Here is a 57,671-nt window from a genome sequence, read left to right on the forward strand (position 1 = left end):
TTCAGTTTTCAATGTTCATTACTGCGTTAATGCGTTACAAGAAATAATTATAACATTAAGTTTTTGTTAAGTCAATAATAAATTTCTTTTTTTATTTATTAAGTTTGTTGCGTTTTTTAACTCAACATTTAATATTGTATATCCTTTCAACTAATTTAACAAGTGTCAAATTTACACTTTGTAAAAACTTCGTTGAATCGGTTGTTTTGCTACGTGTCTTGTTTCGACGACTTTTTTATAATATCAAGTTTATTCACAACCGTCAATAATTTTCAGCAATCTTTTTAGTTAAATTTTACCTTTGTGATGTCTATTTATTGTTTTTATGTATTAAACGTTTGTTTAGTGTAAATATATCGGCATATTTCTTAACTTAATGAGGTTGTCTTACTTTCTATTATATATAGTAGGAACTAGGATGCTTATCAATCAGAAATGCCGCCACTATCGCATACACTCAACTTTTCTACTCTAGTATCATTCAACTTATTCAATATAAAGAAGTAAGAACAAAAAAAAGGAAAACTCATTTGTTTTAAAAATGAGTTTTCCCTTTTCTTATATCATTAGTATTACAAGATATTAGATAATGATTTCTTTCTTCTATTGACTGTTTCTTTTATCTTGGCAGTCTTTGCATAACCCATATATTTCCATACGGTGATGCGTTACATTAAAGTCTGTTACGTGCTGCGCTAATTGTTCTACTTCATCAAGTTGTGGATAATGGAAATCCACTATTTTTCCACAATTATCACAGATAACGTGATAATGATTATGTGTACTGAAGTCAAAACGGCTCGAAGAATCTCCGTATGGTAATTCTTTTACTATACCAATATCTTTAAAGACACGTAAATTATTATATATTGTAGCAACACTTATATTTGGAAAATCAGGTGAAAGTGCTTGATAAATCTCATCGGCTGTAGGATGTGTCTCTGAAGCAATTAAAAATTTCAATATTGCTTGTCGTTGAGGCGTTATTCTAATACCGTTATTTCTTAAAGACGCAATTGAATGTTCTAGTTGATGTTCAACTGTTTCCATCTCTGCACTCATTTCACTCACCATCTTTCTATTTAAGAATAATTATTACTTAATATAAATATAACTGTTTGATGTGTGAAATGTCAATCTTCATTACTTAAAAGTCTTTAATAGCCTTGTTTAGGATCTACTTCATTCTCAATTAAATCTTCCTTATTGAGAAAATGGTTAAGATTTTTAATAAATATATCCGTAACCTCGCTCATATTTTCTTTGCCATTACCTGTGATATGAGCAGTAATAGTAATATTTTCTAATGAATATAGTTCATTACTTGGATTTAAAGGCTCTTTTTCGAACACGTCTATATATGCGTGTCTAATTTGCTTTTCTTTTAAAGCTTCAATTAACACACTCTCCTCAACAATTGTCCCTCTACCTACATTTATAAACAATGCTGTTTCATTCATTAACTCAAAATGCGCTTTCGTTATGAGATGTATAGTCTGCTCAGTTTCAGGTAGTGTGTTAACAATTATGTCCGCTTCGGTTAAAGCATTAGAAAGTTCATTTAATGCGAAGGTCTTACTAAATCCCTCTACTGAATGACCATTTGTATTGATACCAATAATTTTCATGTTCATTGCATTTGCAATATTAGCCGTATATTGAGCGATACTTCCTGTACCTAGAAATAGAATCGTTTCCCCACTCACTCTTGAGCCCGTAAGTTTTGAATCATAATATCTATTTTGTTGATTAATATAGGAAGTTCTCATTTTTTTATAGTCATCTAGTATATAAGCTATAATAAATTCTGACATTTGCTTTGCATGTATACCTTTACCATTTGTAAGTAATATATTTTGTTTATCAATATAATCTAAAGGTAAACTATTCACACCTGTTGAATACCATGCCATCCATTTAAGTTTAGGACAATTTTCTAAAAACGATTGATTAAGTTTACCATCATAACCGAATATTATATCTAAATCTTTTTTATCTTGTTCTTCTATTTCAGAGACACCCTTTGTAAATACAAAATCGATAGTAGGATAAGCTTCTATTAATTTAGATTCTAAATCTCCCATTCTTTTTAAACTGACAGCTTTCATCTATGTTCACCCCAAGATTCCTTTTAGTTCATCCATTTGTGTTTTAACTTTAACTTTTTCAATTACATCTATTATAATACCATCTTCATCAATAACAAATGTAGTTCTTACGATACCCATCGATTCTTTACCAAATGATTTCTTCAATTGATAGACACCCACTTTTTCTGACAGCTCATAATTCTCGTCCACTAATAAGTCAAAATTTAGATCTAGTTTTTGGCTGAAATTTTCGTGTTTCTTTTTAGTATCTCCACTAATACCATACACTTTGGTATTTAAATCATTAAAAATTGCTAAATTATCTCTAAAATCACATGCTTCAGTAGTACATGTAGGTGTATTATCTCTTGGATAAAAGTAAAGTACAGCTTTACTTCCTTTTATAGATTCATTAGAAATAACCTTCCCTTTTTGATTTTCTAGTTTAAATGATGGAAATTGATCGCCTTTTCTTAACATTTAACTCCCCCTATTCCTTTTTATTCTTAATTTTATGATACGATAATAGACGAAATTATTAAATTAAAAGAGGTTGATATGTATGAAATTTACTGAAAGTGAAAAACTTCAAAAATTATCTAATGAGTATATTCTAGGGGGAGTCAATTCACCTTCTCGCTCATATAAGGCAGTTGGCGGTGGCGCACCAGTTATGATGCGCTCTGGTCAGGGCGCATATTTGTTTGATGTAGATGGAAACAAGTACATTGATTATTTACAAGCTTATGGTCCTATTATTACTGGTCATGCACATCCACATATTACTAAAGCAATTCAAGAACAGGCTGCCCAAGGTGTATTATATGGTACGCCTACAGAACTAGAAATTGAATTTGCTAAAAAATTACGTGAAGCTATGCCTTCATTAGAAAAGATTAGGTTTGTTAATTCGGGTACAGAATCAGTTATGACTACAATCCGTGTCGCCCGTGCTTATACTAAAAGAACTAAAATCATCAAATTTGCTGGTCAGTATCACGGTCACTCTGATTTAGTTTTAGTTGCTGCTGGTAGTGGGCCTTCTCAATTAGGTTCACCTGATTCTGCTGGTGTTCCTGAAAGTGTCGCTCAAGAAGTCATCACAGTTCCTTTCAACGATATTGGTGCTTATAAGGAAGCTATTGACTATTGGGGAGAAGATATTGCTGCCGTATTAGTAGAACCTATTGTCGGTAATTTTGGCATGGTTAAACCTAAACCTGGTTTCTTAGAACAAGTAAACGAACTTACCCATAATAATGGAAGCTTAGTTATATATGATGAAGTCATTACAGCATTCCGTTTCCATTACGGTGGTGCACAAGATCTTTATAATGTATATCCTGATTTAACAGCCTTCGGTAAAATTGTTGGTGGTGGTTTACCTATAGGGGGATATGGAGGAAAGCAAGATATTATGGAACAAGTAGCACCTTTAGGTCCTGCATACCAAGCTGGTACTATGGCAGGCAACCCACTATCCATGAAAGCTGGCATTGCACTTCTAGAAGTATTAGAGCAAGATGGCGTTTATGAAAAATTAGATGCATTAGGTAAACGTTTAGAGGATGGTTTGCTTTCATTAATTAAAAAACATAATATTACTGCTACGGTAAATAGAGTATATGGTGCCCTAACATTATATTTTACAGATGAAACAGTAGAAAATTATGCTCAGGCTGAAAATACTGATGGAGACGCATTTGCTAAATTCTTTAAATTAATGCTAAACCAAGGTATTAATCTTGCGCCTTCTAAATTTGAAGCTTGGTTTTTAACTACTGAACATACAGACGAAGACATTGATGCAACATTAAAAGCGGTAGATTATGCATTTAGTCAAATGGTATAAACTTGAATTTTACACCCAATCGTTGTATAACAAGTATAAACATTATTTTATTAAATATATTAAGGAGCGGTACATTTGAAATTAGGAGCCCGTATTCTCAAAACAGGTATCGCAATTATACTTGCTTTGTTTATCGCTTCTCTATTACCTGATGAAGCTGGTTTAAAAGCCATTGCTGCAGTCAGTGCTGTCATTGCAATGCAACCAAGTGTTTTTCGTTCAATAAAAACAATTGGGGAACGAGCAATAGGTAACCTTGTTGGTGCTGTTTTAGCAGTAGTGATGGTTACAATATTTGGAAATAATATTGTAATCATGGGTGTTACAGTAATTTTATTAATTGCAATCCTGTTTCGTTTCAAATTGGAACATGTTGCTACGCTAGCAAGTATAACTGCTTTAATTATTATGGGACAACATACTGGTAACTTTTATGTTTCTGCCTTTTATAGATTTATACTTGTTATGGTTGGTGTGCTTAGTTCTTCAGCAGTAAACCTTTTATTTCTACCACCTAAATTTGAATCTAAAATATACTATAATTCATTAAATATCTGTTCTGATATTTTTGTATGGTTTAAATTAGTTTTAAATGACACCTCTGAGTATCATCATATTAAAGAAGATAGAGGGTTAATTGTTACCCGTATTGATAAACTCGAAGAAACTTTGGGTTATTATTCAGAAGAAAAACCATGGACTAAAAAGCAACTGTATGCACAAAATAGGAAAAAAATTCTTTTTAAAGAATTAGTCCGTAGTACTCGGCGAGCGTATGAAGTTTTGAGAAAAATGAATCGTTATCAAAATGACCTTCATAATTTAAATAACGAATTACTTTTGCAGATTAAATTAGAGATTGACACATTGATTGCATATCACGAACAAATCTTCATCAGTCTTTCAAAAAAGGCACGGTATGATGTAGATCAACTTGATAGTCAGATTTCAAACCCACAGAAAAAAGATTTGATGGATGCATTTCAAAAAGAAATCATTCAAAATCCTTATCAATCAATGTACTCATATACTAATATTATGCAAATTATTTCAGCAATCGAAGAATATCGTTATATTTTAGAACATTTAGATAGACTGCGTATTAGTTTCTTCACGTACCATCGAAATGATAATGAAATTGATATACTAGAAGAAGACTTCGATTTATAAATAAAATACCCTTTGAGCTTAATTTTCATCTGCTCAAAGGGTATTTTTAAATTTCTTATAATAGTTGTAATCAAAATAGTAACTTAATCGTTTAAGATCAAAGCGCACTCGGTATACGTTAAAATACCCAATGCGCTTTTAAATATTTACTGACTATAAATTTTGAATACTATATAGATGTTCGTATGCACCTTTTTTAGCTAATAATGCTGAATGTGAACCACTTTCAACAATTTCACCATTTTCTACAACAACAATTTTATCAGCATGTGTGATAGTAGATAATCTATGTGCAACAATAAGTGTTGTACGATTTGCACTTAATACACTCAAGGCATCTTGAATAATAGATTCACTTTCTAAATCAAGCGCGCTCGTCGCCTCATCTAATATAATAATTGGTGGATTATTTAGGAAGATGCGGGCAATAGAAACACGTTGTTTTTGTCCACCAGAGAGTTTAACCCCTCTTTCGCCCACTTCTGTATCGTAACCTTTAGATAGTTCCATTATAAAATCATGCGCATTGGCCATTTTAGCAGCGTTAATAACTTCTTCATCTGAAGCATCCGGTTTACCTAATAATATATTTTCTTTAATCGTATCCGAGAATAATATATTATCTTGTTGAACTAAGCCAATTTGTCTTCTCAAGCTACCTGTTAAATATGACTTGATATTTGTACCATCAATTTTTATTTCGCCTTCGGTAACATCATAGAACCTAGGTATTAAATTGATTAAAGTAGATTTTCCTCCACCACTCATACCAACAAATGCCACAGTCTCACCTTGATTAATTTCTAAATTAATATCTTTAAGGATATTTGCTTCATTTTGATCATATCTAAAATTAACATTATTTAATTCGATGTGTCCTTGTTTTATTTCTATTGGCAATGCACCTTTTTTATTTTTGATGTCGTAATCCTCATCTAAAAGTTGGAATACACGGTCCATTGACGCAAAACTTTGTGTCAATGTCGTAAATGAAGAAACTAATCTACGTAGAGGTCCAAATAGTTGTTCAAGATAGCCCACGAAAGCAGCTAAAGTACCTACTGTTATCGATCCATTGATTGCTAAGAATGCACCTGTACCAATAACGATTAAAGGTCCAATATCTGTAACCGTATTAATTGCTGAGAATGAATAAGCATTCCAACGCGTATGATTAAACGCTCTTTGTAAGAAATTTTGGTTATGTTTATTAAAGTTTCCTGCTTCATTATCTTCAATTGCAAAACTTTTTATAACTGACATCCCTTGTACACGTTCATGTAAGAACCCTTGTACTTCTGCCAATGCTTGTGATCTCTTTCTTGTTAAACTTCTCAAACGACCAAAGAAGAAATATACAGTTAAAATATATACAGGGAATATAATAATTGCAGCTAAAGTTAACTTAACATCTAAGAAGAACATAATAGTCAATGCAATAATAATAGTTATACAGTCGAGCCATATATTCATTAAACCAGTTAATATAAAGTCTTTAGTTTGCTCAACATCATTAATAACCCTTGAAATAACCTGTCCTGCTTGGTTATTCGCATAAAATCTTGAACTCAAAGCTTGCAAATGATGATAAAGCTTTTTACGTATGTCATATAAAATTTTGTTACTTGTCCACTGTGCTAGATATTGTCTTAAAAACTCAATTGGTGGTCTTACTATCACAAAGATGAACGCTGCTATACCCATTGCAACTAATAATTTTGTGATCTTTTCTTCTACTGTTATAGCACCATTATTGATAATATCATCGATGACATATTTAATTAATAATGGAATCAGCATCGGAATACCAAATTTTAGAATACCTACAAGTATAGTGGCAATGATTCGCCATTTATATGGTCGAACAAATTGTAAATATCTGCGAATCATAAAACGATTCCTCCCCACACTATATTTGCAAATGAAACAGCCTATGTTGATGGTCCAACTAGGCTGCTAATTTATGCGCTATCTAAAGTTGTTTGACAATTTCATTTGCGAATACGAATATTTTATAGCAAACTTATTTTTTCTTGTTTGTATTGTTCACATTCATATCACTATAAATGATAATTAAATTAAAAACATTAAATCTGCTTAATAATTTCTAACTTTTTTGTATCGTTCTCGCCAAACTTTAATGAAGTCTGGAGCAAACGGACCTTTCTTCTGTTCAATCCATTGCTGTAAAATATCTACATTTCTTCTTAAAATAACGTCGATATCAGGTGAATAATTCATTTGTCTCATATGCTGCTCGTATTCATCTTCGTCTAGTAAATGATATTTACCGTTTGGATATACTTTAATATCTAAATCATAATCGATATATTTTAAAGCTTCTTCATCACAAACAAATGGTGAAGATAAATTACAATAATAATAAACGCCATCTTCTCTAAACATACATATCACGTTAAACCAATATTCAGAATGAAAATATACAATTGCAGGCTCTCTCGTAATCCATGTACGACTATCACTTTCTGTGACGAGCGTATGATCATTCCCACCAATAACAACATCTTCCGTACCTTTTAATATAGTAGTTTCAGACCAAACACGATGAATATTACCATCATGTTTATAACTTTGAATCTTAATTGTCTGACCTTCTTTAGGTATGGATTCTTTTACCATGCTCCACACCACCTTTTCTTAATTTCACATATAGAATTATAACATAACTCAAGATACAACACCGAATCTAACAATGTTTAGTTATGAAATTATATATTTTTGTCATACTTACAGGAAAATTAAAGTCTTCTTTTTCTGTTAACTGCATCCACACCATATTCTCTGGTAAGGTGATGTCATCTTTATGCACATTTTCTTGAGACATAAATACCTCAATATCCCACGTGATATGTGTAAATTGATGTTTTAATTTAAATGCAGGCGCTTGATCAAATGTCGCTTGTGTCCCCAATACTGAGTTAATATGCTTATCTTCCTCTGCTTCATACATTGGAAATTCCCACATATTATTTAATAACTTTTGTGTACGTTTTTCAATTAAATAAGCATTATCTTCATTTTTAAGTAGATAAACATGCTGTTTTATATGTTTCTTTTTAATTTTTGTTGTTTTTACAGGTAATGATTGAACTGTACCTTTTTCAAATGCTTCACAATGTTCTTGAACCGGACAGAATAAACACAACGGGGACTTCGGTGTACAAATCAATGCACCTAGTTCCATCATTGCTTGGTTAAATGTACCTGCATCTTGCTCAACGTATGGTTGTAATTCATTCTCAAATGCTTTACGTGTTGATTGCAATTTCGTATCTCTCTCATCATTGTTTAGTCGAGACCATACTCTAAAGACGTTCCCATCCACAGTTGCTAAGGGTTTGTCGAAAGCAATGCTCATAACTGCTGCTTGTGTATAAGGACCTACGCCTTTTAGTTTTCCAAATGTCACCGGTTCGTCTGGCACGACACCGTGGTGACTTTCATGTACTTCTTTTATTGCAGTGTGAAAATTACGTGCCCTACTATAATAGCCTAAACCTTCCCAATATTTGAGCACTTCATCTTCATGTGCTTGACTTAACTCAGAAATAGTTGGAAAGCGATGGATGAATCTATGATAATAATCTATAACTGTTTTAACTTGAGTTTGTTGTAACATCACTTCACTCAACCATATATAATATGGATTAGAGGTTTCTCTCCAAGGCATTTCACGTTGATGTTCATCAAACCATGTAACGAGATTATTCTTGAATTTTGACTCATTAAACATTTTACACATCTCTTTCTATTAGTAATTCTTAAAAATTTCAAAATAAATTTCAGTATGTTATTTTTATTATTTATGATATTAGATTATAATGAATATATATTATTGACATGAAACGAGTTGAATACTTATGGATACAGGCACACATATTGTCATGGGTATCGGATTAACAGCATTAGCTACTCAAGACCCGGCAATGGCAGGATCATTTGTAGCCACAGCTACCACATTAGTAGTTGGCTCTTTAATACCTGATGGCGACACTGTTTTTAAATTAAAAGATAACGCTACCTATATATCAAATCATAGAGGTATCACACATTCAATACCCTTTACGATATTATGGCCTTTATTAATTACTTTATTAATTTTTACATTTTTCAAAAACGTTGATATAACACACGTTTGGCTATGGGCACAGCTTGCAGTATTTCTACATGTATTTGTAGATATTTTCAATTCTTATGGCACACAAGCGCTAAGGCCTATTACTAACAAATGGATACAACTCAGCGTAATTAATACGTTTGATCCAATTATATTTGCCTTGTGGTGTATTGGAATACTGCTTTGGTTAGTTGGGATTCATCCATATCTTGTGTTTTTCCCAATTATCGCTATTCTTGTAATATATTATATCATTCGCTTTAGAATGCAAGCTGTGATTAAAGAACAAGCTCTAAAACAAATTCAACAAGAACATAATCCAGTAAAAGTATTTGTTGCTCCAACAATTCGCTTCATGCAATGGCGTGTTGCAATACAAACTGAAGAACATGATTATGTGGGACGTAGTTTTGGTAGAAACATTGTATTTAGTGACAAATCAAAACGTCATCCATTTCCAAGTGATGATTTAATGCAATATGTCGAGGGTGATAAAAATATTAAAACATTCCTTAACTTCTCAACTATTTATCGTTGGGAAGCTAGAAAGTTAGATGATGAAACAACCGAAATCAGATTAATTGATTTACGTTATTTAAAAAATGGACATTATTCTTTTGTAGCTATTGCCCATTTAGACGATGAAATGAATATCGACCATTCATATATCGGCTGGGTCTTTAGCGAAGATAAATTACAGAAAAAATTATTTGCAAAATAACGCGTTTTTAAAATTTAATACCTCTAAATACAATAAGAACTGGAAAGGTTCGTTATCAATCAACGAACCTTTCCAGTTCTTTTATTACGTTTAGTTTAATTAATAGTGAGTAATCTTTATTTATTTTCGCTTAAGTCATCTGCTTCATTCGTATTTTCATCTTTATCTGTATCTGAATGCGCAACGATTGTTTCATCCGGCACTGCGTATAAATATTTTCTGTGTGCCATTATTCGATATTTAGCAAAAATAACTACACAAAGTATTGCTAAAAACAATATATAATATAAATGATATGGTATATTATTTAAACTTAAAGCACCCAGCACGACAGATTGTGAAATACCTTCAATAAGGTAATATAGTGGATTTAACATTAATATATGCGATACCAGTGACGTATTACTTGTTGGTATAAAGAGTATTGGAACAATAAAAAACATTACTAATGAAATCACGTAAAACATGCCGTTAATTTTGCGACGAACAATAGCTGAAAGACCTAATATTGTTGATACGAGTATCATGAATAGCATCGACATTACTACATAATAAAACGTAGAAGTTATAGAACTTTCAATATTAACAGGTGTTGCATATATCATAATAATTAAAGTTATAAACATTGTTATACTCGTAATGATTGCTATAACAACATTTTGAAATATTGGGTTCAAGTTAAATAACTTACTAGTAAAGTAATCAATTTTATAAGTTTTATAACTTCGATAAACAGCAATCCAAATATAAGCAAAAGTTGTTAATCCTGCCAATCTAAAATAGGCACGAGCTTGAATTAGTTCTTCGGTGCCATTTATTTTAAATATTAGCATTAATAAGAATAGCAATGCCAAGCTTGATAAAAATGGTATAACAAGCCACACCCATTGTGATTTTAATCGATGATATGCTTGTTTGCTAAGATATGGCATGTTTTTAAAAAAACTAATTATACTATCAATCATTCTTTACACCTACAATTCAATATATATCCATTTATTATTTTTTAAATCTGCCATGAAATAGCCCTCTCCAGATTTAGTAATCCAGAAATTATTTTCAATATTAAACTTATCTTTTAATTCTTCCTTCTTCTTAATAGGGAATGTAAAGCCCTTGAGTTTATTTTCGTCATTAAAAATCATAGAGATAGGTTGTTGTACTATAGGTACTACAAAACGATTGTCCTTATTATTTTCTGGTACAAGTCCCTCTGTTACTGTACTATGTTTTTTATGCAAATGACTGTTGAAAAATTCATAAAAATTATTATAGTTATTATGCATGTATGGTGCTAATGCTTTAGAACTATGTGCTTCATATAAACCTGCAGGTTCAAAGAAACGCAATTTATTTTTAGCAACCTTATAATGCTTATTGTCTACGTCAATTCTATAATACTTATTATTTTCAGCGGTAATAGTTACAAAGCCATACTGATTTATTTTTTGTTTATTTCCATTGTCCATATCTTCCACAGTAATAGATTCATCTAATACGATACCGTATCCTAACATTTCTTCATAAGGATCTTTATGTTGGTTTTGTATTGAGGCTTGATCAATATTTTGTCCAATCTGTAACTTCCCGACATTATTAAACATTAAAATTGCCATAAATAATAAGCCCACTACAAATACTGAAAGCCATGTCCAAAATCTAACGAATGCAACAGGTGGTTTCACATGATTATATCTTTCTATACGTTTGAAATTATAAGTTAATTCCGGCGTTCTTGTTCTACTTTTTTTCCAATCAACATCAAAATTCGCCTTCTCTTGCTCATCTTCCAACGACAATCTATCTTTCTCATGGTCTTTAAATACTGGTAAGACTTGATTTAAAGAGCCTTCCATTCTAAGTTGGCCGTGAGAGACCCAGGCAATGTAATTACTCGTCTGAGCTATACGTTGAACATCATCATCGATTATCACAATTGTTAAATTTTGGTTTATGTATTCTTCTGTAAGTCCAATTGCTTTTTCGATAAAAGATTCATCTAAGTATTGTAAAATATGATTAAAAATTATAATGCTTGCTTTTGAAGTTCTTGCTAATGCGAATAATAATTGTGCATATTGTGAATCAGTTAATCGGCTAACTTTAACATCCGCTTTATCTTCAAGGTGCGCATATTTTATAATTTGCTCTACTTTATGATCCGAAGTCTTATATTGAAACAACATGATTGCATTAGCCACAAAATCATTTACAGAAGTATGCTGCAATAATTTATCTTCAATATCAGCAAAAAACAAGTCTCTTTTCTTAACGACTTTTCCTTTGTCGGGTTTTATTTCACCACTTAATAAACGCCCTATTAATGATTTAGAAGAACCCGCTTCACCTATTATTCCTAAAGCTTCACCTTGATAGATATGGAGGTTAAAATTATTCAATTCTATATCTTCTTCATCATAACCAAATGGTAAATACCATTTAGATGATTTTTTATTTCTATAATAATGAGTTACATTTAGTAACTTTAATATAATTGAACTACCCATCCTATCTTCATCCTTCTACAATTTTAATAATGCGAGCGGTAAACCCTCTTCAGGTTCTGAACTTTTAATTCTAAAGCCCCACGCAAAAACGCCTTTTAACCGTTCAACTTTGAAATAGCTTTCTGTGCCATCATTTAATTTATATATTTTACCCAATTCTACTTTATTTCTATCTACAAGATAGCTTTCTGCAATAATTACTTTACTTGCATATACGTCATATTCATTAAAAATGCCATTCATTTCTGCTTTACGCATTTTCTCTTTATAACCTTGTATCTCATGACGTAATTCAATTTCACTCATTTCACTCAATTTCTTCTGTTCCATCTACTATTCCACTCTCTTCTAATTTAGCTTTAATTTTATCATATTTATAACCTTTTCTCATAAGTGCTTCTATTGTTTTGTTAATTAATTTTCTACCTGAAAATTTTCTTGAATATTTATTATATGCTTTTTCTAATTCGTTTTGTAATAACTCATCTAATTCTTCTTCAGGTTGAGAAAAATCCATTTCGTCCATTACTTCTTTAATTTTCTCAAAAGAGTAACCTTTTTGCATTAATGATTGTGTCAATTTCTCTTTTCTTTTTACTAATGGCCCCTTTTTCTGTTTCAAAATTTTATTTGCAACTTTTAATATATCCTCCATAGATTGCTCCTGTTCATAAATCTGGCTATATTCATCAATAATTAATTGTTCAATGCCAGCTTCTCGTAATTTTTGTTTATATATTCCAGGACCTTTATCTGTCGTTAAAATCATGGTGTTTTTTAAGCTATTCGCATAATCATTATGATCTATAAGCTTTTGCTCATGACAGTAATCTATGACTTTAGCAATGACTGACTCAGAAATTTCTTTTTTTGTAAGATGTTTAATTACTTCATGGTCAGTTCTTTTTCTATATGAAATATATTGAATAGCTGCGTTAACTGCTTGCCTGTATTGTTCATAGCTTTGGATTTCTTCCATATCTTTAGCTTCAACAATTTGATCTTTTTTTAAATTAAAATAGACAAAGGTATCAATATCGATACCCATTTCAAATTCATCATCTAAATATAGATTAAAACGTTCTTTATTCTTTTTTTGCACTTCTATCTTTGTTATTTTAGGCATATTATTCACTCCACTTATAAGAATAACTTATATTGATTATGAATGGAATTATAGTGTATAGCATATTTAAAATTGCTATTAATCCATGTATGTATATTTAAATTATAACATCAAAAAAGGAGCGAGATAGAAATCAAAATTTGATTTCGTATTCCGCTCCCACAAGGCTCCCTAGAAAAGGAATACAAGAGCTGAAACTCTTGCATAAGAACTACTCATCTTCCTAAATGACGAAGTAGTTCTTTAAAAGCTTGAAACATGTGTTTTTAAACACCTTACAGCTCGTGTACAACATTTTATTTATGTTCCATTCTCTTAGCTTATTACACACCGAGTTCTTGGATTGCATTTTCATACTGTTCATTAGAAATAAAATCCTGTTGTTTCATTTTCTCTAAATCTATTTTTACACGATTGATATAATTATCCGACATGTTATTCACATCGTATACGCTTGGTGCATTAATCTTACTGGCTAAAATTGCACTTTGTAATACAGATATCTGAGGTAAATTAGGATTGTTTTTATCTGTTGTTACGCCAAAAAAGTGATTTGCTGCTGACTCAACAGTATATTGGTCACTTCCAAAATAAATATTGTTCACATAAAAACTTAAAATTTCATTTTTGTCATAAGTTTTTTCTGCGCGATGTGCTACAAATAATTCTTTGATTTTTCTTGTTAGTGATTGTTCATTATCATAATAATAGTTTTTCACTACTTGTTGCGTAATCGTACTCCCACCTTGCACGCTATTATCACTTATTGTTGAAAATAGTGCACGCGATGTACCTTTGAAATCAAATCCATTATGTTTATAATATCTTTCGTCTTCCATTGCTATAAATGCACCCTTAGTATAGTCGGGCATATTTGAAACAGAGACGAAGGATTCTTTATCTTCAATACTTCTCAAGTCATCCACATCTGCTCTTAAAGAAAATGCGTACATTGTAGCTATAAACGCAGCGATTAAAATGATGATAGGTATTAATATCTTTATCAACAAACCTTTTCCTTTTTTCTTTTTTGGTGGTTTGTTTACCGGTTGGAAATAGGTATTATGCTGCGGTATATTTGAGTTTTTTTGACTAGTTTGTTTTTTAGTTTGCTTATAACGATCGCTTCTTTTCATGCGCTAGCTCCTTTATGTTGCTCTCATATCATTATAAGTGAGTTTATCAATAGTTTAAATGTTTATCTACACCAAATTGAAAATATCAGTCCAAGGGTGTATGTCACGCTACGCATAGAGTTTCATTGTAAGCATATTTCATATATGTTTAAGTTATTAAACATTATACGACCATAAGATATATACTAACGCGAAAATTATCATTATAAAATACAAAAAACTGGAAAAACCCATAGCATCAGACTATATCTCCCAGGTTGAACCTTTAATTCAACTTATAAGATATAATCATTACCATACGTTTTTCCAGTCATATATTAAGGACACTTATGTCCAAAGCGTGCGTTCATTAATGATTTGCAATTAGTCTTTTAACTGATTTGCAATTTCTCTATTAAAATCATCTAAGTCATCAGGTGTACGACTCGTAACTATATTTTTATCTACAACTACTGATTCGTCTACAACTTGTGCGCCTGCGTTAGATAAATCTTTGCGGACATTTAACACTGCAGTTAAAGTACGTCTATTTAAATCATCAGTATCTATTAAAATTTGAGGTCCGTGGCAAATTGCAAATGTTGGAACATCATTTTTTGTGAAATACTTAGCAAATGTACCATATCTGCCTTCTGGGTCACCACGTAGATGATCTGGAGAAAATCCGCCTGGAATTAATAATCCATCGTAACCCTCTGGCTTAGCATCTGCAATACTAACTTCTACTGTAGCTTTTGCACCATGTTTACCAACAACTTCACTATTCGCTGTATCGCCAATAATTACTGTTTCATGCCCTGCTTCTTCTATTGCTTCTTGTGGGCTTGTTAATTCAACATCTTCAAATTCATTTGTTACTATGATTGCTACTTTTTTAGCCATGTATAATCACCTTTCCTATTTGCGTTCTACATTATATATAGACGAAATCAAGAAAAGTTAAACATACAATAGCTCAATCTAATTTATGGACAATCTGTGCTTATTCAGATGTGTTTGATACAGTTTTGACTTTTTCTTCTAATTGATCTAATAAACCAATCCACTCATCAATATCTTCCACTTTTACTTCGTTTGGATTAACTTGGTCTATATCGTCAATAAACTTTTCTAATCTTTCTTTTATTTGATCAATTGTTTGATTTTCATTCATTTTCAATGAGACTCCCTTTTTATAAGATATTATTATCCTAACATGGAATTAACAACTTTTGGTAGTATCAGAATAATATTATAATAAAATGTTAAGTGTAGTGTCTCAGAGTGTCAATAAAGTTTATAACTTTGTCAGCATATTTTTTGTGCACCTTTTCCGCGGTCACAACCTTGTCTTGTAGTCTTTCGCTAATGCTTTATTAACTAGTTAGAAGTAAGAGCAAATCACTGACATTTTTAAAATCATCTATATAAAAAAAGAAAGGTACATATCGATTGTAATTAATCCGATATGTACCTTCCATTTTTTATCCTAATTGTTGCACGTTTGATAAGAACTCAATCGTACTTTTACTTTCTTCTCTACGCTCTTTCCTTCTTTTAACTCGAGCAGGTGCTGTATCATAGAACCATTTTTCTGTCTGTGATTCTGGGTAAACTTGAGGTACTTCTATTGGCTTACCATCTTCACCGAGTGCTACAAATGTTAAAAAACTTAGCGCTGCTAAATGTCTTTCATTTTTAAGTACATCTTCTATAATAATTTGAACGCAGACTTCCATTGAAGATTTTCCAGCATATGAGACCATAGCTTCATAAGAAACGACAGCTCCTGTTTTAATTGGTTTTAAAAAGTCTACCGAATCAGTTGAAGCTGTTACTACTTGTGAATTACTATGTTTCGTTGCTGTTATAGCAGAAATTTCATCAATGTTCGCCATCAACATACCGCCAAACATTGTCTGCAGATGATTCGTTTCTTGTGGAAAAACTTGTCTCTCTTTAATACTTCGTGCTTCAGACATCGATTTACGTTTAGGTCTGTCCATAATTTAATCATTTCCTTTTCTTTTATTAGACAAAAAGTGAGTGCTCTGAAAAATAGAATACTACTTCAGAACACTTTCACAGATTTCTCTCTATTTTGACCAGTTACCATTTTCGAAGACGAGTTCTTTTTCATCCTCTTGTGTGATGCCATAAATTGTTAAATCTTTACTACCAATCATAAAGTCAACATGAATAAGTGAATCATTTAACCCTTGAGCTAACTTTTCATCTGTAGTCATTTCTGTACCACCCTCTACATTAAAACCGTAAGCTGAGCCCAATGCAATGTGACAAGATGCATTTTCATCGAACAATGTATTATAAAAGATAGTATTGCGGTTAGAAATAGGTGAATCATCAGGTACTAATGCTACTTCACCTAATCGCTTAGCACCTTCGTCTGTATTTAATAAATCACGTAAGACCTCTTCACCTTTCTCAGCTTTATAATCAATGACTTCTCCATCTTTAAAAGTTAATGTAAAACCATCTATAATATTACCGTTATGGCTTAATGGTAATTTATTCGTTACATAGCCATTTACTTTCAACCTATGAGGTGCAGTGAACACTTCTTCAGTTGGAATATTAGCTACAAAGGCTTGACCTCCACTTGCATAACTTGTTGCATCTTCCCATATATGACCTTCTGGCAAACCAATTTCTAAATCTGTACCTTCAGAAATATAGTGAAGTGCTTTATAATTTTTACTTTGTAACTTATCTGCATGTTTACTTAGATTAGCAACATGAGCCTTCCAATTAGCGACTGGATCATTACCATCTACGCGAACGATATCTAATACTTCATCAATGAATGTGTTGTAGGCATCTTCTTCAGATAGTTCTGGATAGACACGGCTTGCCCAAGCTTTTGATGGATAGGCTGCCACACACCAAGGAAATTGGTTTTTCTGACTTGCTTCCATATATCCTTTATATGCAGTAGCATACTGTCTTTGGAAAGCAGCTAATTTATCACGGTCAATGCCATTTAATAAATCAGGATCTTGTGTTATAAGTGCTAAATTTGCAGCACCTCTATTTACATAATCCATGCGCTTAGCAACTTCATAATCTTTCACTTCATTACTTTCGAAATGTTCTACTGTTTCATATTCGAATTTTAAGCGAGAAAGTCGATCGTCACTGTAGTCAACTTTAACATCAGAAGCGCCTCGTTTATATGCGGCTTCTACTATGTAATGCGTTAATTCAATAGCATCAACACTTGAGCGAATAAATACTGGCTGACCTTCTTGAACATTCATTCCTACACCAACTAAAAGTTCGGCGTATTGTTTTAATTTTTCTTGTAATTGAGTCATATTTATACACTCCTTTTATTTGCGTATTTGCCCAAGTGCGTCTGCAATTGCAGCTGCTTCACTTGGTGTAAATGACGCTTTTGATGTTACATATTCGTGAATTTCGCTTATTTCTTGCTTATCTGCTTCTTCATATTTATCTGGATCAATCAAGCTTTGATTTACAAGATTTAAACGTTCTCTTATTTCTAAAATCATTTGTTCGTTAGTATTTGTCACTTCGTTCACCCCTTTTACCAACTTATTTTATCAAATTTACGTTTCTTGTAAAACTTTTATCATAATAATGCTTTAGAAATGATTAAAAAAGCTTTAAAATGGGAAATAGCATTATATAATTTGGAGGTAGTCACATGATTTCAGTAGCATTCGTTTGTTTAGGCAATATTTGTCGCTCGCCAATGGCAGAAGCTATAATGCGACAAAGATTACTAGATCGAAAGATAACAGGTTTAAACGTAACCTCTAGAGGCACAGGTGAATGGAACTTAGGTCAACCACCTCATGAGGGCACGCAAGATATTCTCACTAAAAATGATATACCGTTTGATAACATGATCAGTGAACTATTTAAAGCTGATGATGACTTTGATTATATCATTGCAATGGATCAAAGTAATGTAGAGAATATTAAACAGATCAATTCTAGCATTAAAGGACAATTGTATAAGCTATTAGACTTTAGTGATATGAATGAGACTGACGTACCTGATCCTTATTATACAAATAATTTCGAAGGTGTTTATAAAATGGTACAATCATCTTGTGATAACTTAATTGATTTTATAGTTAAAGATGCAAATCTAAGAGAGGGGTAAAACATCATGCAAAATAAATTAATTCCAGGAATTCTATTAGGTGCCGTAATTGGAGGCGCAGCAACATTGGCAGACAAATCAACTCGCCAATCATTAAAACAATCAATTAAAGATAGAAAAGAAGGCAATCGTTCTCAAAAACCTTCAGCTATCAACAACGTAAAAGACGAAGTATTATATTGGAAAGATGTGGTAGAAGAAATTCGCCGTAATAATCCAGAATTAGAACGTTCTTTAAAAGACGCGAAAAATACATTCGTTGAACGTAAAAATAAACGTTTAAACAATTAATTGGTTTATAGTATTGTATTTTTGATACCGCATGTTTAAATAATTAAATTAAGGCAATACCTAATATTACATGTTTAGGTATTGTCTTTTGTATATAACTTGTAATGTGCGATATTTTAAAAACTTAAAAACAATTTAAAAAAAAGAATATCAACAGTTATTTACCTTCTTTAACTTTTAAAGTATATTAAACAATATACTGAAAACATCAATACATAAGGAGATTTGATATGTCTAAAAAAGAGAAAACAACTTCAAAGTTTCTAAACTCAGCTAAAAAGAATGAAGAGAAGAAGTCTAAGAAAACAAAAGATGAACAAATCGGGCGTGATCGTACTTATATCACACCTAATGAATTCAAATCAAAATCACCTAAGAAAGACAATCAAGAATTCTTTGTATCACGTATTAATAAGCCAGCAAAATATACGAAAAACCCTAATTTTTTCTCTTATCTCATTTATAGAATAGGTAAAGATGATGCATCCGGTTTATCTGCACAATTATCTTATTACTTCATGTTGTCACTCTTCCCTATGCTCCTATTCTTACTATCAATAGTACCTGTCGTAGGTGTTGAACAGTCAACGATAAGAGATATGATTAAAGAGCACGTCCCTTCAGATTATGCAGGACAAGTATCATCAATCATTGGTGATATTATGGGGAACGCTAGTGGTAGTATATTATCTGTAGGTTTGATTTTAGCACTGTGGTCTGCATCAAACGGTATGACTGCAATTATGAACTCTTTCAATGTCGCATATGACGTTGAAGATAGCAGAAACTTTGTTATTTCTAAATTATTCAGTGTGTTATTTACACTTGCTATGATTATCGTCTTACCTATCGCGCTGATATTACCTACATTTGGAGAACAAATCGGTTCGCTTTTATTTGGCCCACTTGGTTTAGGTGATCAAATCAAATGGATTTTTAATTTAGTACGTGTTGTATTACCATTAATCATTATTTTCATAGCGTTTATGGTTTTATATACGTTAGCGCCGAATGTTAAAATTAAAATGAAATCAGTAATACCAGGTGCAATATTCGCTACGATTGTATTTTTAGGTGGCTCATTCTTATTTGGTATATACATTTCAAACTTTGCTAACTATTCTAAAACATATGGTAGTATCGCTGGTATCATTATTTTAATGCTATGGTTATACATTACAGGCTTTATTATTATTATCGGAGCTGAAATCAATGCGATTATCCATCAACGCAAAGTAGTCGCTGGTAAAACACCAGAGGAACGTACAATGTCTGAGATTGAAGAAAATGAATCAACTCATGCTAGAAGCGAAGCTGATACTAATGCTGAAAATGAATCAACACATGCTACTGACTCTGATTCCAATCATAATATTTCAGACTCAGACAACAAAAAAGTATAATTTAATATAAACTTAGCTAAATAGCTGATAGGTATCTAAATCATGATATCTATCAGCTATTTTTACTTCCCAATTTAAAGGTATCCTATTGAATGGCTTTATAACACGTAAAAAGGCTAAAACCGAAACGTAAATGTCTATCATCTACGTTTCGGTTTTAGCCTTTTGGAAATACTTAAAATAGAATTTATCATTGTATTAAATTATGCTGGAAAGCATAAATAACTGCTTGTGTTCTATCTTGTACTTCTAATTTACTTAATATATTACTTACATGTGTTTTTACTGTTTTAATCGTTATGTGTGATGCACTCGCAATTTCTTGGTTTGAGTAACCTTTTGCGATAAGTAATAGAATTTCCATTTCTCGTTCCGTTAACATTTCATATAATTCGGCACGTTGTTTCATTCTATTTCTCATCTTCACAAGCACTTCAGCTTCAAATACAGATTCATTTTTATATGTTTTACGAATCGCCTCGGCTATATCGCTAGCACTAGTTGTTTTCAAAATATAGCTGTCTACACCAGAATCTAAAGCACGATATACTTCATTATCTTCAATGTAACTTGTTAACATCACAACTTTAATATGAGGTAAGTCTTTTTTAATTTGCTCAGTAGCATCGACACCATCCATATCGTCCATAAGCAGGTCCATTAAGATTAAATCAGGATTTAATTGATGAGCCTTTTCAATCGCATCTTTTCCTGACTGACCTTCCCCTACAATATCAATATCTGGCTGTGTAGATAAGTAACTAGAAATTCCAATTCGAACCATTTCATGATCATCAACAAATAATACTTTAATCGTCATGTGAATCCTCCTTATTTAATGGTGCCTTTACTTCAATTCTTGTACCCGAATCTGGCAAAGAAACAATATGGAACGTCGCACCAATTTCAAGCGCACGTTCTCGCATGTTTTTTAAACCATAACTTTGTTCTACCTTATCATCAACAGTGAATCCTTTACCATTGTCTTGAATGCGTAATAATAAGTAATCTGCCATATTAAACAATTCTATTGTTACTTTGGTACCTTTTGAATGTCTCAAAGTATTAGATAAGGCTTCTTGTGTAATTCTGAACAAATGATCTTCAATACCTTTAGGTACTTCAAATTCTTCAATATCATGTACAACTTTCATAGGTACTTTTTTCTTTAAATCAACGACTAAATCCTTAATACCTTCACCTAACGATTTGTCTTTTAATCCAATAGGTCTTAAATGTAATAGTAAGGCTCTCATTTCTAACTGAGAATCTTGTACCATTTTTTCTAATAATGGTATTTGTTGATCTAAAGGTGCTTCCAATTGTGTTTCTTTAATAGCTGAAAGCATCATGCTCGCTGCAAATAATTGCTGACTTACTGAATCGTGTAACTCACGTGCAAGTCTTTGTCGTTCATCTTCTATAATCTTTTTAACTTTCACATCATTTATATTATATGATTCATTTGTTAGATTTTGCGTTTTCATACGTAATTTGTGTACTTCTTGATTTAATGGAACTAACGTTTGATATAATTCAATTGTTTCATTATATAATTCAATATTTTGGTCATTAATACCTACTGTTTGACCTTCAATAGAACGTTCTATTTGGTCTTGTAACCAGTGGTTTTGCTGATTTATTTTATATGCTAATACCGATCCTACAATAATACAGAGAAAAATAACTAATAAATTTAAAAATAATAAAACTGGTATTCCAAAAATTTGTGTATAAAACATACCTTGAAAATACACTATGTTTACAAATACTTTATCGATAAAAAATAGAGCGAAAAATGTACTATAAACTAATATCAACATGGAACCTATTGCTCTTATGTAGTGATTCATTTATAAATCACCTCAATATCGCCAATTAGCGTCGAAACATAAATGTTTACAGCATAGTTTTCTTCTTTCGTCTCTTCCACGATTTTAATGTTATTATTTTCAACTTTATAAGAAGTTTCATTAACATAAGCATTCCCATACAAGGCAGTAAAGTTTAAAATAATATTATAATTTAAAGGTACGATAATTTGAACTTTTCCTATAATATGTCGTATCACTACAGTATTGTTTTCTTTAATATTAGCAGCTTTAGACATATCGATATGAATATCACCTATGCCATGTTGCACTTGTAAGTCTTCCCATTTGTATACATATACTGGTGTACGTTGCTCACCAAACCATTTTTGTTTAATGAAGTTTGGAGACTCAATTGCTTCATCAGTAGCGACTACTTTTAATGGTTTAAATCTATAAATAATATATCTTATGATTAGCATTATTAAAAAGATAAATAAAATGATAATTGTATATTTGTTAGATAATAAAGTGAATGCAATCAGCAAAGCACCAATCCAAAATGATAAGAGTCCCCGTATTTTATGGAAATACAAATAACCTACATAGGCTAGGATACAGCCAAGTAATAACACGAGTAAGAAACCAATTTTTTCAAAGAATATATAATAGAAATTGGCAATAATCAATAATGTTGTAAAAACAATTAACATCTCAGTCGATATATATTTATGAGTCATGTTTCGCCACCTTTCTTCAAGCGACTAAACTAATGCGTTCGATTAGATCACACTCAGTTTCAATATTAGCTCTCTCTGTTGCTTGTTGTGATAAATCGGATTCAATACGAGCGTAGTCTGCTTCCATTTCATTTAATTCACATTTTATTTGCTCTATATCTTTATGTTCTATTTCTTCGGCACAATCAATGTACTCGTTATCCAACATATCAATATATTTATTTTCTAATGATAATGTCAGTCTATCAATTAAACTGCCTACATTACCCTTTCTTTCAATTAAGTATTTAATATACATTTCAACACTTCTCAATTTTTTATCAAGAAAACGTTGGTACTCCACTATGCTTGTGCGAAATGTGTGTTTTGTCATCTTTTCTAAATAAGACGTAATATAATTCATAGAATCACCTCATGATCGATTAAACTCTATTATAAAAAATATCCGGAACCATTGGTATAGGCTCCGGAACCATCTTATATTAGGACTTTAGACCGAAACACTATCTAATCTATTTTAGTAGTTAACACTGGTCCATCTTTGGTAACGATGACAGTATGCTCAATTTGAGCAACAAAACTTTTATCTTTCGTTTCAAATGCCCATTCATTTTTGCCTTCTGTCACAAATGTTGCTTTTGAAGAAATAAATGGTTCAACTGCAATCACTGTACCCTCTTTAAGCAAAGTTTTATCTTTAGGGTCATAATAGTTCATCACGTGACTTGGTGCTTCATGAAGTGATTGTCCTACGCCATGACCTGTTAAGTTTTTAATAACTGTTAAATCATTTTTACGTGCAGTAGCATGAACTGCTTTACCGATTTGACTTAACTTCCCACCGACTTTAACTCTTGTCATAGCCGCATCAAATGCTTCTAACGCTACATCACAGACTTTTTGTTTCAATGGATTGTCCGCTTCACCAACCACAAATGAGATGCCTGTATCAGCGTAATAGCCATTCTTCAAAGCTGAAACATCGATATTAACTAAATCACCTTCGCGTATTTTACGTTTGCCTGGAATACCATGTGCTACTTCTTCATTAACACTAATACACGTTTGTCCTGGAAATTTTTCATCATGGATTGGAGCAGAAAGTGCACCATGTTTTTCAAATAATTCTTTTGCAATATCGTCTAACTCTTTTGTTGTGATACCTGGCTTTGTTTCTGCTTGCATGGTATCTCTAATTAATGCACAAATATAACCAATTTCTTTTAAAGCTGTTAATTCTTCTTCTGTTTTTACGATCATATTATCCCGTTCCTTTTTGTAAATTATATTCCTTCTTATTATAGCAGACTTTTTTTGATATAATAAATTAGAATATTTGAACACGTATAGTTTAACATTTTGATTATATGAATAACATGGCTACTTTTGTAATTCGTGTTAATTCTCTTCTGATACATAACATGACTAGGAGTTTTTTTATGAGCAACAATTGGTATAAAGGACTAATAGGTGCACGAACGATTAAAACTGGGTTAGCTACTTTTTTAACTGCATTTTTTTGTTTGGCATTAGATTTAAATCCTATTTTCGCAATTTTAACTGCTATTGTCACAATTGAACCCACTGCAAAGGCATCATTAAAAAAAGGATATCGTAGACTTCCAGCTACGGTAATTGGCGCACTCTTTGCAGTTATTTTTACATTTATTTTTGGCGACGAATCTGCTTTTGCCTATGCTTTTAGTGCTACATTTACAATAATATTTTGTACTAAGTTAAAACTTCAAGCCGGAACCACAGTTGCTACATTAACAGCAATGGCTATGATACCCGGTATACATGATGCTTATTTCTTCAACTTTTTCTCAAGACTATTAACTGCAATTATTGGTCTGGTCACGGCTGGTTTAGTCAACTTTGTTATACTCCCACCAAAATATTATGACCAACTTGAATCTTCAATAAATAAAGTAGAGTCTAAAATGTACGGTCTCTTTCATCATCGTATGCGTCAGTTACTGTTAGGCAAATTTACTAAAGGTGCGCCTTACCAACAATTAAATATATTGTTAGATTTAAATCAAAAGGTTGAGATATTGCTTTCTTATCAAAAGGATGAGCTGAGCTATCACAAACATCACGATTCAGAATGGATACGTTTAAAATCATTAACAACACGTACACATACAAATAGATTATTTATTACGCATTTATCAAACTTAGTCTATTTACCTAAAGGCACGCATATCCAATTTACGAATGAAGAAAAAATCGCCATCTTAAGTATTGCTCAAAGTATTAATGACATATACACTACTGGATCTTTTGAGCGTCAACAACAATCTGCTTCATTATTGAAAACTTCTGTTAAAGGATTAGACGAATTTGATGATAATCAATTAAAAAGTCACCTAATTTATGAAATTCTATTAATCTATCGTATATTGGACCATCGTTTTGCGTAACACTTTGTGTAGATAAGTCATACGCATTGAAATTCAAAAGATTTTCAAAAATAAAAGAAGTGGCTGTCAGATTTCCAATAGGATTTCTAACAGCCACTTTATTTTATTAAGCTTATTTCTGTTTCTGTGTTGCACGATTAACGATTACTTGTTTGGCAGCTTCTTCTTCAGTATTATTTACCTGCTTAGGCGTAAATGGTATACCTTTACGTTCACATGCTTTTTCTAGTAAGTAATCAGTCACTTCATGATTCTTAGGTAAAATAGGCCCATGTAAATAAGTCCCCAATAGGTTTTTATAATGGATACCTTCTTTAGCATCTTCATCATTATTACCATAACCATGTGTCACATTACCTAAAGTGCCATATGGATGATACGTACGACCACCATGATTTTCAAAACCAACGATTGTACCGAACGTGTCACTCTCGATAACAATATCTCCAGTTAGACGCTCTTTCTGTGACTCAGTATAGAAGTCTAAAATATTAAGTCCTTCAAGTTCAGTACCATCTGGCGTAATATATTTACTTCCTAAAAATTGATAACCACCACAAATTGTCAAACCAGGCATGCCGTCTTCAATTACTTCTTTTAATGTCGTTTTGATTTTGCTTAATTCTTTAGTAGCTAGTGCTTGTTCCCTATCACTACCGCCACCGATAAAGAAAATATCACATTGATCAAAAGTAACGCCTTCTGTTTCATTTATATCTACAACATTCAATTTAATATCACGCAATTTTGCACGTTGTTTCAACGCGATAATATTCCCAATATCACTGTATAAATTTAATTTATCAGGCATAAAATGATAAACAGTCAATTCATTCATCTAGCTTTGTCCTCCTCAAAAGAGTGATTTAATTGTTCTAACATAGGTGCTAGAGAAGTATAGTTAGGAATAGCTACTGTAAAGCTTTCCTTATAGTCCATCGTTTTTGCTGTCGCTTTATATATGTCTCTTTCTAAAATGATTGGTGCTTCTACACCTGCTAACTTTAACCTTAACTGCAATTCTTCTGCACGTAGCCCTGTAACAATAATTGCTTCGATTTGTTGTTTTACTAATTTTTCAAAATCAGCATCATAAATCCAAGAAGTATCTCTTCCATCAGCTGCATTATCATTCAATCCTAAGACATAAACTTTGCTACCTTCTAGTTGTTCTCCTATAGAAAGGCTAGCATTCATTCCGGCAGGGTTTTTGGCAAGGTTAATCATTGCTTCTTTACTGTCTTTTTTAAAGTACTGCATACGTCCATTATTCGACGTATATGTTTCAAATCCACGTTTTATACCTTCATCATTGAGTCCTAATTCTTTTAGCACTGTATAAGCTGCAATCGCATTATAAGCGTTAAAGTCTCCCGCGATTTTCATATTGAAAGTAGCAGTTCCTACATTTAAATTAATGAATGGATTTAAATTAAATTCAGACACTTCGTATTTAGTATCCTCTCGTTTAAACCCACATTCACAATGATAATGCCCAATTTGATTATATTGAATATAATCATAATGTAATAAACGACCGCAATTTGGACAATAGCGACTCTCGTTCATTGTACTTTGTTCAAATTCATGTGCATGTGCTTTCATCCCATAATATACAACTGTATCACTAGCTATCTTCAATCTACTGACAAATGGATCATCTGCATTTAACAATAACTTAATCCCTTTATTATTAATCGCATTTGCAATATTATTTACCATAATATCTATTTCCCCAAAACGGTCCATCTGATCACGGAAGAAATTAGTAACCACCATCATTGTTGGTGTTACTTCATTGAGTACTCTTGGAATCGAGCCTTCATCAATTTCAATGACTGCAATTTTTGTACTTTGTTTAATTTGCAAAATAAATGCTGAAGTAATACCTGCAGCCATATTTGCACCTTCATTATTATGTATGATGTCGACATCATTTACTTTTAATGTATGGCCAATTAAATTTGAAGTGGTTGTTTTCCCATTTGTGCCACTTATAAAGACAATTTCATCAACTTGTGATGCTAATTTTCTTAAAATATTTTTATCCACTTTTCTAGCAACTTGACCTGGCAAGTCTGTGCCCTTTTTCCCAGCAGCTTTACTTGCTTGCTTAGCCAATTTTGCTAAGTGGGTTGCAGTCCAATGTCTCATGTACTTCCTCCTTCACTCTTCACTCAAATATTATAACATGATTAAGTTGTATTCCAAACAATTCTCAATTGAAATAACCATGTCTTTTTTCTAGATTATAATTATTATTATTTACTAATGAGAATAGATTTGCTATACTGAAAAAAAACATACATGGAGGCTATTACTTATGTTAAACAAAGAATTGTTAAATGCATTAAATGAACAAATGAATCATGAATATTTTGCAGCACATGCGTATATGGCAATGGCCGCTTTTTGCGACAAAGAATCATACGAAGGTTTTGCGAATTTCTATGTTCAACAAGCGAAAGAAGAAAGATTCCATGGTAAAAAAATATATGATTATATCAATGACCGTGGAGAACACGCTTTATTTGCAACGATTCCTGCCCCAAAATCAGATTTCTCAAGTATCTTGGAAACATTTCAAGATGGCTTAGCGCAAGAACAAGATGTTACACGTAGATTTTATAATTTATCAGATTTAGCTAATCAAGCGAAAGATTATGCTACTATTTCATTCTTGAATTGGTTCTTAGACGAACAAGTAGAAGAAGAAGCGATGTTTGAAACACACCTTGATTACCTAAAACGTATCGGTGATGACAGCAATACACTTTACCTATACGAGAAAGAATTAGCTGCACGTTCATTTGACGAAGAGTAATCTTCATATTATAACTTAAGTTTATTGTCTCAATAAAAACTCATCCCAATTTAAATCTGGGATGAGTTTTTATGTTTATTATGCGCTTGTAATTTGCCTTGTTAAAGTCTGGTTAACTTGACTCTAAGCACATATTTATATAAAGTCATATCATATTCACACATGAGAAAGGAATCTTGCTTAATGAATTCTGACGCATTTATTGCCCTTGATTTTGAAACTGCTAATGGTAAACGTACAAGTATCTGTTCAGTTGGTATGGTTAAAGTTGTTAATCACCAAATCACTGAATCATTTTACACATTAGTTAATCCAAACGATTACTTTTCACAACAAAATATTGCTGTACATGGTATACAACCAGATGAGGTCTATGATGCTCCCACGTTTAAAAAAGTATACCCTTTTATGATGCAATTCATTGACGACCTACCAGTTGTCGCACATAATGCTGCTTTTGATATGAGTGTCCTGCATGAAAGTATTAAAGCTATAGGTAGTGATACGCCAAATATGAAATACTTCTGTTCATTACAACTATCAAGAAGAACAATACAGAACCATCGCTACGGCTTAAATTATATGATGCAATATTACAATTTAGATTTTCATGGTCATCATGATGCATTAAATGATGCGAAAGCTTGTGCAATGATCACATTTCGCCTTTTAAAACACTATGATGATTTAAATAGTATGCTTAATATTTATGGCAAAGATTTAAAGGATAAAGATTAATGAAGTTAGCTTCAAATTTGAACTCACTTTTTTAAATATAATCATAAATTGTCATGTTTTCATAAGATGCTTTTTCTAAATTACCTACCGTTACACCTACTAGTCTAATGGGCACATCTGGATCTTTTAATTCTGTATATAAAGTATAAGCTATATTATAAATATCCGTTTCATCTCTGACAGGATCTCTTAAGCTTCGCTGTTTCGATAATGATTCAAATTTGTGCGTCTTTATTTTTACTGTAACTGTCTTACCGGATTTTTGTAACTTAGCTAAACGTTCAGCTGTTTTATGGCTTAATTCCCATATTTTTTGTAATATTTGATCGTCATCATTCATATCCGTCGCAAAAGTACGCTCTGTACCAACTGATTTCCTTATTCTTGTTGATTTAACAGGATTATAGTCTATACCCCTCGCTTTGTTATACAGCCCATGTCCTCGTTTACCAAAAAGTCTTATTAATTCTCTTTCACTTTGTTCGTATAAATCTTTACCATTGTATATTGCGTTATCATGCATTTTCTGTTTGGAAGCTTTACCTACACCAGGGAAATCGCCTATATCTAATCCCATTAATATCTCGTGTACATTATGATAATCAATTACTGTTAACCCATTCGGCTTATTCATTCCACTCGCTAATTTAGCTAAAAATTTATTATAAGATACACCAGCAGAAGAAGTCAGTTGTGTTGCTTCAAAAATATCTTTACGTATATATTGAGCAATGCTTGATGCAGGTAAATCTGCTCTAACTAAATGTGTAATGTCTAAATAAGCTTCATCTAATGACAATGGTTCTACAACATCAGTATAACTCTTAAATATCTTCATAATCTTTTCTGAAGCTGCTTTATACGCTTCGAATCTTGGCGTAACATAAAAACCATTTGGACATAACTTATGTGCTTGTGCAGTGGGCATTGCAGAATGTACACCATATTTTCTAGCTTCGTATGAGGCTGTTGAAACTACGCCCCTACCGCTTGCTTTACCACCTACAATCACAGGCTTCCCTTTTAACTTTGGATTATCTCTCATTTCTACTTGCGCAAAAAAATAGTCCATATCGATATGGATAATACGTCTTTCTGACAATGCACTCACCTCCTTCATCGTCTAGATACAATGATTAATATTAGTTTAATCTTAACTTTTAAAATATGTATTTTCTTATAATTTGCTCAAGTAACAAAAAAAGAGCCAGTTATCTCTTATCAGAACAAACGACTGCTGAACACAATCATCAACATCTCTCTGTAAGTAAATAACTAACTCAGATTAAAATTTATAAATTCAATTATGTTTATTTCACTTCTGTCTGAGCCTGTATTTGTGTCACTGGACTCTCTGAATAAAATATTATACCTTCTTCTGTATCTTCAATATATTGCACTTTATTATTAAATGCGCCTGTTAAGAAATACATGTCCATTACACAATATCCAATATGAAGACTCGCTATAAATATCATAGATGAATATGCAAAAAATGAGAATAATATAATCAACACTGTTGTAATAACGACTAAGGGAGCTAACATGATAGTGATGTATTGCCATTTTTTAAAATATACATTTGGCATATGGGTAGTAATTAAACCTTGGCGGATCTGGAAAGTAGGTTTATTGCCTTTTGACAACAAACGGAACATTATATTATGAATAAATTCATGTAAGAAATAAACAACTGCAAATCCTAATATACCGTATACTAAATTTAATATAATATTTTGTTCTATAATGTGTGTAAATGAATAAGCAAATTTATAAGATAATAATATACTAACCATCACTATTGTAAATTGAAAAAGTATAAAACCTTCTAGCATTTTCTTGCTAGAGAACAAATCAATCTTGAACATGTGTCAACCCTCCGTGTCATCGTCATCGCTATTACCTAGACTATACAACGATTGTAACCACTAATGATGGGCTTTTCAAGTATGTTAGTTGCTTGTAATTGAATTTTAACAAACTTACTTGTTCTGCAATATTTTGCAATAATTAGTAAACAACTTATTAATTAAATTCACACAAATCCAATATTCACGTTAAGCTACCTAAATATAAAATATTATAATTTAGCGTCTTTCAAATTGTGCTACTGTTTCAACATGCGTGGTATGTGGAAACATATCTACTGGTGTAATTTGTGTTAATTTATATTGTTGTGCTAATTGTTGCGCATCACGTTGTTGCGTTGATGGATTGCAAGAAATATAGACAATCTTTCTTGGGTTCAATTCTAAAAGTGTTTCCAAGAAAGTTTCGTCACAGCCTTTTCTAGGTGGATCAACCATTACTACATCTGGTTTAATGCCTTGTGCTTTCCATTTTAGAATAACCTCTTCAGCTTTACCACAGACAAAAGTAGTATTTTCGAACTGGTTTAAGGTCGCATTTTGCTTTGCGTCTGCAATCGCTTCTGGGACAATTTCAACACCATAGACATGTTGCGCTTTCGGTGCCATGTATAATCCAATTGTACCTATACCACAATAAGTATCTAGTATTGTTTCTTCACCTTTAAGTTCAGCATATTCAATTGCACGTTGATATAATTTTTCAGTTTGAATAGAATTGATTTGATAAAAAGATTGATCACTGATTTTGAATGTTACATCTGAAAGTGTATCTTGAATTTCATCTTTACCATATAGCGTATATGACGTTTCACCCATAATGACATTCGAATGTGTATCATTCACGTTATGTTTGACGCTCACGATTTCTGGAAATGCTGCTACTAATTTTTCTGTAAGCACATCACTTTGTTTAAATTTCTTGCCGTTTGTAACAAATACAACCATCAGTTCTCTAGAATGGTGTCCTGTTCTAATTACGACATGACGCATAAGTCCTTGTTTTTTACGTTCATTATATATACTGATATTTAATTCATTGAACCATAATTTGAGTTGATTCAGCACATCTTGATGCATATTGTCTTGTATTAAACATTCATCCATATCTATAATGTCATGACTTCTTTGACGATAGAATCCTGTAATCACTTTATTTTCATTGTTCTTACCAACTGGGACTTGAGATTTATTACGATAAAACCAAGGATTATCCATACCAATCGTATCGTGAATAATTGTGTCCTTAAAATCTGCTTTACGGTGGAACAAATTGACAACTTGCTCTTTTTTCATATTCAATTGCGCTTGATAAGTCATATGTTGTAGCTGACAGCCACCACATTTATGGTAATAAACACATGGTGGTTCTACACGTTCTTCACTCTCTTTTTTAATTTCAATTAGCTTACCTATTGCAAAATTTTTCTTAACTTTGATCACTTTGAATTCTATTGTTTCATTAATCAATGCATTTGGTACAAATATAGGATAGCGATCTAATTTAACAACACCATGTCCTTCATGTGTTAAATCTATAACTTTTCCTTCTACAACCTCATTTTTTTGAATTGTATCCATGACTTCACCCCACACTAAAAGAGGTTAGGATATTTGATGTCTTTACCTAACCTCTCAGTTTATTCTGTATCTTTAATTTTTTCGACTATTCATTTTAACTTGAAACACTTAAGTTCTTCAAATTGATTTTGTAATATTATACGAAACCTACTTTTATTGTTCAACTATTTCATCATTATTAATATCACTTGGCGTAAATACTTCGATATGTTGTTTTAAATTCAAGAAATTGCCTGGTAATTTACCACCATATTCACCATCTACGTTTAACTGCATATCTACAAATGATGATACGCTAATGGATTTGGCTTTCTTATAATGTATCTTAGGATGCTTAGTATGTTCTCCTCTAGAAGCTAGGGTCATTATATGTCCTAATTCAGCAAGGTTTGCTTTTTCAACGATAATCAATGTAAAATAACCATCATCTAACTTAGCATCTGGCACTAATTTTTCAAAACCAGCCATAGAATTCGTTAAACCTAATAAGAACAATAATGCTTCCCCTTGAAAAACTTCATTGTCATATTCCACACGAATATCGACAGCTTTCATTTGGGGTAACATTTCAAAACCTTTTATATAATAGGCAAACGGTCCAACGATGGATTTCAATTTACTTGGCGTCTCATAAGAAACTTGTGTTAATTGACCACCGGCAGCTAAATTTATGAAATAACGACTATTCATCTTGCCTATATCAACCCGTGTTGTATGGCCTTCTATAATCACATCAATTGCACTCATAATGTCATTTGGCAAATGTAGTGCACGTCCAAAATCATTTACTGTCCCCATAGGTATAATGCCTATATTAGGTCTGTTCGGCTGCTCTGCAATACCATTTATGACTTCATTAAGCGTACCGTCACCACCGGCAGCAATTAATACATCATAGTTTTGTTCTAAACTGCGTTCTGCTTCTGAAGTTGCGTCTCCAACCTTTTCAGTTGCATATGCACTTGTCTCAAACCCTGCTTTTTCTAATTTAATTAAAACATCTGGCAAGGTACGTTTAAACAATTCTTTTCCAGATGTTGGATTATAAATGATTCTAGCTCGTTTTCTCATATTTTATCCCTCGACTTCTTATACTCAATGTCTATATTATATGATTTAGATAAATGATAAAAGTATTTAGGCCAAATTTTACAGAATATATATAATATCGTATAAATAGTAAAAGAACCTGTAGACAAAAACGTTCTACAGGTTCTGCTATATCTATTATTGTAATGCGTTATCTAATCATCACATTACACTAAAATCCAACGCATTTTTAATTATCTTTTATCTAATTCTTGTTTTAACAATTGATTTACTAATTGAGGATTGGCTTGGCCTTTTGAAGCTTTCATAATTTGACCAACTAAGAAGCCCATAGCTTTACCTTTACCATTTTTGTAATCTTCAACTGATTGTTCATTATTGTCTAACGCTTCGTTTACAAATTTTAAAAGTGTAGCTTCATCAGAAATTTGAACTAGGCCTTTATCTTCCATAATTTGTTTCGCATCCCCACCATTTTCAGCGAGTTCTGGGAACACTTTTTTAGCGATTTTACTGCTCATTGTGCCATCTTCAATTAATTTAATCATTCCAGCTAAGTTTTCAGGTGTTAATTTTGTATCTAATAAATCAATTTGGTTTTTATTAAGATACTCATTCACGCCGCCCATTAACCAGTTAGAAGTTAATTTAGCATCTGCACCTTCAGCAATAGCACTTTCAAAGAAATCAGACATTTCTTTTGTAAGTGTTAATACATGCGCATCATAAGCAGGTAAGCCGAAGTTGTTCACATATTTTTCTTTTCTTTCATCTGGTAATTCTGGGATTGTTTGACGTACACGCTCTTTCCAAGCTTCATCCACATATAAAGGTACGATGTCTGGTTCTGGGAAGTAACGGTAGTCATCAGAGCCTTCTTTAACACGCATTAAAATTGTTTTACCAGTTGACTCATCATATCTACGTGTTTCCTGTAGGATTTCTCCACCATTTAATAGTTCTTCTTCTTGACGTTTTTCTTCATATTCAAGACCTTTACGTACAAAACTAAATGAGTTTAAGTTTTTCAACTCTGCTTTTGTACCAAACTCTTCTTGGCCATATGGACGTAATGAGATGTTAGCGTCACAACGTAGTGAGCCTTCTTCCATCTTACAGTCAGAAACACCAGTATATTGAATAATAGAACGTAGTTTTTCTAAGTATGCATATGCTTCTTCTGGTGAACGAATGTCTGGTTCAGAAACAATTTCAATCAATGGTGTACCTTGTCTGTTTAAATCTACTAAAGAGTATCCATCTTTATGCGTTGATTTACCAGCATCTTCTTCCATGTGAAGACGTGTAATGCCGATACGTTTTGTCTTACCATCAACTTCAATATCAATATAACCATTTTCACCAATAGGCTGATCAAATTGTGAAATTTGATATGCTTTTGGATTATCTGGATAGAAATAGTTTTTACGGTCAAATTTAGATTCTGTTGCAATATCCATATTGATTGCCATTGAAGCTCTCATAGCCCAATCAACAGCGCGTCTATTTACAACTGGTAACACACCAGGATATGCAAGATCAATTACGCTTGTGTTTGAGTTAGGTTTTGCTCCAAAATGTGCTGGTGATGCAGAGAACATTTTAGATTCTGTTTTTAACTCAACATGGACTTCTAGTCCAATAACTGTTTCAAAATGCATGATTTCCACTCCTTATAATTTTTCGTATTCATTATGAAAATTGAATTTTGTTTCATATTGGTAAGCGACACGATATAACGTCTTCTCATCAAATGGTTTTCCAATAAATTGTAAACCAATTGGACGTCCGTTTGATTTACCACAAGGAACAGAAATACCTGGTAATCCAGCTAAGTTTACTGGTGTTGTTAATAAATCATTCGCATACATTGTAAGCGGATCATCAATTTCTTCACCTATGTTAAACGCTGGTGTTGGTGTCGTTGGTCCTACAATAACATCGTAGTTTTCAAATATGCGGTCAAAATCATTTTTAATCAATGTTCTTACTTTTTGTGATTTTTTATAAAATGCATCATAATAACCAGAACTCAATGCAAAAGTACCTAAGAAGATACGACGTTTAACTTCGTCACCAAAACCTTCACTTCTAGACATTTTGTATAATTCTTCTAATGAGTTCGCTTCAGGTGAATGGTAACCATATCTAATACCATCAAAACGAGATAAGTTTGATGAAGCTTCTGATGAAGCAATAACGTAATAAGAAGGGATACCATATTTAGTGTTTGGTAATGATACTTCTTCAACTGTTGCACCTAATTCTTTTAGTGTTTCAACAGCTTGTTTAACAGAAGCTTTAACATCTTCTGATACACCTTCACCAAGGTATTCTGTTGGTAACGCAACTTTAAGACCTTGAATATCTTTACCGATATCAGTAGTGAAATCTGAATCTTCAACTGGCGCACTTGTAGAGTCATTTTCATCTAAACCAGTAATTGTTTCTAATACTAAGGCATTATCTTTAACATTACGTGTAAGTGGTCCGATTTGGTCTAATGATGATGCAAACGCAACTAATCCAAAACGTGATACGCGACCATATGTAGGTTTCATGCCTACGATGCCACAGTAAGCCGCTGGTTGACGAATTGAACCACCAGTATCAGTACCTAAACTGAAAGGAACTAAACCTGCTGCTACAGCTGCTGCTGAACCACCTGATGACCCTCCAGGTACTGCAGTATGATCAAATGGGTTAACCGTCTTTTTAAAGTATGAAGTTTCAGTTGAACCACCCATAGCGAATTCATCTAAGTTGAGTTTACCAATAAGTACTGCTTGTTCATTTCGTAATTTATTCATTACTGTTGATTCATAAATAGGTACAAATCCTTCTAACATTTTACTTGCGCAAGTTGTTTCAACGCCTTCAGTAATAATGTTGTCTTTAATACCCATAGGAATACCAAAAAGTTTACCTTCCATTTGGTCTTTAGCTTGTAATTCATCTAATTCCTGAGCTTGTTTAACTGCATTTTCTTTATCTAATGCAAGAAACGATTTGATTGTTGGATCAGTTTCTTCGATTGCATCATAAATATCATTCACAATTTGTGAAGGCTTAATTTCTTTGTTTTTTATTAAGTTGATCAAATTTTCCACAGATTCATAACGGATGGTCATCTTAAGCGTCCTCCTCATTCATGATAGATGGGACTTTAAATTGTCCATCTTCCGTCTCTTTAGCATTTTTTAATGCAAGCTCTTGAGGAATACCCTCGTCTGCTTTGTCTTCACGTAATACATTTTGTAAATCTAATACGTGATATGTTGGTTCTACTTCACTTGTATCTGCTGTATCTATATGATTAGCAAAGTTTAAAATACTTTCTAATGTTTCTTGCATCTCTGCAGTTGCATCTTCAGTAATTTCAAGTCTAGCTAAATTTGCTATATGCTCTACTTCTTCACGTGTAACTTTAGCCATTAAATAAAAGCCTCCTTTTTACTCATTCATTACAAAATTGTACCAAAATTCCGCCCAAAAATCTAAGCTTTTCGATAATAACAGTAAATTATAGTGATTTATTTTTATACTTTTCCAAAAAATATATGTTTTCACAACCCTTTTATAGCTAGGTTTTCAAGATGTGGATAAGTATTCATCACTTTTATATGTATAATAATTCTATTATTTCTATGAATATAGAATATACTCCAAAAAAATGTAAGCGTTTAACACTTAGTATCTATAGAGTAAAGTCATAAAATTACTTAACATTTACCTCGACGCTATTATGAATCCTCTTGTATAACCATTCATGTTCGAAAAGACACAAGCATGCACGTTCAAAATTGAAAAATTTTAAAACAAAAAAGAGCGGGATAGAAATCAAATTTTAAGCATTCATTGTTAGTGACTAGTATCACAGTTCCAATGATATTATCTATTGAGTCAGATTATAATTCTAATACCTAAGCTATCGCGTTTTAAAAATATGTTAAAGTAAGTTCGCTATACTAAAGTTTTTTGTATAAATTTATGTAATAAACCGATTTTGTAAAGGGCTGACGCCTAGGGGAATAGTGTGAGCGAGAGACTACAGGCTCGAGCCATACCCCAGGCAAGCATGCACTTTCAAAATCGGAAAATTTTAAAACAAAAAAGAGCGGGATAGAAATCAAATTTCAAATTTGATTTCGTATTCCCACCCTTACAAGGCTGGCTAAAAATTAGTTGTTGTTTTTATAAATATGAACTTGCGGTTCTTTATCTTCTTTTGTTTTACTAATTAGTGCTTTAGGGTTATTACCATCTTTAATGTGAATTTCATACTCATCTATATCATCGAAATATTTTCTTGCTTGTTCAGTGACATATTGTGTAATACCTATGGTTTCAGCTTTACCATAATAATCAATTGGTACATCTACAGATAATTGCTTAGCTTCTTTATTATCAAATTTAACAGTACCTACTGCTTGAGTGAAATTATTAAAATATGTTTGGAGATTATCATTAAACTGTTTGAAATCAGAGTTTAAACTTTCATCTAATTCTGCAGCTTCTCCAGATGGTAATAAAGCAGTTTTCTGTTGAATATCTTTCCATTCATTAATACGTGTTTTATCACCTTCAACTGTTGTACCAGCGATAAACTCACCAGGTATAATAGAGTTTTCTCCGGACTGTTTATAAACAGCAAAATGAATTGGAATATCTTTCAGTTCTTTATTTTCACGTAGTCTAGTAAGTATTTCTTCAGACATTTTTTTACCTTGTTTTTTAATTTCTTTGTCATCTAATTTCTTACTATAGGTCTCTCCATCTTTTTCCTTTTGGTAATAATATGTACTGTTCATCGCTAAACCAATCGTCATACCTTTAATTTTTTTACCTTTTGTATCTCCACTATTATAAAAATCTTGTTCTAAAATATTAGAAAGATATGCTGGTGAATTTTCTGCAATTTTCTCAGGATCAGTTTCACCATTATGAGATGGATTTAATCCTAAATTCTCATTTGCTTTTTTCTCTTTACGTTCGTCTTCATCCATATCATCGATTTCATCTTTAGTATATTTAGGTCCTAAATATGCGTTAATCGTATCTTTATCTAGATATTGGCCATCTTGATATAAATAATCTTCAGTTGGAAAGACTTCTTTACTTAAATCTAATAGACCACTCTCGAAATCTTCACCGTTATAACTATTTGCCATGTTTTCTTGTAATACACCGCGTGCTTTACTTTCTTTAAATGGTAATATTGTTCTGTAATTGTTTCCTGATACATTTTTATCTGTTGCTATATCTTTTACAGAACCAGAATCTTGTTGCTGCTGTTGTTGTTCATTTTCATTAGATTGTTCTTTGCTTTTCTCATCATCATTGCCACATGCTGATAATAAAAAAACTGCTGAGATGAATAGTATAACCTTCCGTTTCATGCATTATCTCCTCTATCCCTCGATTTCATTTTGCTTCTGAACAAAGTCTTCTTCTGACCATATTGCTGTACCAAATTTTTCAGCTTTTGTTAATTTAGAGCCTGCATCCTCGCCAGCGATGACTAAGTCTGTACTTTTAGTTACACTGCTCGTAACTTTTGCACCTTGAAGTTCTAACCATTTTGAAGCTTCGTTTCTAGTCATTTGATACAACTTACCAGTAAGTACAATTGTCTTGCCTTTAAAGTCTGGATGGCCTTCCAAATCACTTGTCTTTATGCCTTTATATGTCATATTAACATTTTTTTCTTTTAATTTATTAATAAGTGCACGAATATCTTCATTTTCTAAATACGTAACTACAGATTGAGCTACTTTGTGTCCGATGTCATGAATACCAACAAAATCTTCTTCAGTTACTTCGAATAATTTATCCATTGTGCCATATTTTTCAGCTATAACTTGGCTTGCCTTTACGCCAAGATGTCTGATACCTAAACCAAACAATAACTGTTCTAACGAATTGTTTTTAGACACTTCAATGGCATTGATTAAATTATCTACTTTTTTCTCTCCCATGCGGTCAAGTGGTAACAAATCTTCTTTTGTTAAGTAGAAAATATCTGCAATGTCTTTTATCTTTTCATTATCATAAAGTTGTTGAATGATTTTTGTACCTAAACCGTCGATATTCATTGCTTGTCTAGAAACAAAATGAATCATGCCTTCTACAAGTTGTGCTTGGCACTTAGGATTGATACAGCGTAAAGCAACTTCGCCCTCTATGCGTACTAATTCATGTTCACAACTTGGGCAATGTGTTGGCATATGATAAACTTCCGCGTTATCTGGACGTCTATCTAATACACTTTTAATGACTTCAGGTATAATATCCCCTGCTTTTTTAATTACTACACTGTCGCCAATTCTAATATCTTTGTCGTGAATCAAATCTTCGTTATGTAAAGAAGCGCGAGAAACAGTAGTCCCAGCAACTTTAACTGGTTCAAGAATAGCTGTAGGTGTGACTACACCTGTTCTACCTATACTTAATTCAATATCTAATAAATCTGTAATCACTTCTTCTGCTGGGAATTTATACGCAATCGCCCAACGTGGTGATTTTTGAGTGAAACCAAGCTCCTCTTGGTGCTCTACCATATTCACTTTAATTACAATACCATCAATATCATAAGGTAATGCTTCTCTTTTTTCAGTCCACTGTTCAATATATGCAATCACATCATCAATTGTTTGTACACGTTGACGTTCTTGGTTCGTTTTAAAGCCTAACTCATCTAATTCATCTAATGCTTCACTTTGTGTATTCGCATTAAATTGAGTAAAGTCATTAACACTATAAAGAAAAACACTTAGTTTACGTTTAGCTGCAAGCTTTGAATCTAATTGTCTAAGTGAACCTGCAGCAGCATTTCGTGGATTCGCAAACGCTTGTTCATCATTCTTAGCTTTTGCTTCATTTAAATTAAAAAATGATTGTCTAGGCATATACGCTTCGCCACGAACTTCAAATGTTCTAGCTTCCTTGATTTTCAAAGGAATCGCATGAATTGTTTTTAAATTTTCCGTAATATCCTCACCTGTAGTACCATCTCCACGTGTTAACCCTTGTACAAATCGGCCATTTTCATATTTCAAAGATACTGCCAAGCCATCTATTTTCAATTCACACATGTATTCTACGTCACCGATACGTTCACGTATACGTTGATCGAATTTTCTTAAGTCTTCTTCATTAAACGCGTTGCCTAAACTGAGCATCGGGGTATTATGTCTTACCTTCTCGAAAGTTGATTGGGCAGAACCGCCGACTCTTACTGTTGGAGAATCAGACGTTCGATATTCTGGGTGAGTCTCTTCAATGTCTATTAACTCATGCAACAATTTATCGTATTCACTGTCTGGCACTGATGGGTTATCTTGAACGTAGTACTCATAACTATAGCGATTTAAGCGTTGATGCAATTCGTCGACGCGTGATTGTAAATCAGCCACATTTTATTCCCCCTTTTTCTCAATTGGCGCAAATTGTGCAAGTAAGCGTTTCGGTCCTTCTGATTTAAAAATGATATCTAGTTCTACAGAACCATTTTTTTCTTTTACATTACTAACCATGCCTTCGCCCCATGATTTATGAACAACTTTGTCTCCAACTTTCCAATCGGAAGACACTTGTGCTTTTTTAGTAGCTGTAGCACGTTGGCTATAACCTCTTTTAGCTGGTTCTTTTGTTGCTGAACGGAAGCTATTGCCTTGTGTTTTAGCTTTAGATTTAGATTTAGTTTCATTTTCCAATAGATCTTCAGGTATTTCTCTTAAAAATCTAGAAGCCATATTGGATTGTGGTCGTCCAAATAACATTCTTGATGTCGCATGTGTTAAATATAATGTTTCTTCAGCACGTGTGATAGCTACATAACAAATACGTCGCTCTTCTTGCATTTCATGTTCATCATCGCTCTTAATTGCTCTAATGTGTGGGAATAAAGACTCTTCCATGCCCATGATAAATACAATCGGAAATTCTAGACCTTTAGCAGAGTGCATTGTCATCAATGTGATACCATCTTCAATTTGTGCTTCATCTATGTCTGCAACTAACGATAGATCCGTTAAGAAGTTAATTAATGACTGTTCTTCTAATGGTGTATTCTCTTCATAATCTTTTGGAACAGACATAAACTCATCGATATTTTCAAGTCTACTTCTAGATTCTAACGTTTGTTCACGTTCTAACATCTCGCGATAACCTGATTTAACTAGCACTTCTTCAACAATTTCAGTGATTTCAAGAAATTCTTGTTGTTTGATAAGGTTTTGCATCACATCATAAAAGTTAATACATTCTTGCGTTACTTTTTTAGATAATCCAATAAAGTCTACTTCAGCTAATGCATCAAACATACTCAAATCATTTTGTATTGCATAAGCTTGAATTTTATCTACAGAAGTTGGTCCAATACCACGTTTTGGAATATTTATTACACGACGCAAGCTAATATCATCATTACTGTTAGCAATGATACGTACATAACTTAATAAATCTTTAATTTCTTTTCTATCATAGAATTTTTGACCGCCAACCATTGTATAAGGGAGGTTTGATTTCATAAACGTTTCTTCAAGTACACGTGACTGTGCGTTCGTACGATATAAAATAGCCATATCTTTATATTTCTTTCCATTACGCTGATGTTTCATAATTTCGCGTACAACATATTCCGCTTCATCTCGTTCAGTTGTTGCTTCATAATAATGGATTTTATCGCCGTCTGTATTGCCCGTCCATAACCCTTTTGGTTTACGCTCTGAATTATTTTTAATCACTTCATTAGCCGCATTCAAAATATTTTTTGTAGAACGATAGTTTTGCTCTAGGAAAACCGTTTTTGCTTCTGGATAATCTTCTTCAAAAGAAAGGATATTTTGTATATCTGCGCCACGCCATCCGTAAATAGATTGATCTGAGTCACCTACAACGCAAAGGTTTTTAAATTTATTTGCAAGGAGTTTAACTAATGTATATTGCGCTTTATTCGTATCTTGGTACTCATCCACATGAATATACTGAAATTTATTTTGATAATAATCTAATACTTCTGGCACACGTTCAAATAGACGTATTGTAACCATAATCAAATCATCAAAATCTAGTGCTTCGTTTCTTGATAGTTGACGTTGATAACCTTTATAAACAGTAGCAACCATTTGTGCATGATAATCATTTGCTTCTTTTTGTGCATCTTCCGGCGTTTTTAATTCGTTTTTTAAATTACTAATAGCGCCTATAAACATTCTAGGTTCAAACTTTTTGCTATCAATATTTTCATTTTTTAATACATCTTTAATCACAGATTTTTGGTCAGTTGGATCAATAATTGTAAAATTGCGTTCTATGCCAATTCTATCTGCATCTCTTCGAAGGATTCTCACACACATAGAGTGGAATGTAGACATCCATAGCACTTGAGCTTGTTCCCCAACTAGGGTCTCAACACGTGCTTTCATCTCTTTAGCAGCTTTATTTGTAAATGTGATGGCTAATACGTTATATGGAGACACGTCTTTCTCATCAAGCAAGTAAGCTATACGATGTGTTAAGACACGTGTTTTGCCTGAACCTGCACCTGCCATTATAAGTAATGGCCCCTCTGTTGTACGTACTGCTTGGCTTTGTTCCTCATTCATCTTATTAACTAATGCGTTCATTTATGTGACTCCTTTATCTCAACTGTTTTTAATGCTTTTTCTATATCTTTATATATAATGTCTCCAACTATAATAGTGTCTGCGATTGAAGCCATTTGTTTTGCCTCGTTATAATCACTAATACCACCACCATAAAATAGTTGTGTATCTGTTAATTGATCTGCTGCTGTTTTTACTATTTCTACTTCTCCATATGTACCACTATATTCTATATACATAACTGGTAATTTGTACATATCATTAATCATTAATGCATAAGCTTCAATATCTTCCTCCGTTAAGTTTGTATTTGCTTGCGTCACTTTCGCAACTTTACTATCAGGATTAAGTACGACATAACCTTCAAATATGACTTCATCAAAATCAATTATTTGTCCGAATGACTTGAGTGCATCTAACAACATGCCATTATGATATTTAACATCTGAACTGTTTAACACTGTAGGCACGAAATAAAAGTCAAAACCAAGCATTACGCTATCTACATTTGAAATTTCCAATGCTATCGGTAATGAATATTGCATTAAGCGTTGCTTTAAATGAAAAACATTATCTTCAGTAACATCATCTGTTCCGCCTATGATAATTGCGTCTGTGTTAGATAAACAAATTGCCTCTAATTCTTCGTCAGATATTAACTTTGCAGGGTCTAATTTAAAAATATGTTTCCACTTTTTAATGTCATGCATGATATGTTACTCCTTTTTTAAACATACATATGATTATATCATTTTTAGTCTGTGAGTTCTAAAATGATGTCGAAAAAAACCACCCCAATATTTCTGAGATGATTTTTACAATTTAGTTTCCTTTTTACGGTAATGATTTAATTCAACTGGTAATAACTTTCTAAGTTTGTATCTTGGTTGTCTATAATTTTAGCTAATTCAGATCCTACATATCGCAAATGCCATGCCTCATATGCATAGCCTGTTTGATTTGATTGCCCTTTAGGATACCTAATAATAAAACCATATTTAGAAGCGTTTTGAGCTAACCAGTGCGCTTCTTTTGTATGTTCAAAATCGTCGTGGAAATCTTCAAGTGGTCTTTGTGTACCTACATCAAATGCTAACCCTGTTTGATGTTCTGAATGACCCGGTTTAGCAGTGTATTGTTTCGCAACTTTTTCCCCATCATTTTCAATATATGATTTCACTACTTTTTGTTGATCTTCATAACTTCTATAGCCACTAATATAGTTTAAATCTAGTTCTTTTTGTTCAGCTTTATCTAGCATTTCATTTAATTTACGTCTGGCTTTTTTATTTTCGCCAGGTTTATAATGTTTCGGTAATTGGTATGTTTTGTTGACAATGACATGCCCATTCACTTTCGTCACGCCTTGACTTTCAACAATAATAGGTAATGCATTTTTAGGTTCGACGATATCTGAATGCACAGGTTGTTGATGATTAGAAATTATTATAAAAGACATTCGTATGACAATACTGATAAACAATAAAGTCGCAATTACAATTATCCACTTCTTAAACACAATTATCTCCCCTCCAACATGTGTACATATAATAATATTTTCACAAAATACATATAACAATGATGCAGTTGATATGTCTCAATTACCATTCTATCACTTTACAAAACATAAAGAAGCTGCCGACAAAGTATCATACTCTATCGACAGCTAGGATTAAATTAATGTGTTAACCTTACTTCTTATATAAAATCATCTAATCAGCCGTTTCAATATTCATGCGGTCTAGAATCATAGTATAAGCATCATTACCCCATTGCAACGATCTTTTCACACGAGAAATTGTTGCAGTCGATGCACCAGATTCTTGTTCAATTGTCGCATAAGTGAAACCTTGTTTAATCATTTTTGCGACTTGTAATCGTTGTGACAATGACTGTATTTCATTAACAGTACATAAATCATCAAAGAATTCATAACATTCTTCTCTATTTTCAAGTGTCAAAACTGCATCGAACAATTCATCTAATGCTTTTCCTCTTAATTTTTCTATTTGCATTCAAAACAACCCCTGTATCTTTCAATTTAATCTCAGTTTAACGTACTAATACATTAAAGTGTAACGATTTCCCTTGAAAAATTCAATTATTCCTGGTTATTCTAAACCAGCTCTTTCAAAAATAGTGTCAACTTGGTTTAAATGGTGTTTTGGATCGAAACATTCATCTAAGTCTGCTTCAGATAATAATGTTGTAATTGAACTGTCTTGTTCAATTAAAGTTCTAAATGGTGTTTTAGTTTCCCACGACTCCATAGCCTTAGGTTGTACTTTATCATATGCTTCTTCACGTGCCAAACCTTTATTAATTAACGCTAACAATACACGTTGTGAGTAAATTAAACCAAATGTTTTATCAATATTTTCAAGCATATTATCTTCAAATACTGTCAGTCTATCAACAATATTTGTAAAACGATTCAAACCGTAATCTAATGCAATCGTGACATCTGGAAGCATAATACGTTCAGCTGAAGAATGAGAAATATCTCGTTCATGCCATAATGGCACATTTTCATAAGCTGTTGTTACATAACCTCTTATTACACGTGCAATACCTGTAATATTTTCAGAACCAATTGGGTTACGTTTGTGTGGCATTGCTGATGAACCTTTTTGTCCTTTAGCAAATGCTTCTTCTACTTCACGTGTCTCAGTTTTTTGTAAATTACGTATTTCCACGGCAAATTTCTCCATTGAAGTACCGATAAGCGCAAGTGTCGCAATATAATAAGCATGACGATCACGTTGTAGCGTTTGCGTTGATACCGGAGCTGCATCTAGACCTAAATTTTCACACACATGTGCTTCTATTTCAGGTGGTATGTTAGCAAAAGTACCTACTGCACCACTCATTTTTCCAACTTCAATTTCTTCTCTTACACGTTTAAAACGTTCTAAATTACGTTGCATTTCTGTATACCAAAGCGCCATTTTAACGCCAAATGTTGTTGGCTCAGCATGCACGCCATGTGTACGACCCATCATTAATGTATATTTGTAATCTTTTGCTTTTTTCGCTAATACTTCAATAAATCTTTCTAAATCTTTTTCAATAATGTCGTTTGCCTGTTTAATCACATAACTTAACGCAGTATCTACTACATCAGTTGAAGTTAAACCATAATGAACCCACTTACGTTCTTCACCAAGTGTTTCAGAAACTTGTCTTGTAAATGCGACTACATCATGACGTGTTTCTTGTTCAATTTCCTGTGCACGTTCAACATCAACCTTGGCGTTTTCACGTATTTTTTTGACGTCTGCCTCAGGTATATCACCTAGTTTACTCCAAGCTTCACAAGCAAGTATCTCTACTTCCAACCAAGCTTCATAGCGATTTTGATCAGTCCAAATATTAGACATTTCTTCTCTAGAATAGCGTTCAATCATTGAAATTAGCTCCTATCTTACATAAGTTTTAGTTCACAAACCTCAAAACATGTACATTTAAGTTCATTTCCACTTTAAAGTTCGTGTTTGTTCTTTTCAATACTAGTTTACCAGAATTACTTTGAAATGTATAAGCCTTTTAAGCCTACTATAGAAATTATTTAGAATCAAAGTATTAAAAAAGAGCCTGAAACATAAATACATGTATCAGACTCCCATACTTATCATTCTTGTAATTTGCCTACGAACTCAATTTCTTGTTTTAGCACCTCTACGCTGCCGTCTTTATTTTCTTTGTAAACGGGCTTTTCAAAACGTTTAACTGGTGTATAACCAGCTTCACGCATGCGACCCAAACAATCTTGAATTGACTCGTGTTCTTCGACTTTGAATTTTTGTTGTTTTTTCATATGCTTTCAACTTCATCCGTATCATATTGTTTAAGTTTTTTACTTTTAACACCTTTCGCCCAGAACCCACCATGAATCGTACGCGGTTCGTATGCGACCATAAATGCTTTTTCATCAATTTGTTTAATCGTCTCGATTAATTTAGCTTCAAAACGTCTCGGTGTAAGAATTTGTAAAATCAAGCGTTTGCCATCTCGGCCGTATGCAGTATTATGTGTCACGCCATACCCTAAATCTCTTAATTGTCTTGGTAAGTCTAACTCATACGCAGATGAAGTTACATTGACTACTGTATATCCAAGTGCTAGTTTTTCTTCAATCTTCATACCTACAATAATACCTATTGAAAAACCAAAGGCGTATGCAAGCACATTTTGGATTTGATCCAAACTAGACATTACCATACCTAAACCAATAACATATACAAGGACTTCCAAGAAGCTCACGATTGCAGCTACATAGCGATAACCTTTAAGGGTTAATATCGTTCTCATCGTTAGACACGTTACATAAGCAACGTTGATTATAAAAATGGCTAAAACCATTAACCATGGCGTAGATGTTATCACTGACATGTCCATTTTCCTTTCTGTTACATTAAATTCAAGTAATTCTATCAGTAAGTTTATATTTTGTCACTAAAAATTTTCTGTTGTAACAGTTAATTTTTGGGCCATGTGTGTCTTGTATAAGCTAGTTCTCTTTTATGCACACTCCTAACATAATGATGTTCAATAACTTCTTGTGCATCATCTGGTACCGATTTTCCCTCTAAATAATCATCTATGTGATCATAACTCACACCTAATGCCTCTTCATCTGGTAACTGTGGTTTGTCTTCTTCTAAATCTGCAGTAGGTACTTTTTCATATAAATGCTTAGGCGCTTGTAGATACTTTAATAATTGTCTACCTTGGCGTTTATTCAAACCAAATAGCGGTGCAATATCAGCAGCACCATCACCATATTTCGTATAAAAACCAGTTACACTTTCAGCCGAATGATCTGTACCAATCACTATACCTTGTTTGTTTGCAGCAATTGAAAATTGTGCTTTCATACGTTCACGTGCTTTTTCATTTCCCTTTTGAAAATCAGTAAGTAGAATGCCCGCATCTTTTAGTGACTGCACACTTTGATCTACAGCTGATTTAATATTGACCGTTACTACTTCATCTGGTTGTATGAACTTCAAAGCATCTTCAACTTCGACTGCATCCTTTTGTTCACCATATGGTAATTTAACAGCAATAAATTGGCAATGAATTTTTTCTTCTTTTAATTCATTAACAGCAATTTGACATAGTTTACCAGCTAAAGTGGAATCTTGGCCACCTGAAATACCTAGCACTAAAGATTGGATAAAAGAGTGAGATTGTACATAACCTTTAATAAATTGAATAATGCTACGCGCTTCTTGTTCACTGTCAATCATTGGTTGGACATTCATTTCTTTAACAATGATTTCTTGTAAATTACTCATTTTCTTCCATCTCCTTCACATGTTCTGCGACTTCAAATATACGTTTATGTTTATTTTCCCAACATGCTGTGCTTAAATCTACAGGATATTCTTGTGGGTTAAGATGACGCTTGTTTTCATCCCATAAATAGGTAAGATTTTCTTTCAAATAAGTTTGTGCTTCTTGTTCACTTGGTAAATCATAAACTAATTTACCATCTTTATAAATATCATGATGTAAATCTTTCGCTATAAATGATTTTATAAATTTCATCTTGTAGGTATGGACAGGATGGAAAAGTTTAAGCGGCGTCGTTTCATATGGATCTTCATGATCCAATGTAATGTAGTCCCCTTCAGCTTTGTTCGTTTTTTTATTAATGATACGGTATACCTTTTTCTTGCCTGGCGTCGTTACTTTTTCCGCATTATTTGAGAGTTTAATACGATCAACATATGCGCCTGTACTATCTTCTACAGCAACGAGTTTGTAAACTGCACCAAGTGCTGGTTGATCATAGCCTGTAATCAATTTAGTACCTACACCCCATGAATCAACTCTTGCACCTTGGGATTTCAAACTAGTGATTGTCTGTTCATCTAAATCATTTGAAGCAATAATTTTTGCATCTGTAAATCCAGCTTCATCTAACATGCGTCGCGCTTCTTTAGAAAGGTAAGCAATATCTCCTGAATCTAATCGAATACCTACAAAATTAATTTTGTCTCCTAATTCTTTTGCAACTTTAATTGCTGTTGGAACACCAGATTTTAGCGTATGGAATGTATCTACTAAAAACACACAGTCCTTATGTCGCTCGGCGTATTTTTTAAAAGCAATATATTCATCACCATAAGTTTGTACCATTGCATGTGCGTGTGTACCAGATACTGGAATGCCAAATAACTTGCCTGCTCGTACATTACTTGTAGAATTGAAGCCACCAATGTACGAGGCTCTAGCTCCCCATAAGGCTGCGTCCGCTTCTTGCGCACGGCGTGTACCAAATTCCATTAACATATCATCCAGAGCAACTTGTCTAATTCGACTCGCCTTTGTTGTAATCAATGTATGGAAATTCACTATATTTAATAGCATCGTTTCTATTAATTGAGCTTGTATCAACGGTGCTTCTACTCGCATTAATGGTTCATTGCCAAAACAAAGCTCACCTTCATGCATTGAGCGAATATTACCTGTAAATTTCAAGTCTTTTAAATAACTCAAGAAATCCTCTTGATAGCCAATAGATTTTAAATATTCTATATCTGATTCTGAAAAATGAAATTGATTTACATATTCAATCACACGCTTTAATCCATTAAAAACCGCATAGCCACTGTCGAATGGCATATTTCTAAAATACAAATCAAAGACTGCTAATCGTTCATGAATACCATCATTCCAATAACTTTCAGCCATATTTATTTGATATAAATCATTATGCAATACTAATGTATCGTCTTCGTATTGGTACACAAAAATCTCTCCAATCAGCTTTTCTATTAGTTTAGCATAAAAGAAACGTTGTTAGCACCTGAAATACCATCCTATTTAATAGCATTCGTGCAACATTTTCAGATTGCTAATGTTCATTATTTTAAATTTTGATAAAAGTGTGACATTACTAACGACAAAGTAGTGACATTTGTAGTTTTATAATTATAAATTAACTGTAATCACTTATAATACTAAGTGAGGTGTTTATATGTTAAATGAAGCTAAATCATTTATTAAAACAATGCATAAAGAATTAAGTTACGATGAACATGCTACATTAGATAGAATTAAAGAAATTGAAATTGCTATTCAAACAAATGGCACGTATGAACATACAGTTGAAGAACTTACTTATGGTGCTAAATTGGCTTGGAGGAATTCGAATCGTTGTATTGGTCGATTTTTCTGGAATTCATTAACTGTAGCAGACGCAAGAGATATTCAAACTGAAGATGAATTTATAGCTACAATTGAAAATCACATAACAACTGCAACAAATAATGGGAAAATCAAGCCTTATATCACTATCTTTTCACAGCATCAACCACCCCAAATTTATAATAATCAACTCATCAGATATGCCGGTTATTCAGATCACGGTGACCCTGCCGAACGAAGTATAACGCAACTTGCTGAACATCTTGGATGGAAAGGAGATCATACTCACTTTGATGTCTTACCTTTAATTTATAAAATGCCTGAAGGTAATTTAAAGTATCATGTTTATAATCCGGAATTAATTAAAGAAGTTCCTATAGCCCATGACCGCTATCCAAAGTTAAAACAACTCGGTTTAAAATGGTATGCCGTTCCTATCATATCAAGTATGGATTTGAAAATTGGCGGCGTTACATATCCCACAGCACCATTCAACGGTTGGTATATGGTAAATGAGATTGCTGTTCGTAATTTTACAGATAGCTATCGTTATAATTTGCTAGAAAGTGTTGCAGATGCATTTGAATTTGATACACTTAAGAATAATTCTTTCAATAAAGATCGTGCACTTGTCGAATTGAATGATGCAGTATATCATTCCTTTAAAAATGAAGGCGTCTCTATTGTTGATCATTTGACTGCTTCTAAGCAGTTCGAACGATTTGAAAAGAAGGAAACAAAAGAAGGAAGAGATGTTACTGGTAAATGGTCATGGTTAGCACCTTCGTTATCTCCAACATTGGTGTCAAATTATCATCATGGTTATAAGAATGAAATTCGAGAGCCTAATTTCTTTTATAAGCAATCAACATCTAAGGGTTGTCCATTCCATTAAAACTCTATCCTTACACATATGAACAAGGGGTAACGTCACATGAAACTTTATTATTTAGGCCCAAAAGGGACATTTTCATACTTAGCAGCAAAACAATATAAATCAGAATCTGAAATGGATTTTGAAGCCAAATCTAACCTGTACGAAGTTGTACAATCTGTTTCTAACGATGATAACAGTATCGCCGTAGTACCAATTGAGAATTCAATTGAAGGGACGATTAATATTGTCGCAGATGCATTAACGCAACAAAATATTTTTGCGCAAGGTGAACTTCATTTAGACATTCAATTCGCGTTGTATGGTTCTCAAGATGCTACAGTAAATGATATCTCAAAAGTTTATTCTATTGCGCCTGCGATTAGTCAAACGAGCCAGTACATACAAAAGCAAGGCTTCACGTATGACTATGTAGACAGTACGATTAAAAGTTTGGAAAAAATAACTGATCACGTTGGTGCCATTGCACCTTTAGGTAGTGGCGAAGCATACGGCTATTCACCTATTGCGGAAAACATACAAGACTTTCCACATAATGTAACGCGTTTTTTAGTCGTGAGTAACCAACCGAGTAGTATCGAGGATGTAGAAGATGCGAGCGATACATTATTACTCATCACGCCTCAATTTGATAAGCCTGGTTTATTAGCAAGCATATTAAATACTTTTGTTTTATTTAATATTAACTTGTCTTGGATTGAATCTAGACCTTTAAAAACACAACTTGGAATGTATCACTTTTTTGTGCAAGCTGACACACCAATCAATGAAGACTTGGCCAAAGTTATTAAAATTTTAAACACATTAGACTTCCAAGTTTCAATTATTGGTTCATTCAATAAATTAAGTTAAGTTTATTTTTACGTAAATCAATTAGACAAACCAAAAACCCTCCATTCATTATTTAGAAATGGAGGGTTTTATTTATCTATATAATTATTTAAGTGGCAATGGCTTAGTTACATCTATACCTAATACTGGTGGTACTAGGAAGTAAACAACGAGTACAATAACTATAATACTCAGTATGTTTACCCAAAAGCCGACTGATGCCATTCTTTTAATACTAATACGTCCTGTACCAAATACAATCGCATTCGGTGGCGTCCCTACTGGAAGCATATATGCACAGTTTGCCGCCATAGCTGCAGGCACCATCAGTAATAATGGATGAACGTTTACAGCAACAGATAACGTTGCAAGAATTGGTAAAATCATCGTTGCAGTCGCAGTATTAGATGTGATTTCAGTTAAGAATAGTACAAATACGGTAATGACTATAACGATAATTAAAGGACTTACACCTTCTATCAATTTCAATTGCTCGCCAAGCCACTCTGCTAAACCACTTGATGATATCCCTTCCGCTAACGCTAGCCCCCCACCAAAGAGAACTAATACGCCCCACGGTAAATCTTTAGCCACGTCCCAATCTATAATTCGTTTGTGTTGTGCTTTGTTTTTCGCAGGAATTAAAAATAGTAAGACTGCGATAATCATGGCTATGGTTCCATCTTCTATTTCTGAAGTGTATGTCCAATTTTTCAATAAAAACTCTCTACTTATCCACAAGAAACTGGCAAGCAAGAACACGATTAAAACTATTTTCTCTTCGTATTTCATCTTACCTAATTCATGTAATTTCCTTTTAATTAACGCTTTACCACCTGGTAATGCTTTCATATCATGTCTAAATGCGATATATCGTATGTATGCCCAAACTAATAATAATAAAACAATAACTGTTGGCACACCAATAATCATCCATTTAGCAAAACTAATTTCTTCACCAAATGCAGATTGATATTGTCCCTTTAATATAATTAAAGGTGGCGTCCCAATTAATGTTCCAAGCCCACCGATTGTACCGGCATAACCAATTGCTAAAACTATAGATTGTTCAAACTTAGTGATACTTGAATCTTTGATGTCCTTACTTTTCAATTCACTTGCTTCTTTAATAATTGCTAAGCCAATCGGAATCATAATCATAACAGCAGCTGTGTTCGACACAAACATAGATAAAAAAGCAGTCGAAATCATGAATCCTAGTAAAATCTTTCCTGTACTTGTGCCTAATGTATTGATGATAACTAAAGCAACACGGGTATGTAAATTCCATCTTTCCATGGCAATGGCTAAAATAAAGCCGCCTAAGAATAAAAAGATAATATCATTACCATATTGTGATGAAACTTCTTCTGGGCTTAATACATGCCCAATTGGCATCAATATTAATGGTAATAAACTTGTTGCTGCAATCGGAATGGCTTCAGTAATCCACCACGTTGCAATCCAAAGTGTTGTTGCTAAAACAAATATACCTTTACTTGATAAACCTTCAGGCTGTAAAAATAGTAAAGTTAAAATAAATAATAGCGGCCCCAATATTAAACCAATTAATTGACTAGTATTATAAGACTTATTTTCTTTCTTATTAGAAAAAAACATTAAATAATGTGACCTTCTCATATCCCCTTTGTTCAAATCATTCGTCCCCCTCTAAAGCTACTTTTCTGAATATTCATAACATTTCTTAGTTTATAACATAATATAATCCTAATGAAATATCAATGCTAAACCGCTTACATATAAAGTCTTTACGGTGTCAACGTAGCATTGTAATCATGTTTAATTAAACTTAACAATATTTTAAATTTTATCACCATAAGATAAAAATAAATTCTTAGTGTCCTTTAAATACATTTTGGGTGGCCATTCATCAAATTCATTTTGAGCAATAAGTATATTTTTATGTTTTATATTATTATAACTTTGAATCCGAACTGCATATTTCTCCATCGTTCCAATAAATTTATTTTGATAAATATTTAAATTACTCCCAGCTTGAGTTGATCTTTGTTTCCCTTTTAAATCTTTTGCATTTTTACCATCTTTAACTGCTAAAAAACGAACACCACCAGCACAGTTTTTAAAAATATTATGATGAATATACGTATCTTTATATTTTAAAGGTGTTAGTGCATATTGCTTTATCTCTTCAAACGTATTAAAACGAATATGAATATTTTGATAAAATTGATTATAGCGACTTGCATGAGAACCAATCGCCCTGTTCCATGACTGCATCGTAGGCGTATCTGAATTGCCAAAATAACAATTTTCTATTATTACATTTTTTGTAATCGTTCCGTCTGTCGTCCCAAATTTAGGGAAAGCACCTGGTACTTGAATATCTAACTGAATTGCTTCTGAAAACGTTCTTGTTCCATCACTATCATTGAATCCTAAAAATTTACAATTATTTATATATAATCCATTAACTCCACATGCATCCAATCCATGGCCACCTATAATGTCTTTAAAGGTCACATCGACGATTTGAATATCTTGGGCATGTCCCATACACATTGCTGTATTATTATATGGGAATGCATAGCCATTCATATCAAATGTTCCTCCTGCAATATAAATATGGCTATTGCCGTTATAACCATAATAAGGTTTAAACCTTCTACCATTTTTGAGTAATGCATCTTTCCCACATCTTTTAAGGACTGCGCCTTCATCTAGCAATAATGTTGTAGACTCATAAATAACCAATGACTTGCGTATATGAAATTCACCTTTAGGTACATATATCGTTGTCGAAGGATGTTTTTTTGCATAATTCAATGCACGTTGCATTGCTCGTGTATCTGCGCTTTTACTTTCACCTTTTAATCCAAATTGCTTTGCATTAATCATCATAGGATAATCCCTCTCTTTCTCAATACTTTATAATAAACTTAACTGAGGATTTTCAAACGCGCTTGTTGTAGCTTTATTGATTTATCTACTTAGTATATAATACTTATTATCTTTAATATTAGGAGTGTTCGCAAATTATGAAAAAAAGTGCACTTATTGTAGTGGATTATTCAAATGATTTTGTTGCAGATAATGGAAAAATGACTTGTGGCATTCCAGGCCAACAAATTGAACATTATATTGTGGAAAGAATTGAAGCATATAATAAAAAACAACAGAATATTTTCTTTATGATGGATTTACATTTTGAAGAAAATAGTTATCATCCTGAGAACAAGCTCTTCCCTCCTCACAATATTCTAGGAACATCTGGGAGAGAACTTTACGGCAAAGTAAATGATATCTATCAAAATATATTATTTAATGATCACATACATTTTTTAGATAAAACACGTTATGATGCTTTTTGTGGTACTTCGTTAGATATTTTGCTACGAGAAAGAAATGTAACACATTTAGAAATTGTTGGTGTATGTACCGATATTTGTGTATTACATACAGCGATTACTGCCTATAATTTAGGTTATTCCATTAGTATTTCACATAAAGGCGTTGCTTCATTTAATCCAACGGGCCATGATTGGGCTTTAGATCATTTTAAAAATTCCTTAGGTGCTGAAGTAGAATAACTATGCAAACTCATGATAAAATAATATTAACTATATAAATAAGGAGAATTTAGATATGGCAAAAACTTATATTTTCGGACATAAAAATCCAGATACAGATGCTATTGCATCTGCCATCATCATGGCAGATTTTGAACAACAAACAGGTAATTCGGAGGCTGCGTCTTACCGTTTAGGCGAAATAGGTCCTGAGACGCAATTTGCTTTAGATCATTTCAAAGTAGAAGCGCCAGAATTACTTAACGATAATCTAGCTGATCAAAATGTTATTTTAGTTGACCATAATGAATTCCAACAAAGCGCAGATTCAATTGCTGACGCTACAATTCAGCATGTCGTAGATCACCACAGAATTTCTAATTTTGAAACTGCAGCGCCTTTATATTACCGTGCTGAACCAGTCGGCTGTACAGCAACAATTTTATACAAAATGTATAAAGAACGCGGCTTTGAAATTAAACCTGAAATTGCTGGCTTAATGATTTCTGCAATTATCTCAGATAGTTTATTATTCAAATCACCTACATGTACTGAAGAAGATGTACAAGCTGCAGAAGCATTGAAAGCGATCGCCAATGTTGACTTAGAATCTTACGGTTTAGATATGTTAAAAGCAGGTGCTTCTACAACAGACAAATCAATTTCAGATATCTTATCTATGGATGCAAAATCTTTCAACATGGGAGATTATTCAACTCATATCGGACAAGTTAATACTGTGGATATTGATGAAGTCTTTGCACGTCAAGAAGAATTAACAAAAGCTATGTTAGAAGCAAGTGCAAATGAAAAATATGATTTATTTGTATTAGTCGTGACTGACATCATTAATAGTGATTCTAAAATTTTAGTAGTGGGACCTGAAACAGACAAAGTAGGTAAAGCTTTCAATGTTGAACTTGAAAACAATACTGCATTCTTACCTGGTGTAGTTTCACGTAAAAAACAAGTTGTACCACAAATTACAGAAGCTTTAAACGAAGTCGTTTAATATTATATGATAAACACTGAGTGGACAAGAAACTAAACACCTAACCGCTCAGTATTCTGGAACATAGTAAATATGTTCCAGTTTTTTATCCATTTCCATAAGCATAGCGATATCTCATACTAGGAGGAATATCATTGAATTCAATAGAGCAAACTTTCCATAATAGTAAACAATATTTTAATACTCACGAAACCAAAGATCTTAAGTTTAGAAAAAAACAACTCAAACTGTTGGGTAAAAGTATTAAAAATCATGAAAATGAATTACTCGACGCACTTCAAAAAGATTTAGGAAAAAACAAAGTGGAAGCTTATGCAACCGAGATTGGATTCACTTTAAAAAGCATTAAGTCAGCACGCAAAGAACTTAAAAATTGGGCGAAAAGAAAACAAGTGAACACGCCCCTTTACTTATTCCCTACTAAAAGTTATATCATGAAAGAGCCTTATGGTACTGTCTTAATTATCGGACCTTTTAATTATCCTTTCCAATTACTTATTGAACCATTAATTGGCGCAATAGCAGCGGGAAATACAGCTATACTTAAACCGTCAGAATTTACACCACACGTTGCAGATATAGTACAACAAATTATTGAAGATGTATTCAACACTGAATATATTAGTGTATGCCAAGGCGACGCAGAGACTACACAATCACTTATACATTTACCTTTTGATTATGTCTTTTTCACTGGCAGCGAAAAAGTAGGACGTATTGTCTATCGTGCAGCTAGCGAAAACTTAACACCCGTTACTTTAGAATTAGGAGGTAAATCTCCTGCGATTGTAGATGAGTCAGCAAATATCAAAGTAGCGAGTGAACGCATTTGTTTCGGGAAATTTACGAACGCTGGTCAAACTTGTGTGTCGCCAGACTATATTTTAGTTAACCGAAAAGTCAAAAGCCAACTCATCGCGGCACTCAAAAATACAATCACTGAATTTTACGGTAAATCTATACAAGATAGCCCAGATTTCGGTCGTATCATTAATCAAAAACATTTCGATCGTTT

57 protein-coding genes (1 of these 57 running past the window's edge) are annotated in these 57,671 nt (G+C 32.7%); 14 read left to right on the forward strand and 43 right to left on the reverse strand.

All coding sequences use genetic code 11. The features are described from left to right. Nucleotides 1–603: 603 nt before the first annotated feature. The 3 genes from perR to AST02_RS00650 all read right to left on the reverse strand — a co-directional run bounded on the left by perR (nt 604) and on the right by AST02_RS00650 (nt 2,570). Complete coding sequence (gene perR / locus AST02_RS00640; protein WP_002512518.1) at nt 604–1,062, reverse strand: peroxide-responsive transcriptional repressor PerR; 459 nt, start codon at nt 1,060–1,062, stop codon at nt 604–606. Nucleotides 1,063–1,157: 95 nt separating this feature from the next. Beyond that, nucleotides 1,158–2,108, reverse strand: a complete 951-nt coding sequence (locus tag AST02_RS00645) for a phosphoglycerate dehydrogenase (protein WP_069814983.1) — start codon at nt 2,106–2,108, stop codon at nt 1,158–1,160. 6 nt (nt 2,109–2,114) lie between these two features. Beyond that, nucleotides 2,115–2,570 (reverse strand): peroxiredoxin, encoded by a 456-nt coding sequence (locus AST02_RS00650; RefSeq protein ID WP_069814985.1) that lies wholly within the window; start codon nt 2,568–2,570, stop codon nt 2,115–2,117. Between the two features lie 82 nt (nt 2,571–2,652). Between AST02_RS00650 and AST02_RS00655 the strand changes: the two genes are divergently transcribed. Both AST02_RS00655 and AST02_RS00660 read left to right on the forward strand, forming a co-directional pair. After that, nucleotides 2,653–3,942 (forward strand): glutamate-1-semialdehyde 2,1-aminomutase, encoded by a 1,290-nt coding sequence (locus AST02_RS00655; RefSeq protein WP_069814987.1) that lies wholly within the window; start codon nt 2,653–2,655, stop codon nt 3,940–3,942. Between the two features lie 75 nt (nt 3,943–4,017). Continuing rightward, the gene (locus AST02_RS00660; RefSeq protein ID WP_046466223.1) at nt 4,018–5,112 is read left to right on the forward strand and encodes an FUSC family protein; all 1,095 of its coding nucleotides are present in this window, start codon (nt 4,018–4,020) and stop codon (nt 5,110–5,112) included. A 153-nt stretch (nt 5,113–5,265) separates the two neighbouring features. Here the strand turns inward: AST02_RS00660 and AST02_RS00665 are convergent, their stop codons facing one another. The 3 genes from AST02_RS00665 to mutY all read right to left on the reverse strand — a co-directional run bounded on the left by AST02_RS00665 (nt 5,266) and on the right by mutY (nt 8,866). Then, nucleotides 5,266–7,002 (reverse strand): ABC transporter ATP-binding protein, encoded by a 1,737-nt coding sequence (locus AST02_RS00665; protein WP_069814989.1) that lies wholly within the window; start codon nt 7,000–7,002, stop codon nt 5,266–5,268. A gap of 207 nt (nt 7,003–7,209) precedes the next feature. Next, nucleotides 7,210–7,752: a nucleoside tri-diphosphate phosphatase gene (ntdP, locus tag AST02_RS00670; RefSeq protein ID WP_046466225.1), complete on the reverse strand. Its 543-nt coding sequence runs from the start codon at nt 7,750–7,752 to the stop codon at nt 7,210–7,212. A 67-nt stretch (nt 7,753–7,819) separates the two neighbouring features. After that, nucleotides 7,820–8,866, reverse strand: coding sequence for an A/G-specific adenine glycosylase (gene mutY / locus AST02_RS00675; protein ID WP_069814990.1), 1,047 nt, complete (start codon nt 8,864–8,866; stop codon nt 7,820–7,822). Between the two features lie 127 nt (nt 8,867–8,993). Here mutY and AST02_RS00680 point away from each other — a divergent pair, with 127 nt between their 5' ends. Further along, nucleotides 8,994–9,971 carry a metal-dependent hydrolase gene (locus AST02_RS00680; protein WP_046466227.1) on the forward strand — a complete coding sequence of 326 codons (978 nt, stop codon included), beginning with the start codon at nt 8,994–8,996 and terminating at the stop codon, nt 9,969–9,971. A gap of 116 nt (nt 9,972–10,087) precedes the next feature. Here the strand turns inward: AST02_RS00680 and AST02_RS00685 are convergent, their stop codons facing one another. From AST02_RS00685 to AST02_RS00725, 10 genes are all read right to left on the reverse strand, one after another. After that, the gene (locus tag AST02_RS00685) at nt 10,088–10,936 is read right to left on the reverse strand and encodes a sugar ABC transporter permease (RefSeq protein WP_069814992.1); all 849 of its coding nucleotides are present in this window, start codon (nt 10,934–10,936) and stop codon (nt 10,088–10,090) included. A 9-nt stretch (nt 10,937–10,945) separates the two neighbouring features. Next, nucleotides 10,946–12,478 (reverse strand): ATP-binding cassette domain-containing protein, encoded by a 1,533-nt coding sequence (locus AST02_RS00690; RefSeq protein ID WP_069814994.1) that lies wholly within the window; start codon nt 12,476–12,478, stop codon nt 10,946–10,948. 15 nt (nt 12,479–12,493) lie between these two features. Next, nucleotides 12,494–12,808: a YfhH family protein gene (locus AST02_RS00695; RefSeq protein WP_002507217.1), complete on the reverse strand. Its 315-nt coding sequence runs from the start codon at nt 12,806–12,808 to the stop codon at nt 12,494–12,496. Further along, entirely contained in the window at nt 12,786–13,604 is an 819-nt protein-coding gene (gene recX, locus AST02_RS00700) for a recombination regulator RecX (RefSeq protein WP_046466230.1), read from the reverse strand. Before recX ends, AST02_RS00695 begins: the two co-directional genes overlap by 23 nt. A gap of 323 nt (nt 13,605–13,927) precedes the next feature. Next, nucleotides 13,928–14,740, reverse strand: coding sequence for a monofunctional peptidoglycan glycosyltransferase SgtB (gene sgtB / locus AST02_RS00705; protein WP_046466231.1), 813 nt, complete (start codon nt 14,738–14,740; stop codon nt 13,928–13,930). 363 nt (nt 14,741–15,103) lie between these two features. Next, complete coding sequence (locus AST02_RS00710) at nt 15,104–15,622, reverse strand: type 1 glutamine amidotransferase domain-containing protein (RefSeq protein ID WP_069814996.1); 519 nt, start codon at nt 15,620–15,622, stop codon at nt 15,104–15,106. Between the two features lie 100 nt (nt 15,623–15,722). Continuing rightward, nucleotides 15,723–15,893: an SE1561 family protein gene (locus tag AST02_RS14165; protein WP_002507213.1), complete on the reverse strand. Its 171-nt coding sequence runs from the start codon at nt 15,891–15,893 to the stop codon at nt 15,723–15,725. 310 nt (nt 15,894–16,203) lie between these two features. Beyond that, nucleotides 16,204–16,725, reverse strand: coding sequence for an acyl-CoA thioesterase (locus tag AST02_RS00715; protein ID WP_046466233.1), 522 nt, complete (start codon nt 16,723–16,725; stop codon nt 16,204–16,206). 90 nt (nt 16,726–16,815) lie between these two features. Next, complete coding sequence (locus AST02_RS00720; protein ID WP_046466234.1) at nt 16,816–18,054, reverse strand: aminopeptidase; 1,239 nt, start codon at nt 18,052–18,054, stop codon at nt 16,816–16,818. Nucleotides 18,055–18,069: 15 nt separating this feature from the next. Continuing rightward, nucleotides 18,070–18,252, reverse strand: a complete 183-nt coding sequence (locus AST02_RS00725; RefSeq protein ID WP_226957509.1) for a DUF1128 family protein — start codon at nt 18,250–18,252, stop codon at nt 18,070–18,072. Between the two features lie 155 nt (nt 18,253–18,407). Between AST02_RS00725 and AST02_RS00730 the strand changes: the two genes are divergently transcribed. From AST02_RS00730 to AST02_RS00740, 3 genes are all read left to right on the forward strand, one after another. Further along, complete coding sequence (locus AST02_RS00730; RefSeq protein WP_046466236.1) at nt 18,408–18,872, forward strand: low molecular weight protein-tyrosine-phosphatase; 465 nt, start codon at nt 18,408–18,410, stop codon at nt 18,870–18,872. A 6-nt stretch (nt 18,873–18,878) separates the two neighbouring features. Continuing rightward, complete coding sequence (locus AST02_RS00735; protein WP_046466237.1) at nt 18,879–19,163, forward strand: hypothetical protein; 285 nt, start codon at nt 18,879–18,881, stop codon at nt 19,161–19,163. 230 nt (nt 19,164–19,393) lie between these two features. Continuing rightward, nucleotides 19,394–20,566: a YihY/virulence factor BrkB family protein gene (locus AST02_RS00740; RefSeq protein WP_069814998.1), complete on the forward strand. Its 1,173-nt coding sequence runs from the start codon at nt 19,394–19,396 to the stop codon at nt 20,564–20,566. A gap of 190 nt (nt 20,567–20,756) precedes the next feature. Here the strand turns inward: AST02_RS00740 and vraR are convergent, their stop codons facing one another. The 5 genes from vraR to map all read right to left on the reverse strand — a co-directional run bounded on the left by vraR (nt 20,757) and on the right by map (nt 24,377). After that, entirely contained in the window at nt 20,757–21,386 is a 630-nt protein-coding gene (gene vraR, locus AST02_RS00745) for a response regulator transcription factor VraR (RefSeq protein WP_002507206.1), read from the reverse strand. Continuing rightward, nucleotides 21,376–22,419 carry a sensor histidine kinase VraS gene (gene vraS, locus AST02_RS00750; RefSeq protein WP_046466239.1) on the reverse strand — a complete coding sequence of 348 codons (1,044 nt, stop codon included), beginning with the start codon at nt 22,417–22,419 and terminating at the stop codon, nt 21,376–21,378. The genes vraR and vraS overlap by 11 nt, the downstream gene beginning before the upstream one ends. Next, a complete protein-coding gene (gene vraT / locus AST02_RS00755; RefSeq protein ID WP_046466240.1) occupies nt 22,416–23,117 on the reverse strand; it encodes a cell wall-active antibiotics response protein VraT in 702 nt (233 codons plus the stop codon). Before vraT ends, vraS begins: the two co-directional genes overlap by 4 nt. Nucleotides 23,118–23,133: 16 nt before the next feature. Further along, nucleotides 23,134–23,520 carry a hypothetical protein gene (locus AST02_RS00760; RefSeq protein WP_046466241.1) on the reverse strand — a complete coding sequence of 129 codons (387 nt, stop codon included), beginning with the start codon at nt 23,518–23,520 and terminating at the stop codon, nt 23,134–23,136. A gap of 104 nt (nt 23,521–23,624) precedes the next feature. Continuing rightward, on the reverse strand, nt 23,625–24,377 hold the full coding sequence (gene map, locus AST02_RS00765) for a type I methionyl aminopeptidase (protein ID WP_046466242.1): 753 nt from the start codon (nt 24,375–24,377) through the stop codon (nt 23,625–23,627). Between the two features lie 179 nt (nt 24,378–24,556). On the opposite strand from map, the gene AST02_RS00770 reads away from it, so the two are divergent. Next, complete coding sequence (locus tag AST02_RS00770; protein WP_046466243.1) at nt 24,557–25,543, forward strand: FUSC family protein; 987 nt, start codon at nt 24,557–24,559, stop codon at nt 25,541–25,543. Nucleotides 25,544–25,655: 112 nt separating this feature from the next. Here the strand turns inward: AST02_RS00770 and AST02_RS00775 are convergent, their stop codons facing one another. Next, entirely contained in the window at nt 25,656–26,381 is a 726-nt protein-coding gene (locus AST02_RS00775) for a type 1 glutamine amidotransferase (protein ID WP_069815000.1), read from the reverse strand. Beyond that, the gene (locus AST02_RS00780) at nt 26,378–27,697 is read right to left on the reverse strand and encodes a Mur ligase family protein (RefSeq protein ID WP_069815002.1); all 1,320 of its coding nucleotides are present in this window, start codon (nt 27,695–27,697) and stop codon (nt 26,378–26,380) included. The genes AST02_RS00775 and AST02_RS00780 overlap by 4 nt, the downstream gene beginning before the upstream one ends. A 169-nt stretch (nt 27,698–27,866) precedes the next feature. Here AST02_RS00780 and ftnA point away from each other — a divergent pair, with 169 nt between their 5' ends. Both ftnA and AST02_RS00790 read left to right on the forward strand, forming a co-directional pair. Beyond that, the gene (ftnA, locus tag AST02_RS00785) at nt 27,867–28,367 is read left to right on the forward strand and encodes an H-type ferritin FtnA (RefSeq protein ID WP_002507198.1); all 501 of its coding nucleotides are present in this window, start codon (nt 27,867–27,869) and stop codon (nt 28,365–28,367) included. A gap of 183 nt (nt 28,368–28,550) precedes the next feature. Then, nucleotides 28,551–29,105: a 3'-5' exonuclease gene (locus AST02_RS00790; protein ID WP_046466246.1), complete on the forward strand. Its 555-nt coding sequence runs from the start codon at nt 28,551–28,553 to the stop codon at nt 29,103–29,105. A 31-nt stretch (nt 29,106–29,136) separates the two neighbouring features. Here AST02_RS00790 and dinB read toward each other — a convergent pair whose 3' ends face one another. The 18 genes from dinB to AST02_RS00880 form a co-directional block, all read right to left on the reverse strand. Next, a complete protein-coding gene (gene dinB / locus AST02_RS00795) occupies nt 29,137–30,207 on the reverse strand; it encodes a DNA polymerase IV (RefSeq protein WP_046466247.1) in 1,071 nt (356 codons plus the stop codon). A gap of 208 nt (nt 30,208–30,415) precedes the next feature. Then, the gene (locus tag AST02_RS00800; protein ID WP_069815003.1) at nt 30,416–30,973 is read right to left on the reverse strand and encodes a DUF3267 domain-containing protein; all 558 of its coding nucleotides are present in this window, start codon (nt 30,971–30,973) and stop codon (nt 30,416–30,418) included. Between the two features lie 219 nt (nt 30,974–31,192). Then, nucleotides 31,193–32,554, reverse strand: coding sequence for a 23S rRNA (uracil(1939)-C(5))-methyltransferase RlmD (rlmD, locus tag AST02_RS00805; RefSeq protein WP_069815004.1), 1,362 nt, complete (start codon nt 32,552–32,554; stop codon nt 31,193–31,195). Between the two features lie 153 nt (nt 32,555–32,707). Beyond that, nucleotides 32,708–33,625: a diacylglycerol kinase gene (locus tag AST02_RS00810; RefSeq protein WP_046466250.1), complete on the reverse strand. Its 918-nt coding sequence runs from the start codon at nt 33,623–33,625 to the stop codon at nt 32,708–32,710. Between the two features lie 212 nt (nt 33,626–33,837). Then, a complete protein-coding gene (gene gatB / locus AST02_RS00815) occupies nt 33,838–35,265 on the reverse strand; it encodes an Asp-tRNA(Asn)/Glu-tRNA(Gln) amidotransferase subunit GatB (protein WP_069815005.1) in 1,428 nt (475 codons plus the stop codon). A 12-nt stretch (nt 35,266–35,277) separates the two neighbouring features. Then, nucleotides 35,278–36,735: an Asp-tRNA(Asn)/Glu-tRNA(Gln) amidotransferase subunit GatA gene (gene gatA, locus AST02_RS00820; RefSeq protein ID WP_046466252.1), complete on the reverse strand. Its 1,458-nt coding sequence runs from the start codon at nt 36,733–36,735 to the stop codon at nt 35,278–35,280. A gap of 1 nt (nt 36,736) precedes the next feature. Beyond that, nucleotides 36,737–37,039, reverse strand: coding sequence for an Asp-tRNA(Asn)/Glu-tRNA(Gln) amidotransferase subunit GatC (gene gatC, locus AST02_RS00825; RefSeq protein ID WP_046466253.1), 303 nt, complete (start codon nt 37,037–37,039; stop codon nt 36,737–36,739). Between the two features lie 746 nt (nt 37,040–37,785). Further along, nucleotides 37,786–39,003 carry a CamS family sex pheromone protein gene (locus AST02_RS00830; protein WP_046466254.1) on the reverse strand — a complete coding sequence of 406 codons (1,218 nt, stop codon included), beginning with the start codon at nt 39,001–39,003 and terminating at the stop codon, nt 37,786–37,788. A 12-nt stretch (nt 39,004–39,015) separates the two neighbouring features. After that, on the reverse strand, nt 39,016–41,019 hold the full coding sequence (gene ligA / locus AST02_RS00835) for an NAD-dependent DNA ligase LigA (protein ID WP_069815013.1): 2,004 nt from the start codon (nt 41,017–41,019) through the stop codon (nt 39,016–39,018). 3 nt (nt 41,020–41,022) lie between these two features. Then, nucleotides 41,023–43,233, reverse strand: a complete 2,211-nt coding sequence (gene pcrA, locus AST02_RS00840; protein WP_069815016.1) for a DNA helicase PcrA — start codon at nt 43,231–43,233, stop codon at nt 41,023–41,025. Further along, nucleotides 43,230–43,922 carry a heptaprenylglyceryl phosphate synthase gene (locus AST02_RS00845; RefSeq protein ID WP_069815017.1) on the reverse strand — a complete coding sequence of 231 codons (693 nt, stop codon included), beginning with the start codon at nt 43,920–43,922 and terminating at the stop codon, nt 43,230–43,232. The genes pcrA and AST02_RS00845 overlap by 4 nt, the downstream gene beginning before the upstream one ends. A 137-nt stretch (nt 43,923–44,059) precedes the next feature. Further along, nucleotides 44,060–44,731, reverse strand: a complete 672-nt coding sequence (locus AST02_RS00850) for a M15 family metallopeptidase (RefSeq protein WP_069815019.1) — start codon at nt 44,729–44,731, stop codon at nt 44,060–44,062. Between the two features lie 193 nt (nt 44,732–44,924). Further along, complete coding sequence (locus tag AST02_RS00855) at nt 44,925–45,227, reverse strand: YerC/YecD family TrpR-related protein (RefSeq protein ID WP_046466259.1); 303 nt, start codon at nt 45,225–45,227, stop codon at nt 44,925–44,927. 96 nt (nt 45,228–45,323) lie between these two features. Beyond that, the gene (gene purB, locus AST02_RS00860) at nt 45,324–46,619 is read right to left on the reverse strand and encodes an adenylosuccinate lyase (RefSeq protein ID WP_069815021.1); all 1,296 of its coding nucleotides are present in this window, start codon (nt 46,617–46,619) and stop codon (nt 45,324–45,326) included. Between the two features lie 224 nt (nt 46,620–46,843). Continuing rightward, nucleotides 46,844–47,029 carry an NETI motif-containing protein gene (locus AST02_RS00865; RefSeq protein ID WP_002507181.1) on the reverse strand — a complete coding sequence of 62 codons (186 nt, stop codon included), beginning with the start codon at nt 47,027–47,029 and terminating at the stop codon, nt 46,844–46,846. After that, entirely contained in the window at nt 47,026–47,604 is a 579-nt protein-coding gene (locus AST02_RS00870) for a DUF2179 domain-containing protein (protein ID WP_046466261.1), read from the reverse strand. The genes AST02_RS00865 and AST02_RS00870 overlap by 4 nt, the downstream gene beginning before the upstream one ends. An 86-nt stretch (nt 47,605–47,690) precedes the next feature. After that, entirely contained in the window at nt 47,691–48,512 is an 822-nt protein-coding gene (gene nadE, locus AST02_RS00875) for an ammonia-dependent NAD(+) synthetase (RefSeq protein WP_069815023.1), read from the reverse strand. Next, a complete protein-coding gene (locus AST02_RS00880) occupies nt 48,505–49,971 on the reverse strand; it encodes a nicotinate phosphoribosyltransferase (protein WP_046466263.1) in 1,467 nt (488 codons plus the stop codon). The genes nadE and AST02_RS00880 overlap by 8 nt, the downstream gene beginning before the upstream one ends. Nucleotides 49,972–50,200: 229 nt before the next feature. Here AST02_RS00880 and AST02_RS00885 point away from each other — a divergent pair, with 229 nt between their 5' ends. After that, nucleotides 50,201–51,265 (forward strand): nitric oxide synthase oxygenase, encoded by a 1,065-nt coding sequence (locus tag AST02_RS00885; RefSeq protein WP_069815024.1) that lies wholly within the window; start codon nt 50,201–50,203, stop codon nt 51,263–51,265. Between the two features lie 39 nt (nt 51,266–51,304). Continuing rightward, nucleotides 51,305–52,117, forward strand: a complete 813-nt coding sequence (locus AST02_RS00890) for a prephenate dehydratase (protein WP_046466265.1) — start codon at nt 51,305–51,307, stop codon at nt 52,115–52,117. An 84-nt stretch (nt 52,118–52,201) separates the two neighbouring features. Here AST02_RS00890 and AST02_RS00895 read toward each other — a convergent pair whose 3' ends face one another. Together AST02_RS00895 and AST02_RS00900 are read right to left on the reverse strand one after the other, a co-directional pair. Continuing rightward, a complete protein-coding gene (locus AST02_RS00895) occupies nt 52,202–53,737 on the reverse strand; it encodes an SLC13 family permease (RefSeq protein WP_069815050.1) in 1,536 nt (511 codons plus the stop codon). A gap of 180 nt (nt 53,738–53,917) precedes the next feature. Further along, nucleotides 53,918–54,976 (reverse strand): glycosyl hydrolase family 28-related protein, encoded by a 1,059-nt coding sequence (locus AST02_RS00900; protein ID WP_046466267.1) that lies wholly within the window; start codon nt 54,974–54,976, stop codon nt 53,918–53,920. Nucleotides 54,977–55,113: 137 nt separating this feature from the next. Here AST02_RS00900 and AST02_RS00905 point away from each other — a divergent pair, with 137 nt between their 5' ends. The 3 genes from AST02_RS00905 to AST02_RS00915 all read left to right on the forward strand — a co-directional run. Then, nucleotides 55,114–55,665, forward strand: coding sequence for a cysteine hydrolase family protein (locus tag AST02_RS00905; protein ID WP_046466268.1), 552 nt, complete (start codon nt 55,114–55,116; stop codon nt 55,663–55,665). Between the two features lie 55 nt (nt 55,666–55,720). Continuing rightward, nucleotides 55,721–56,656, forward strand: coding sequence for a manganese-dependent inorganic pyrophosphatase (locus AST02_RS00910; protein WP_069815026.1), 936 nt, complete (start codon nt 55,721–55,723; stop codon nt 56,654–56,656). Nucleotides 56,657–56,790: 134 nt separating this feature from the next. Continuing rightward, nucleotides 56,791–57,671 carry the 5' portion of an aldehyde dehydrogenase gene (locus tag AST02_RS00915; protein ID WP_069815028.1) on the forward strand. Its footprint extends 499 nt past the window's final position, so only the first 881 of its 1,380 coding nucleotides appear in the window; it begins with the start codon at nt 56,791–56,793; the stop codon falls past the right edge of the window.

This window comes from Staphylococcus equorum (assembly GCF_001747895.1).
In the GTDB taxonomy this organism is placed as follows: domain Bacteria; phylum Bacillota; class Bacilli; order Staphylococcales; family Staphylococcaceae; genus Staphylococcus; species Staphylococcus equorum_A.

What these genes read in the sequence shown, in the direction of transcription:
- AST02_RS00865 (WP_002507181.1), bottom strand. Translation starts at nt 47,029, where the DNA reads ATGAAAAAACAACAAAAATTCAAAGTCGAAGAACACGAGTCAATTCAA.
- AST02_RS00645 (WP_069814983.1), bottom strand. Translation starts at nt 2,108, where the DNA reads ATGAAAGCTGTCAGTTTAAAAAGAATGGGAGATTTAGAATCTAAATTA.
- gatB (WP_069815005.1), bottom strand. Translation starts at nt 35,265, where the DNA reads ATGCATTTTGAAACAGTTATTGGACTAGAAGTCCATGTTGAGTTAAAA.
- AST02_RS14165 (WP_002507213.1), bottom strand. Translation starts at nt 15,893, where the DNA reads ATGAATGAAAATCAAACAATTGATCAAATAAAAGAAAGATTAGAAAAG.
- AST02_RS00900 (WP_046466267.1), bottom strand. Translation starts at nt 54,976, where the DNA reads ATGATGATTAATGCAAAGCAATTTGGATTAAAAGGTGAAAGTAAAAGC.
- AST02_RS00725 (WP_226957509.1), bottom strand. Translation starts at nt 18,252, where the DNA reads ATGATTTTAGAAATAAGAGAACGTTTAAATCTTGTAAATCAAAGCTTG.
- gatA (WP_046466252.1), bottom strand. Translation starts at nt 36,735, where the DNA reads ATGACCATCCGTTATGAATCTGTGGAAAATTTGATCAACTTAATAAAA.
- AST02_RS00890 (WP_046466265.1), top strand. Translation starts at nt 51,305, where the DNA reads ATGAAACTTTATTATTTAGGCCCAAAAGGGACATTTTCATACTTAGCA.
- AST02_RS00845 (WP_069815017.1), bottom strand. Translation starts at nt 43,922, where the DNA reads ATGCATGACATTAAAAAGTGGAAACATATTTTTAAATTAGACCCTGCA.
- AST02_RS00885 (WP_069815024.1), top strand. Translation starts at nt 50,201, where the DNA reads ATGTTAAATGAAGCTAAATCATTTATTAAAACAATGCATAAAGAATTA.
- pcrA (WP_069815016.1), bottom strand. Translation starts at nt 43,233, where the DNA reads ATGAACGCATTAGTTAATAAGATGAATGAGGAACAAAGCCAAGCAGTA.
- AST02_RS00665 (WP_069814989.1), bottom strand. Translation starts at nt 7,002, where the DNA reads ATGATTCGCAGATATTTACAATTTGTTCGACCATATAAATGGCGAATC.
- vraS (WP_046466239.1), bottom strand. Translation starts at nt 22,419, where the DNA reads ATGAATCACTACATAAGAGCAATAGGTTCCATGTTGATATTAGTTTAT.
- AST02_RS00760 (WP_046466241.1), bottom strand. Translation starts at nt 23,520, where the DNA reads ATGAATTATATTACGTCTTATTTAGAAAAGATGACAAAACACACATTT.
- ftnA (WP_002507198.1), top strand. Translation starts at nt 27,867, where the DNA reads ATGTTAAACAAAGAATTGTTAAATGCATTAAATGAACAAATGAATCAT.
- AST02_RS00720 (WP_046466234.1), bottom strand. Translation starts at nt 18,054, where the DNA reads ATGACTCAATTACAAGAAAAATTAAAACAATACGCCGAACTTTTAGTT.
- AST02_RS00655 (WP_069814987.1), top strand. Translation starts at nt 2,653, where the DNA reads ATGAAATTTACTGAAAGTGAAAAACTTCAAAAATTATCTAATGAGTAT.
- recX (WP_046466230.1), bottom strand. Translation starts at nt 13,604, where the DNA reads ATGCCTAAAATAACAAAGATAGAAGTGCAAAAAAAGAATAAAGAACGT.
- AST02_RS00770 (WP_046466243.1), top strand. Translation starts at nt 24,557, where the DNA reads ATGAGCAACAATTGGTATAAAGGACTAATAGGTGCACGAACGATTAAA.
- sgtB (WP_046466231.1), bottom strand. Translation starts at nt 14,740, where the DNA reads ATGAAAAGAAGCGATCGTTATAAGCAAACTAAAAAACAAACTAGTCAA.
- AST02_RS00800 (WP_069815003.1), bottom strand. Translation starts at nt 30,973, where the DNA reads ATGTTCAAGATTGATTTGTTCTCTAGCAAGAAAATGCTAGAAGGTTTT.
- AST02_RS00895 (WP_069815050.1), bottom strand. Translation starts at nt 53,737, where the DNA reads ATGAGAAGGTCACATTATTTAATGTTTTTTTCTAATAAGAAAGAAAAT.
- vraT (WP_046466240.1), bottom strand. Translation starts at nt 23,117, where the DNA reads ATGACTCATAAATATATATCGACTGAGATGTTAATTGTTTTTACAACA.
- AST02_RS00790 (WP_046466246.1), top strand. Translation starts at nt 28,551, where the DNA reads ATGAATTCTGACGCATTTATTGCCCTTGATTTTGAAACTGCTAATGGT.
- AST02_RS00680 (WP_046466227.1), top strand. Translation starts at nt 8,994, where the DNA reads ATGGATACAGGCACACATATTGTCATGGGTATCGGATTAACAGCATTA.
- nadE (WP_069815023.1), bottom strand. Translation starts at nt 48,512, where the DNA reads ATGAGTAATTTACAAGAAATCATTGTTAAAGAAATGAATGTCCAACCA.
- AST02_RS00830 (WP_046466254.1), bottom strand. Translation starts at nt 39,003, where the DNA reads ATGAAACGGAAGGTTATACTATTCATCTCAGCAGTTTTTTTATTATCA.
- AST02_RS00710 (WP_069814996.1), bottom strand. Translation starts at nt 15,622, where the DNA reads ATGGCTAAAAAAGTAGCAATCATAGTAACAAATGAATTTGAAGATGTT.
- AST02_RS00905 (WP_046466268.1), top strand. Translation starts at nt 55,114, where the DNA reads ATGAAAAAAAGTGCACTTATTGTAGTGGATTATTCAAATGATTTTGTT.
- perR (WP_002512518.1), bottom strand. Translation starts at nt 1,062, where the DNA reads ATGAGTGCAGAGATGGAAACAGTTGAACATCAACTAGAACATTCAATT.
- AST02_RS00775 (WP_069815000.1), bottom strand. Translation starts at nt 26,381, where the DNA reads ATGAATGAATTGACTGTTTATCATTTTATGCCTGATAAATTAAATTTA.
- AST02_RS00730 (WP_046466236.1), top strand. Translation starts at nt 18,408, where the DNA reads ATGATTTCAGTAGCATTCGTTTGTTTAGGCAATATTTGTCGCTCGCCA.
- AST02_RS00910 (WP_069815026.1), top strand. Translation starts at nt 55,721, where the DNA reads ATGGCAAAAACTTATATTTTCGGACATAAAAATCCAGATACAGATGCT.
- AST02_RS00735 (WP_046466237.1), top strand. Translation starts at nt 18,879, where the DNA reads ATGCAAAATAAATTAATTCCAGGAATTCTATTAGGTGCCGTAATTGGA.
- AST02_RS00695 (WP_002507217.1), bottom strand. Translation starts at nt 12,808, where the DNA reads ATGGAACAGAAGAAATTGAGTGAAATGAGTGAAATTGAATTACGTCAT.
- purB (WP_069815021.1), bottom strand. Translation starts at nt 46,619, where the DNA reads ATGATTGAACGCTATTCTAGAGAAGAAATGTCTAATATTTGGACTGAT.
- AST02_RS00715 (WP_046466233.1), bottom strand. Translation starts at nt 16,725, where the DNA reads ATGGACAGACCTAAACGTAAATCGATGTCTGAAGCACGAAGTATTAAA.
- vraR (WP_002507206.1), bottom strand. Translation starts at nt 21,386, where the DNA reads ATGACGATTAAAGTATTATTTGTTGATGATCATGAAATGGTTCGAATT.
- AST02_RS00690 (WP_069814994.1), bottom strand. Translation starts at nt 12,478, where the DNA reads ATGGGTAGTTCAATTATATTAAAGTTACTAAATGTAACTCATTATTAT.
- AST02_RS00685 (WP_069814992.1), bottom strand. Translation starts at nt 10,936, where the DNA reads ATGATTGATAGTATAATTAGTTTTTTTAAAAACATGCCATATCTTAGC.
- rlmD (WP_069815004.1), bottom strand. Translation starts at nt 32,554, where the DNA reads ATGGATACAATTCAAAAAAATGAGGTTGTAGAAGGAAAAGTTATAGAT.
- AST02_RS00855 (WP_046466259.1), bottom strand. Translation starts at nt 45,227, where the DNA reads ATGCAAATAGAAAAATTAAGAGGAAAAGCATTAGATGAATTGTTCGAT.
- gatC (WP_046466253.1), bottom strand. Translation starts at nt 37,039, where the DNA reads ATGGCTAAAGTTACACGTGAAGAAGTAGAGCATATAGCAAATTTAGCT.
- mutY (WP_069814990.1), bottom strand. Translation starts at nt 8,866, where the DNA reads ATGTTTAATGAGTCAAAATTCAAGAATAATCTCGTTACATGGTTTGAT.
- AST02_RS00650 (WP_069814985.1), bottom strand. Translation starts at nt 2,570, where the DNA reads ATGTTAAGAAAAGGCGATCAATTTCCATCATTTAAACTAGAAAATCAA.
- AST02_RS00740 (WP_069814998.1), top strand. Translation starts at nt 19,394, where the DNA reads ATGTCTAAAAAAGAGAAAACAACTTCAAAGTTTCTAAACTCAGCTAAA.
- AST02_RS00870 (WP_046466261.1), bottom strand. Translation starts at nt 47,604, where the DNA reads ATGTCAGTGATAACATCTACGCCATGGTTAATGGTTTTAGCCATTTTT.
- map (WP_046466242.1), bottom strand. Translation starts at nt 24,377, where the DNA reads ATGATCGTAAAAACAGAAGAAGAATTAACAGCTTTAAAAGAAATTGGT.
- AST02_RS00810 (WP_046466250.1), bottom strand. Translation starts at nt 33,625, where the DNA reads ATGAGAAAACGAGCTAGAATCATTTATAATCCAACATCTGGAAAAGAA.
- AST02_RS00780 (WP_069815002.1), bottom strand. Translation starts at nt 27,697, where the DNA reads ATGAGACATTGGACTGCAACCCACTTAGCAAAATTGGCTAAGCAAGCA.
- ntdP (WP_046466225.1), bottom strand. Translation starts at nt 7,752, where the DNA reads ATGGTAAAAGAATCCATACCTAAAGAAGGTCAGACAATTAAGATTCAA.